Source organism: Stenotrophomonas maltophilia (assembly GCF_900186865.1).
GTDB classification, from domain to species: Bacteria; Pseudomonadota; Gammaproteobacteria; order Xanthomonadales; family Xanthomonadaceae; genus Stenotrophomonas; species Stenotrophomonas maltophilia.
This window is the reverse complement of sequence record NZ_LT906480.1, coordinates 1,296,978-1,352,980: the sequence shown is the minus strand read 5'-3', so window position 1 is coordinate 1,352,980 and position 56,003 is coordinate 1,296,978. Positions and strand designations below refer to the sequence as shown.

The window sequence follows — 56,003 nt, the reverse complement described above, 5'->3', positions numbered from 1 at the left end:
AAAACAGGTTTACGCTACGCGCCAACGTCTCATCTGGTCGAGAGATTTTCACTCACTCTTAACATTTTATAGTTGCAGAGAAAAAGTGAAAAAATTAACCAGCAAACCAGCAGGAGCCTTCAAAGCCTTACGTGGCAAGGGTTTTGCTGCTGGTTTGTATGCTGGTTAACGGTTTTGGCGTTAACCAGCAGGAGCGTTAACCAGCAGTCTTTCCTAACAAACCGATACGGTTGGATTATTTTTCGTATGGAACGGCTTTCATGAAAGCGGGGTAACAAGCACTTGTTACCCGGTTTCTGCGGGTTGAAGAGCAAAAGCAAAAGCGGCTTGGAGCAAGAGCCGGCGGCTGCTCGCCGCCGAGTCTTGAAGAGGGAAGGCGGGCCTCCGGCCTCTACTCGTAGAGGTGGAAGTGGGACCAAAACCCGGGGCGCCTGGGACCGGTCAGTTCGTTCCCCACCGTGACTTTGACCGCCCCAAGCGGCAGGAAATGAAACGTTTGATTCGCGTGGATCTGCAAAGCCGTCATCGCTGCGCACAACGGATCGATGTCACCCGCCAGCACCAGGATTTTTTCGCTTGGAAGGTGTTTCAGTTGACTCCTGATCGCGGCAAGGGCAAGCGAACCCGCGCCGCAACAGCTGTCGTAGACCTTGGCTCCGCTCCCACCAGGCCGATGCCTGGTGGCAAGGGCTTGAACCAGATCGAGAAGATCGCCGGGAGTGAAAGACTGACCCAGCCCTTCTCCACCCTTCCTGGCCAGCAGCTCGGCATGGACCCGTCCCAGGACATCGTCAAACGGCCTGCTTGCGAAGACCGCTTTGATGTAAGCGTTGATGGCTGCTACCACTTCAGGCGCTTCTTCGACATTTTTTTTCAAGGGTCCAAAAGCAAGGACTTTGGTGTCGAGGTGACCCTTGGTGTCTGCGTGGATATGTGCCATTGACATCAGTGCGTGCTGAACGAACGTTTCGAATGCAACCCGCGGATTCCACGGCTTGCCAGGAGTGGAAGGAATGGCGCGGATGGCCTTCACAAGCGCAGTGACCTCATTCATTGTTAGCCGCCCCCACGTCAGCGCCCGCCACCCGGCTCACGTGGGCCATGTCGAGGTAGGTTCCGCGAATCAGGCCAGACTCCACTCCCCGCTTGAGCCTGCGCGCGGCTGCAGCACCGTAGCCGATGAACACCGATCCCGCCGGGCAACTCGTGCCCAGGGTCCCATCCGGGCGGCAGAACGACAGACGCCCCTTCGTGAACACCACCGCTGAAACGCTGGGGTGGTTGAGCACCGACTCCTGCATCCAGCTCGTTTCCATCCGCGCCAGCACAAGGGCAATCCCGTTGCCATGCTCGGCGGCCTTCTCCATCCAGCGGTGCTGGCTGGTCGGGCTGTTCTTGTGCCCGCCGTAGGGCGGATTCATCCACACAAACGCCGACTTTGGCCAGGGCGTCTTGAGCCCGTCGTCGCTGGGCTTCAGCATCCGGGTGGCCGTGCGCCAGGGCATGCCCTGCTGCGGGATGCAGGGATCCAGGTCAAACGGACCCAGGCCGTGGACGATCTCCGGCGGGGTGAGCCAGGTTTCGGTCGTGATGCCTTCCGGCGCCCGGTCGTAACCAACGTTGTTGGCGACGGCGAGCGAAAGCCTGGTCTGCTTGGGCTTCTTCGCGGGCTTCTTCGGCTTGGTCGAAACAGGGAGGGGGCGAGCAACAACGTTCATGGGAAATCTCCAGGTTTGAGTTTTTTGGGGCAAAGCTCCGCCAGCACGGCTGGTCGGCCGCGTTTCGCGAAAAGGGTTGAGGGGTTGGGCCAGACCTGGCCCCGGGCTACCGCTGCGCTGCTGGCTTAGCCGTTGGCGGCGTCTTGGACGTCGAGGAAGGCGTCCAGCGTTGCCAGCTGCAGGGTGAGCACCTGGCCGGAGGGCACGCCCCGCAGGTCGCGGTTGGGCACGTTGACCGACGTGCTGGTGTCGGCGGCAAGCACGCCCAACGCGTGGGGCAGAACGTCGGCCAGGGCGTCCGCGAGGGCCTGCGAGGTCACGTTAGAGAACTGGTTCAAGAGCGAGGGGTCGAGCGAGAGGATGAGCGGTTGCATGACTGTCTCCGTGCTGGTGTGGCTCCATTTTCCAGTCACGATCCGCGCGCTTCGATGCCCTAAGAGGGCCTCCCCTCTTGGACCTGAATCCTCATTCATCCAGCCACGCTGGGGCGGCGGCGGAAGCCGCTGCCTCCCCGCTTTTATCTCTCCACGACCGAGCCGGCGGGCAGCCGGCGAGACAGGGGCGTTGCGCCCCTGAAGGGCCGTCTAAAAGGGCGTTCCCTTTCTGCTCGGGGCAGGGGCCGGAAGCGAGACGTCCAGCAGTTCCGCCCTTGCTTCGTTACGAGCCGTGAGCGCCATCTTCGCGTCCTTCATTCGCTCTGCTTCGCGCGCTTTCAGCACCATGGCTGGCGCGGCCTGCGGGTCCTCTTCGGCATCGAATGCAGCCCGGGCTTCCGATGCGTCTTTGATGGCCAGGGATTCCTCCCACGCCATGAAGTCGGAAACGGCACCCAGCCAGTCCTTGTGGCATTGGAGCAACGCGCCTTTCAGTGCGGGCTGTGCCCAAGGCATGCCGAACGCTTCGGCCAGTCCGCACTTCTCGACCTCGAGTTTGAAGTAGTTGTGTTGATCAACCTCAGCGATGCTCTTGCCTCGGAAGAACATCCGAATGTGATCCTTCGCGCCCAAGGTTTGACCAGGTCTTACCGACGCCACCACCCGCTCGCCTCGCTCATCGACCCCAATCGTGAGCAGGAGGTCGCCATTGAGCTGCTCTCGAAACGTCGCCAAGCCTTCCGGCAACGTTCGCGTGGCCCCCAAGAGATGGCCTGGCTCCCTCGCGTCCCGCCATGGGCGCCCTGCCGGACGCGTTTTCTCGTCCTCGAGGGCGTCGAGAAGGTCCACCAACGATATGGCTGCGTGGGTGCGTGCCTGCCCCGGCTTGTCCACCACCACGCCCACCTTGCGAGCCCACGCGTTGAAGGCTTCGTAAGTCATGTTCAGCAGGCCCGCGGCCTCGGCTGCGGTCCATGTGTCCATCCACACCGCCTCCCGCTTGCCAGCCCCCAGTTCCTGGCGTTGCTTCTTCTCATCGGCCAGCTCTTTGTCCAGAGCGCGCAGCAACTTTCCCCAGGTTACCCCCCACCCGCCCGCGAACGTGTCATCCACGTGCCCGTAGCGGTCAGCATAGCGACGGATCAGCGCCGCTTCGGTCTTTGCTTTCGAATCAAACGACATACGGGGCAACCACTAGGATCGGTGGGGACTGTAGATGCTTAGAAGCGGAACGGCGTGCGAGTGATTGGGTCCGCCGCGGGCGGCAGACCGTCGTCCAAGCCTTGAGCACGGGCTTGGTTGCGGACCTCCCTCCACGCCGCCTGGAACGCGGACTGAGCCGCCTCCATCGCGTCATCGAATGGCTCGCGCGCCGCAACGCTGGTCCAAGGCTCCAGCAGCGCCTCGGCCAGGGGGGCCTCCCAGATTTCGCCCTCTGCCAGGGCCCTGTCGCGCTCCTCGATGGGCAGCAGTTGCACATGGCCCACCAAACGCCCGTTCTGCCGCACCCAGGGCTGAAGCTCGGCGAAGCAGTCGGCGGGCGTTGCGGTCAGCGCAGGGCGCGGCAAGGGCTGCCCCAGCACGGCCAGCACCTCGCCCCAAAACTCCGCTGCATCGAAGGTGGCCAACGCAAAAGCCAGGGACGTCATGTCGGCCAGTGCCATGTGCTTGGCCCGGTCAGGAACCCGCCCCCCCTTGCGCGGCACGATGGGGTTGGCACGGGTGACCGTGTGCCGGGCTGGGTGGGCCTTTGGGGTGGCCTGCCCGGCCGCGTCGGTGTCTGTGAGCCCGTCGAGCGCCTCGGCGAGCGCGGTCACCGGCACCAGCCAACTACCGCCCAGTTTGCGCAGGCCGGGAACGATGACGCCGGCCGCCAGTTGCTCGCGGGTTTGCTCGTAGCCGCCGGCCCCCGTTCGGTTGAGCACGCGCGCCACGTCTTCGACCGACAAGAGCGGCTTGTCGGGGAACATGGTGCGCAAGATGTGCAGCATTCCGTTCATGGGCTGGGGAAAAAGTGGGGAAAAACGATCCCTGGAAATCCCTGTTTTTCCCGGGGTGGACTGGGGGTGGCAAGAAAAAGGGGCTGGACGGATACCCGGCCAACCCCTTGATTTTACTGCTTTTTGCAACCTTGAAACTGGTGCCGGAAATAGGAATCGAACCTACGACCTACGCATTACGAATGCGCCGCTCTACCAACTGAGCTATTCCGGCGGAGCCCGCGATTTTACGGGCTGGGCGCCCCGGCGGTCAATCCACCCGGCTCAGTCCGCCTCTACCCGGTTGGCACACACCCGCCCAGCCGCGAAATCCTGCAGGTTCCCCAGCGTGATCGCCGAGATCTCCTGCAGCGCCTCCACGGTGAAGAAGCCCTGGTGGCCGGTCACCAGCACGTTGGGGAAGGTCATCAGGCGCTGGAAGGCCTCGTCGTCGATGATCTCGCCGGACAGGTCCTGGAAGAACAGCGCGCTTTCCTGCTCGTACACGTCGATGGCCAGGTGGCCGAGCCGGCGCGACTTCAGCCCGCGGATCACTGCATGGGTATCCACCAATCCGCCGCGCGAGGTGTTGACCAGCATCGCGCCCGGCTTCATCCGCGCCAGCGAGGCGTCATTGATCAGGTGCTGGGTATCGGGCGTCAGCGGGCAGTGCAGCGAGACGATGTCAGCGCGCGCCAGCAGTTCATCCAGCGCCACCATCTCGCCGATACCTGCGAAGGCCGGCGACGGGTACGGGTCGTGCCCCAGCACCGTGCAACCCATGCCCTTGAAGATGCGCGCGGTGGCCAGGCCGATCTTGCCGGTACCGACGATACCGACCGTGCGGCCATGCAGGGTCCGTCCAAGCAGGCCGTCGAGCATGAAGTTGCCTTCGCGCACGCGGTTGTAGGCACGATGGGTCTGGCGGTTGAGGGTCATCACCAGCGCCAGTGCATGCTCGGCCACGGCTTCGGGCGAGTACGCCGGCACCCGCGCGACGAACAGGTCCAGCGCTTTCGCAGCGGCCAGGTCCACATTGTTGAAGCCCGCACAGCGCAACAGCACCGCACGCACGCCCAACGCGTGCAGCGCGCGCAGCACCTGCGCATCCAGCCGATCGTTGACGAACACGCAGACCGCGGCGCAGTCCTGTGCCAGCGCTGCGGTATGCACATCCAGCGCGGCATCGAAGTAGATGAACGTGTAACCCTGCCCCGCCGCCTCACGCAGGTTGGCTTCGTCCAGGAAGCGACGGTCGTAGGGTCGGGCGCTGAAGACGGCGATCTGCATGGAAGAACCTGGATGGAATGCCATGCCGACCATACCGCAGCCGCGCGTCCGTGGGGATGGCACCGGCGATGCGAACATCGCCGGTGCCCTGTGCCACTCAGAACTTGTAACCCAGCCCCAGCATCACGCCGTTCTGGATCTGCCCGTCACGACGCTCGCCCACGTAGTCGGCCATGATCGACAGGCGTTCGCTGGCGCGGCTGGTCACGCCCAGGTTCCAGGCCAGCACCTGCTCGCCCACGGCCTGGCTGCTTGCCCCGAACACCAGATCCGGTGCTGCGGCGAAGCCGGTGCTGTAGCGCGCCTGCGAGTCGCCCAGTTCCTTCTGCCAGACCACGCGGGCACGCGGGGTAATGCGCTCGCCGTTGTTGCCTTCGAAGGTCCTGAACAGCTGCAGGCCGGCGCCCACGCGGATGCTCTCCAGGCTGCCGCTGCGACCGACCAGTGCACCCGCGCCCTGCCCTTCATTGAAGCGCGTGGCCGAGGTACGCGCGTAGTCCACCACCGGCAACAGCGGCTGGATCACCAGGCCCTTGCCCGTGGTGAATGAGAACGCATGCTCCACCCGCGCGGAGATCGCATCGTTGCTGTACTTGGCACGCAGCGGCTGCTGCAGGCCATCGATACCGCTGACGCTGCGGCGGGTGTCGTGAAGCAGGTCTGTGTAGCGCACCGCCGCCGAGAGATAGCCGCGCGAATAGGTCGCGTCCAGGTAGCCACCCACGTCCAGCGCGCGCACGTCACCACTGAAGTCGGAGCCGTCGCGGCCCTTGGTCGACATATCCGCCGCGGCCACGCTGACGCCCAGGGTGACGCGGTCATCGGCAACGCGAGTATCGGCGCCGACGACGATGCCGCCGATGTTATGGCTCAAGCCTGCCACGCCACCGTCGGCATCGATGCGGCCGTGGCTGGCGAAACCGCGCGCCCACAGGCCATGGTTGCGACCAGAGCCACTGCCTTCACCGCCACCCGCCGCCGGCTCGACCAGATGCATGGCCAGCTGGTTGAACAGGCTGCCGTGGCGCATGCCCGGCTGCGCCGACACCGATTGCGCGGCCTGCGAGGCCAGGCCGTCGGCATCACCGCCACTGCGCATCGCGGCCTGGTGCTGCTGCACCACGTTGCCGATGCTGCCCACCAATGCGTTGTCGGCCAGGCGCAGGGGCGCGTGCGCGTCACCGCGCAGGGCACCGGCCTGCTGTGCGATCACGTCACGGTCGGCGAACTGCAGGGCGCCGAGCAGCGACTTCAGGCCACCATCCCTGCGATCGGAAGCGGTCGCCAGCGCGCGGCCCAAGCCATCGCCGGAAGTGCCGTTGGTGAACAGGCCCAGCTGGTCGAAACCCGGGTTGGCGGTCAGCCACAGGCCGTCTGCGGCCTGCTTCACGTTGAAGCTCAGCAGCGAGTTGTGGCGCGGGCGGAACACTTCGCCGCCGGTGATGCTGGCGCTGTAGCCGGTGTCACCCAGGCGCACGACCTCTTCGAAGCCGCCCTGGTAGATCGGGCCCTGCACCAGGTCACGGCGGAAGTCCTGGCCGTAGTAACCCTGCGCCACGTTCAGTTCGAGGAAGGCCCCTTTGGAGATCACCAGCGCGCCGTCGGTCTGCTTGCTGTCGAAGAAACTGCCTACGCGCAGGCGGCCACTGCCCGCCCCGCCGTTCTCGGTCACATCGAACAGCACCTTCCCGCCCGGCATGATGTTGACGTAGCCATGGGTGACCAGATCGCCGCCGCGCGGCATCAGGGTCCCGTACACGCGCAGGCGGTTGAAGCCGTCCTCGCGCCAGGACGGGCGGGTACCGCTGGCCAGCGCACTGAGATCCATAGCGGTGCCGGCCACGTCACCATTGCCGACCAGCATGCCTGCGCCCATTACCCGCACCTCCGAAGCGCGCAGGGCGCCGCCTTCCAGCGCGATGGTGCCGTTGTCGACCAGCATGAAGTCGGCACCGGTGGTCGCGGAGGTCCGCCATGTCGCGCCGTTGGTCACGCGGATCACGCCCATGGAGTTGTCCAGCGTGGACACATCCAGGTCGCCCAGGCGCAGCTTGGACAGCAGCAGGGCCTTGTATGTGGGATCGTTCTGGTAGTCCTGTACCGAGTTCGCACCGATGCCCTGCGGACCATTGCTGGAGGCGTTGTAGATGCTCTGCGCCAGGTTGATGTAGCTGGACTGCCAGTTGGTGTTCCAGCGCGCGAAGTCATCATCGACGAAGGTCTGCAGTTGGCGACCGGTGCGCAGGTAGCCCGGGTTGATGTCGCCGCTCACGTTGGCGGTGACATTCAACGTATCGCCCGGATCGCGGTAGCCCTTGGCGGTGATGACCCTGTTGCTGTAGATGTCCTGCCCCGGGAACGACTCCAGCTTGCTGCCGCTGCCATCAGGATCGAAAGTGACCGAGGCACCCGTGGTGCGCGCCGGATCGCGGAACACCAACAGGCCGTTGGGCTGCACGACTTCATACATGGCCTTGTGCAGCAGCCCGGCATCGATGCCACCGCCGTAGTTGCCGGTATAGATCTGGGTCATCCGCGGCGACGGCGTGTAGATCACCTTGCCGCTGTTGCTGGCCGCGTGGATCTGTACCGAATCGACGATCGGCAGATCACCGGCCAGATAGCGTTCGACGCCACCGGACTGCATGATCGAGCAGGACGAAATGCAGTGGCCGGACACGATGGTGTTCAGGCCGGACGTGCGGATCACGCCCTGCAGCCACTCGCCGGCGATCAGCGCGCCACCATTGGAGGTGCGCAGCACCACTTCGCGGATCGGCCGGCCCTCGGCCTGTGCCTTGGCCAGCAACGCGGGCAACGACACCACATCGGCGTAGGTCACGCCGCCGCTCAGGAAGATCCGATCCCCCTGCACGTGATAACTCATTGCCATGACGTCATCAGCCGCCGCGATGGCGCCAACGGCGATCAGCCCGGCCAGGGCCAGGCTCAACTTCGAATGCTTCATACGTTCTCTCTCTCCACCCGCAACACGCGGGTAAGGAGTCAAACGGCAAAGCGCCGGAATCTCCCCCAGCCCGGTCGGCCGGAAAAAATGAATGCATTCACAATGAGAGAGGGGGCACCACACACTCTTCCCCATCCGGTCATCGTCGCGTAAAACTCGAAGGCGCACCCGTCAACGTCAGCCGAGGCCAGCCCTGTCCGTTCCGTCCCCCCTGATCCACCACGCGCCGGAGCCACCCGCGCCTGCGGACGCCTTCATCGCGTTCGTACGCGAGGAACGCGCGCCACTGTGCGCGTTCCTGCGCACACGGGGCGTCGGGCCGGAGGATGCAGAGGACATCGCGCAGGACTGCATGGAGCGGCTGATCCGCTATCGCGCGCACGGCACCGACGAACTGCGCCTGCTGCTGTATCGTATCGCGCGCAATCGCCTGGCCGATCGCGGCCGATCGCCGCAGTCGCGACCGCACCTGTCACTGGCCGAGCATGAGGGTCACGACGAGCCCACCAGCCCGTCGCCGGACCCCTTGCGCCAGGCAGAGTCCGGGCAGATGTTGTCCCTGCTGCGGCAGGCCCTTTTCAAATTGCCCGAGCGTGCGCGCGAGGTGTACCTGCTCAACCGGATCACCGGCATGAGCTATACGCAGATCGCGCGGCACTGTGGAATTACAGCCAAGACCGTGGAAAAACACATCGCCCGCGCCCTGCAGGGCCTGCGCCAGGAGTTGGGACCGGATCCGCTGCACAACGACGGGGATACCGAATGAGCAGCCACCGGCACACGGAAGACGCCTCGCTGTTCGCACGCGCCAGCGCCTGGGTGGCGCGGTTGGAGGCCCCGGACTGCACCCCTGCCGAACGCGAGTCGTTCGAAGACTGGCTGGCTGAAGACCCTGCCCATGTCAAAGCCTGGGCGCAGGCCGAAGATCTTTTCCAGCAGGGCCAGGGCCTGGCTGCGGACCCATGGCTGCGGACGGCTGCGGCGCGTGCGGCACGGCCTGGCCGACGCCGCTGGCTGCCTGCTGCGGCCGCGGCCGCTGGTATCTGCCTGGCCATCGGCGTGGGCTGGATGGTAGCGGTGGATGGCAACCCAGCCCCGCAGCGCTTTGCCAATAACACGCATCAGGCGCAGCGGCTGACCCTGCCCGATGGCAGCGTAGCCATGCTCGATGCCGGCACGACGCTGCACGCACGCTTTGGCTGGCGCCACCGCGAGCTGGACCTCGAACGCGGCCGCCTGCAGTTGCAGGTCGCGCCATCGAACAAAGCACTGCAGCTGCGCGCCGGCACCAGCACCATCCGCGATATCGGCACCACCTTCCAGGTCGAGCGCCTGCACGATGGCCTGGTCGAGGTCGCGCTGCTGGAGGGTGCGGTGGAAGTCAGCAACGGCGCCGCCCAGCACACCCTGGCCCCTGGCCAGCAACTGCAGGTACTCCCCTCCGGGCGCATCCAGCCCGGTCCAGCGCTGTCCTCCACGGCAGCCGCCGAGGGCTGGCTGCATGGGCAGCTGGTCTTCGATGCCACCCCGCTGTCGATCGTGGTCGAACGCATGAACCGCTATGGCCATGCACCGCTGGTGATCGCCGACCCGGAGATCACCGATCTGGCAGTCAGCGGCACGTTCCGCGCAGGCGACGCACAGGAGTTGCTGTCCGCGCTGGAACTTGGCTGGTCCATTGCTGGCCAGACGCGCCCGGATGGCGCGCTGGAACTGCGCCGCACGTACTGAGGAGGCCTGCGGTGATGGCAGGACCAGGCGCGCTGCAGTGGGGGCTGCTCCGCCCCCTGCTGTGCCTGGCGCTGCTGGTCGCCGCGCCGCCTGCCGCCCTCGCAGGCGATCCGGCTGCCACCCACGACTACCGCATCAACGCTGGCCCGTTGCCCTCGGCATTGCAGCAATGGGCACGGCAAAGCGGCATCGCTCTGGTGTTCGATGCCCGGGAACTGGCGGGGCTCCATGCCAACGGCACCCATGGCCAGGCCGATCCAGCATCGGCCCTGAAACAGCTGGTCGCCGGCATGCCGGTGACCATCCTTCGAACACCGTCCGGTGGCTTCGTGGTCCGCCGCATCCGCGTCGCGCCCGCCGTCGCGCCGCCGGTTCCGGCAACGGTGGCGCCGCGCCCGCGCATGCCCCCGCAGTCGCCCCCCCAGGTGGACCTGGCGCCGATCCATGTCACCGGCAGCCGGTTGCCGCGCACCTCCGTGCAGACCACCCTGCCGGTGACCACAATCGATCGCGCAGATATCCTGCGCAGTGGCTACGGCAGCCTGTTCGACCTGCTGCGACACCTGCCCGGCATGAACGGGCTGCCAGCGATGAGCAGCGCACGCAGTGGCGATTCGCAGTACCTGCCTGTCGGTGCGGCCGCCACCACCAGCCTGGATGGCATGGGACCGCGCGCCACCCTGTTCCTGGTCAATGGCCGGCGCCTGCCCCGTTATCCGATGGTGTCCCTGGAACAGGGCGGGCTCACCGACCTGGGCGGCATTCCACTCAGCTTTGTCGAACGCATCGAACTGGTGCGCGGCGGTGCGTCGGCCATCTACGGTGCCGATGCCATGTCCGGCGTCGTCAACATCATCCTCCGCGACCAGGCCGACGGCCCGGAGGCAACGCTGCAGACCGGTCTGAGCAGTCGTGGCGACGCTGGCCAGTACCGCGTGCAGGCCGCCACCGGAGGCCTGCGCGGGAGCGGCGACCGCTGGTTCGCAGGCATCGACCTGCATCGCGTCGATCACCTGGCGGGGGACCAGCGTGACTGGCACGCAGAGACGTCGCAGTACCTGATCGGCGCCTTCCGCGATGGCGACTACTGGCCCGCTACGCGCTGCGACGGACCATTGAAACGACGCAATGGCGCCTGCTGGTTCGACAGTTCGCGCCCTCGTTCGCTTCAACCGGCCTCCGATACCGCCTCGGCCTATCTGCGCTACCGGCATGAGCGTGGCCAGGGACGCTACGTCTATGCCGAAGCCCGCGCCAGCCACAACCGGCAGCGTTTCGATCTGGGCCCGACCGCCGTCGCCCTCGGCCTGTACGGCTACACCTTCAACAGCGTCCTGCGCGAAGCCGGCAATGTGCGTCCCCAGGTACGTGCCACCGACGCCGATCTCACCCTGGGCATCGGCCGGGACCAGGGCAGCCACAGCTGGGACGCCGGCATCAGCGCGCAGCGCAGCGACGTCACCCTGGCCACGCCGGGCACCGTGCGCGCCGAACCGTTCATCGAGGCGGCGCAGTCGCTCAGGTTCCTGCCAGGCTTCGATGCATTGCCCGCCGATGAAGCCACTTCGCTGTTCCCATCGATCCGCAACCGTGGACTTACCGAGCAGTGGCAGGGCTGGTGGGGCATACAGCGCGCATTGATGCCGATGCGGGGCGGCAATGCGCAGCTGGCTACCGGCATCGATCTGCGCCATGAACGCTGGACGTCGCACCCGGACACCCTGCTGAGCCAGGGCGATCTGGCACTGGGGCTGCCACAGCAGCAGCGGCGCCTGTCGCGGCAGAGTGGCGGCGCGTATGCGGAACTGGGCCTGCCACTCACGTCGGAACTGCGCATGGACCTGGCCGCGCGCTGGGACTACGACGGCGACTACACGGCATTCTCGCCCCGTGCCGGCCTGCGCTGGACGCCAACACCGCACTGGTCGTTCCTGCTGGCCAGCGGCCGCGGCTATCGCGCGCCCAGCCTGTTCGAACAGCGCCGCCCGCCAGGACAGTTCGGCACCCTTACCCTGCCCGTCTCAAGCGCACTGCCACCTTGTGCACAGAGCGAGCCGGACGGCCGCTGCGTGGTCACTGCGGATGTGGAGGAGAACAACGCGCTCAAGGCCGAGAGCTCACGCAGCCATTCGCTGGCGGCGACCTGGTCACCCAGCGATGCGTTCTCGCTTTCGCTGACCCACAACATCGTCGAGCTGCGTAACGAGATCCTCGCGCTGCAGCCGGCCGATGCCGTGTGGAACCGTGACACCTGGCAGCTGGATGAGGATGGCAACCTGAGCAGCCTCCGCCTGTCGTTCGACAATATCGGCCGCACCACTTCCCGCAACTGGGTGCTGCGAGGCGAATACCGGGTCGACACCGGCAGCACCGGCCAGTGGTTGTTCTCGCTGGACGCGCTGAAGCAGCAGGAGCTGCGCCGCCGTCGGGACCACGAGCCGGCGATCGACCTGCGCGGGCATGTCACGCCCGAGATGGCCGCGGTCCTCAACGTGCAATGGCAGAACAGCAACTGGGACATCGCCCTGCGCGGCAACCAGGTGGGCCGCACCCGCGCATGGCTGCCCGGCGCCGAGTGCCCGCAGCGGCAGATCGAACAGAACCACTGCATGAATCCGCGCCAGCTGCGCTGGAACCTGCACCTGGCGCGCCGCCTGGGCACACGCGTCATCGCGGCGCTGGACGTGCACAACGTGCTTGATGCGCAACCGGTGAACTACCTGGTCGGCAATGGTGGGCAGATGCCGGGGCTGGACGATCCACTGGGTCGCTACTACCTGCTTACCCTGCAGTTCCGCTGAGCGTAGTACGCTACGCGGCCTGTTCCACCGGTCTGCCACCTTCCCCATGAGAGCCTATCTCTGGTTCTGGGGCGCGTTCCTGCTGTTCTTCGCGTTGCCCTTCCCCTGCATCCTCTATTTCGGAACCTCCTGGCCGGTGGCGCTGGCTGATCGCAGCGCGCCATGGCTGTCCCTGCTGCTGCTTGTGCTGTCGCTGGCTGCATGGCTCTCTCTGCTGTTCGCGTTCCTGCATTTCCTGCTGCTCGGCCCACCGCGCGCCCTGCATCGCGTCCGCTCGATCCTCGCCGATGGCGAACCGCGCGATGCGCTGATCGAACACGCTGAACAGACCGGCGTACAGGTGCGTGGCTTCGCGCAATGGAAACTGCAGCTGTCCTTCAAGAACCTGTCCGGCACGCCGATCCGCGAACAGCTGCTGGTGGTCGACAGCAAGCCGCAACTGCAGCGCTTCGGCGTCGGCAGGCACGTCGATGCACGCCTGAGCCAGGTGCCGGGCGCGTTCCCGAACGTGGTACTGGACGGTGCCCAGCCCGAACTGGATGTCGCCAGCCTGTGGCGGCGAAGCATCGGCGCAGCGCTCTGCATCGTCCTGGTAGCCGCTGCCTATGTGGTGGCCTACCGGCTGCAGAGCGAGGGCCTTGGCTGGACCTTCCTGTCCTTCGGCCACCCGCTGCTGGTGTGCCCGCTGGTGCTGTGTGGGTACATGTTGGGGCTGCGCCTGCTTGGCCGCCTGCTGCAGGCTGATGCGCGCGGCGACGCGTTGAAGTACAGCGGCATCGGCGTGGAGGCCAGGGTGCTGAAAGTGCGTCAGACCGGCACCTACCTCAACGAACAGCCGCAGGTGGAGTTCCAGCTGGAGTACACCGATCGTGACGGCCGCGTACAGCAGGTGAGCGTGCGCCGCTTCATCCCGCTGATCGATCTAGCCAACATCCCGCGCGAAAACGTGACCCTGCTGTACGACCCGGATGACCGTGGCAACGTGCGCCTGGAGGGCGTATGAAACAGCCGCCCTCCACCCACACCGTGTTCCTGGTACTGCTGCTGGTTCTGGCGGGCGTGGCCGTTGCCGGCGGCGCCCTGCAGACCATCAGCGAAACGCTGGGGCATTCGGTACAGCCGGACCGGTTGCCACTCTCCGTCTCGTCACAGTCGCCGCGCGAACAACCTGTATCGCTTGTGCCGTCCCCGGCCGCCTTCCCCGCGGCGAGTACCGCTGCGGCACCCGAGCGCAACAATCGCCTGTTCGATGCGGACTACCTGCAGGCTGCGCGCCAGGCACTGGAGCAGCTGCCGGCACTGGCCGGCCAGAGGCTGACGGTCTTCCATAGCATCCACTTCTACGACGATGGCCGCATCAACCTCGATCTGGTTGACCCGCAACAGCCGGGCCACGTCGACAGCTACCACTTCGAACGTGGCCAGTGGCGCAAGGGCAATCCGGTGAACCCGCAGCAGTTCGCGCCGACCATCAGCCTGCAGCGCAGCAGCACACCCCTGGCCAGCATCGATTTCGAGGCCGTGCCGCGCGTGGCGCAGGCACTGCAGGAACAACGCGACGCGCTGCAGAACCCCGCATCCGAAGTCGGCCACGTCTACGTGATCGTGCGCAAAGGCGGCAAGCTGGTGTGGCTGCCGGATGACGTCGCCGGTGACCGCGAATCCGTGCGCCTGCAGTTCGATGCGCAGGGCACCCTGCGCGGCGTGAACCGCCGATAGGCCACAAAAAAAGGGGACGGAGGGGATTAAGTCGCATGTGCCTTGGTGCGGATTGCGACTTAATCCCCTCCGTCCCCTTTTTCTATTTCACCGAGCGGGCGATGGCGTACTGCGCGCCGTAGTACGTGGACAGCACCAGCACGCTGGCCAGCGGCAGACCGCCGGCGAAGCGGTCCCAGGCCAGCAGTGAATCGCTGGCGACGAACAGCAGCGCACCGGCGGCAGCCCAGCGCGCGCTGCTGGCTTCCACGGCAGCGGGCTGTGGCCGGCGCCACTGGCGTGCCAGTGCCAGCACTGCCATCGAGGCCAGCACCACCACATACGCCAGCACCGGAATGCGCATCGGTGCGGGCAGGTGCGGCCACAGGCCAAGTACGTTGAGCACGGCAAACGTCGCCAGCAGGACGCTGGCCGCCAACAGCCCACGCCCCGCACGCAGGCCGTCGCGGAAGGCCACGATGTAGCAGAGGTGGGCCAGCAGGAACGCGACCAGGCCCGGCACGAACGCATCCATCGGCAGCATCAACGCGATGTCACCCACGTACGACAGCAGCATGCCGGCCAACACCGCGCGTCGATAGAACGGCTGCGCGGGATCATGCACGCGCCAGACGATGGCAGCGATCAGCAGCGTGGTGGTCGGCTTGGCCAGCCAGTGCAGCCAGCGCCCGTCACCGTGCAGGAACGCACCGATGATGGCCAGGATCGCCATCAGCAGGATCACGCCATCGCGGGCGCGCGGCTTCATCGCGCCTTCCACAATTCTGCGAGGCGGTCAGGCTTGCCGGCGATACGCTCCAGCACCGGGTACTGCAGGCCACCGTGGTAGGCGATGCTCATCGTTTCGATGCGGTCGAACTGCTTCACCAGCAGCACGATCGGCGCCTTGTCCTTCGCTGCCGCAGCCACCGCGTCCTTCAAGCGCTGGCTGCTGTACTCACGGCCGCCAACCGCGATCACCTTCATGCCCGGTGCAAGACCGGCGTTGAACGCCGGGCTGTCCCAGATCACATCGCCGACCGTACCGCTGTCGAGTACGGTCGCGCCCAGCGAATAGGCGAGCAGTGCCGCCTTGGCGCGTTTTTCCTGCGCCTTGTAGGCGTCGTTCGGGGTATCGCGGTAAACCAGCTTCCAGCCAGCCAGTTCCAGGCCGCCGGTCAACGAACCGTGGCCGTCCAGGCGCCCGCGCAGGAACGTCGCCCAGTCGTACGGCGCGATGCCGTTCAAGGTCGCGACCACATCATCGAAGGTGTACGGGTTGACGTCCCAGTCGCCATTGCCGACGCCGAAGAACGCACGCGCGAAGTCGTCCAGGCTGCGGCGGTTGCCGCTCAGTTCGCGCAGCTTGCCCTCCACTTCCAGCCACAGCATCTGGCCGCCGGAGTAGTAGTCCTCGCTCATCTGGTAGTTGCGGTAGGGCAGCGTGCGGCGCTGGGCGATGGTCGGATCGTTGGTAGTGTCCTGCAGCGGCCGCCAGGCCAGGCCCGGTCGGCCACGGTCGTAGGTCGCGGCCACATTGGCCAGCATGTCGCGCGCCTGCGCGGTCGACCACAGCCCCGAACGCGCCGCCAGCACCTGGCCCCAGAACTGGGTCTGGCCCTCGTACACCCACAGCAGGCTGTCGCCCATCGGCACGTTGAAGTTGGCGGTGGCCAGGTCGGCGCCGCGACGGTACTTGCCGTTCCAGGAATGGGTGTACTCGTGCGGCAACAGATCGCGCATCCACGCGTTGCTGTCCCACTCGGTGAAGTAGCCCGGGTCAGCGCTGTTCTCGCTGGAACGGTGATGCTCCAGGCCGATGCCACCGAGGCGGTCGGTCAATGCCAGCAGGAACTCATAGTGGTTGTAGTGGCGCGCACCGTAAAGCTTGTCGGCCTGCTGCACCAGCGCGCGATGCATGGTGATCTGTGCCTCGCTCGGCTTCAGCGACTTGGCGTCGTCGGCAAACACATTGAGGTGCACCGGCACCTTCGCGCCCGGGTCGAGATCGATGCGCTGGTAGTGCTCGCCGGCGAACAAGGGCGAATCGACCAGATGGTCATACGAGATCGGCTTGAACACCACGGTGTCACCGTCGCGCCGCGCGGTTTCCAGCGCGGTTGCGAACGACCAGCCCTTGGGCAGGGTCACGCTGGCCTGCGCCTGCAGGTCGCGCGCATCGACGCCGGCCGGATACAGCGAATTGGCGTTCCACTGCAGGTTGAGCATTTCCGGGGTCATCACCACCCGGCCCTGGCTGCCGCCCTGCGAGGACAGGAAGTCGAAGTGGGCGACGATCTCGCTCACGCCCTCGGGCACGTTCACCTTGAACGCATAGACGTTGAACTGGTCACGCTGCCAGGCCAGCGGCTTGCCGTTGGCGGTCACGCGCAGGCCGGCCAACTTGTCGATCGGGCCGGTGGGCGAATGGTTGCCGGGAATCCACTGCGGGTACAGCAGGGTCACCGGGCCGGGCTTGGCCGGCACCGTAGCGGTCACCTTGAAGATGCGCCGGGCCAGATCGCGCGCGTCGACATCGATGCGCAGCAGGCCGGGGGCCTCAGCGTTCGCCGGTGGCGAGGTCTGCGCCAGTGCAGGCGTGGCCGCCAGCGCGAACAGCAACGACATCGCCAAGGCTCGGGTCTTCATCGGGCAGGTTCCAACAGCGGAGAATCTTCCGATGCTAGGCCTGTAACGTGCCCTGCCCCATGGCCAAAGGTCATGGGCGGGCCGCCCATCCTTGCGTGCGAAAAAGCGTGCGAACCAAGGTTCGCACCCACCTTGTGCCGGCTCGCACCCACCATGTGCCGGTTCGCACCCACCAGAGCAGTTCCAGTAGATCCACGCCATGCGTGGATGAGGCGCTTCCCGGTCAGTCGACCAGGCGCAGGCGCAGTTCCTTCGGCAGCGCGAACACCATCGATTCCGGTTCGCCGTCCAGCTCGCCCACGCCGGTGGCGCCCAGTTCGGCCAGGCGCGCCAGCACGCCATCGACCAGCACCTGCGGTGCAGAGGCGCCGGCGGTCACGCCGATGTGCTGCTTGCCTGCCACCCATGCCGGGTCGATCTCGTGCGCGCCGTCGATCAGGTACGACTCCACGCCCTCACGGCGGGCCAGCTCGCTCAAGCGGTTGGAGTTGGAGCTGTTCGGCGAACCGACCACCAGCACCAGGTCGCAGCGCTTGGCCAGATCGCGCACGGCATCCTGGCGGTTCTGCGTGGCGTAGCAGATGTCGTCGTTCTTCGGGCCCTGCATCGCCGGGAAACGCTCGCGCAGCGCATCGATGATGCCGCGCGTGTCATCCACCGACAGCGTGGTCTGGGTGGTGTAGGCGAAGTTTTCCGGCTGGTTGATCTGCAGCGTGGCAACCTGCTCCACGTCTTCCACCAGGTAGATCTGGCCGGTGCCGGCTTCGCGGTTCCACTGGCCCATGGTGCCTTCCACCTCCGGGTGACCGGCGTGGCCGATCAGCACCACGTCACGGCCGGCACGGCAGTGGCGGGCGACTTCGAAGTGGACCTTGGTCACCAGCGGGCAGGTGGCGTCGAACACCTTCAGGCCGCGGCGCTCGGCTTCCTGGCGCACGGCCTGGGACACGCCATGGGCGCTGAAGATCACCGTGTTGTTGTCCGGCACTTCGTCGAGTTCCTCGACGAAGATCGCCCCGCGCTGCTTCAGGTCGTCGACCACAAAGCGGTTGTGCACCACTTCATGGCGAACATAGATGGGCGCGCCCAGCGTTTCGATCGCGCGCTTGACGATCTCGATCGCACGATCGACACCGGCACAGAAACCACGCGGGTTGGCGAGCAGCACATCCATCAGTTCAATCTCCCGGCAGCGGCCGGCTTACGGTTTCGGATTGGCATTATCCGCCTTTTTGGCGGACTTGCCGTCGAACAGGCCAAACAGGGCGATGCCGATGGCACCCACCACGATGGCCGAGTCGGCGATGTTGAACGAGGGCCAGGTGTAGCTGCCCACGTACCACTGGATGAAATCGACCACATGGCCGTGCACCTGGCGGTCGATCACGTTGCCGATGGCGCCGCCGATGATGAGCGCATACGGCACCGCGGCCTTCCAGTTGCCGCGCGCGGTGCCGCGCAGCCACCACGCCATCAGGCCGCTGATGGCGATCGCCAGTGCGGTGAAGAAGTACTTCTGCCAGCCACCGGCGTCGCTCAGGAAACTGAATGCCGCGCCGGTGTTGTAGGTGCGGTACCAGTTCCAGAAGCCGTCAATGACCACCACCGGCTGGAACTCCGGCAGGCTCGACAGCACCCAGGCCTTGGACCACTGGTCCAGGCCGATGATGGCGGCCGACAGCAGCAGCCAGACCAGGGCGTTCGGATGCGGACGGGGCGCGGCCATCAGAACCAGCTCCGCACTTCGCCGGCGCCGGTCACGTTGCTCACGCAACGGCCGCACAGTTCCGGATGATCGGCGTTGCTGCCGACGTCGGCGCGGTGGTGCCAGCAGCGCACGCACTTGGCCTTGGTGGTCGGCTGGGCGCTGACGAACACCTCGTCGGTGGTCGCCGGGCGCACCTGCACGTCGCCACTGATGAACAGGAAGCGCAGTTCATCGGCCAGCGGCTGCCACTTCGCGGCCTGCTCCTCGTTGGCGGCAATGGTGATCTCCGCTTCCAGCGCGGCACCGATGGCGCCGTTGGCACGCATCGGCTCGAGCACCTTGGCCACCTGCTCGCGCACAGCCAGCAACTGGTCGAAGTCGGTGGCGTTGAGCTGGGCATCGGCCGGCAGCGGCGCCAGGCCGTCGTACCAGGTGGTGAACAGCACATGGCCGGCATGCTCGCCCGGCAGGTAGCCCCACAGCTCGTCGGCGGTGAAGGTCAGGATCGGCGCAACCCAGCGGGTGAACGCTTCGGCGATGTGGTACATCGCGCTCTGTGCCGAACGGCGACCGTGCGAATCGGTCGGCATCGTGTACAGGCGGTCCTTGGTCACGTCCAGGTACAGCGAGCCCAGGTCCACGCTGCAGAAGTTCAGCAGCAGCTGCACGATCTCGGCCATGTTGTAGCCGTCGTAGGCCGCCTTGATCTTCTCCTGCAGCTCCCACGCGCGATGCACGATCCAGCGGTCCAGCGCGACCATCTGGTCGAGCGGACGCAGGTGCTGGGCCGGATCGAAACCGTCCAGGTTGCCGAGCAGGAAGCGTGCGGTGTTGCGCAGGCGGCGGTAGGCATCGGCATTACGCTTGAGGATCTCCTGCGACAGCGACATCTCGTTGCTGTAGTCGGCCGAGGCGATCCACAGGCGCAGGATGTCCGCGCCCAGCTTGTTCATGATGTCCTGCGGCTCAATGCCGTTGCCCAGCGACTTGGACATCTTGCGGCCCTGCTCGTCCACGGTGAAGCCGTGGGTCAGGCACTGCTTGTACGGCGCGCGCTTGTCGATCGCCACGCCGGTCAGCAGCGAGGACTGGAACCAGCCGCGATGCTGGTCGGAACCTTCCAGGTACAGGTCGGCCGGCTTGCCGAAGCCACGCGCGGCAAGCACGCCCTCATGGGTCACGCCCGAATCGAACCAGACGTCGAGGATGTCGGTGACCTTCTCGTAGTCGGCGGCTTCAGCGCCCAGCAGTTCGGCGGCATCCAGCGAGTACCACACGTCGATGCCCTCGGCTTCGACGCGGTCGGCGACCTGCTGCATCAGCTCCACCGAACGCGGATGGATCTCGCCGGTCTGCCGGTGGGTGAACAGTGCGATCGGCACGCCCCAGGTGCGCTGGCGCGAGATGGTCCAGTCCGGGCGACCGTCGACCATGCTCTGGATGCGCGCCTTGCCCCAGCTCGGGAACCAGCCGACGGTGTCGATGGCGGCCAGCGCATCGTTGCGCAGGTTGGCCTTGTCCATCGAGATGAACCACTGCGGGGTGGCGCGGAACACCACCGGCTTCTTGTGACGCCAGCAGTGCGGGTAGCTGTGGCGGATCGGATGGAAGGCCAGCAGCGCACCGTTGTCACGCAGCACGCCGACGATGGCCTCCTGCGCCTGCCATAGATGTTGGCCAGCCAGCACCACGTCACCGGCCGGCGGGGTCGATTCCAGGTATACGCCACGGCCGTCGATCGGGGTGATCTGGCCGGCGTTGTACTTGTCCAGCAGGCCGTACTTCTGGCTGACCACGAAGTCTTCCTGGCCGTGGCCGGGGGCGGTGTGCACCGCACCGGTACCGTCCTCGTCGGACACATGGTCGCCGTTGAGCACCAGGATCTCGCGCTCCGGGTAGAACGGATGCGCCAGCAGCTGGTTTTCCAGCGCCGCACCGGTGGTTTCACCGTGCAGCACCACGTTTTCGACGCCATAGCGCTGCAGCGCGCGCTCGGCCAACGCCGCAGCCAGCACCAGCCAACGGCGCTTGCCGTTGTGCGCCGGGCCTTCGGCCAGCACGTAGGTGATCTCCGCGCCCAGCGACACCGCCAGCGAGGCCGGCAGCGTCCACGGGGTGGTGGTCCAGATCGGTACGGCCACTTCCACGTCGGCCGGCACGCTCACGCCGAACGCCTGGCCGATGGCCTGCGCATCGCGTGCGGCGTAGGCCACGTCGATCGCCGGCGATTCCTTTTCCTGGTACTCGATCTCGGCCTCGGCCAGCGCCGAGCCACAGTCGAAGCACCAGTACACCGGCTTGGCGCCACGCACCAGGTGGCCGTTGGCCACGACCTTGGACAGCGCACGGATCTCGTTGGCTTCGAAGTCGAAGCTCAGGGTCTTGTACGGGTTGTCCCAGTCACCGGTCACGCCCAGGCGCTTGAAGTCCACGCGCTGGATGTTGATCTGCTCTTCGGCGAACTCGCGGCACTTCTGGCGGAATTCAACGGCGTCGAGCTTGGTGCCGACCTTGCCCCACTTCTTTTCCACCGCGATCTCGATCGGCAGGCCATGGCAGTCCCAGCCCGGCACGTAGGGCGCATCGAAGCCGGCCAGATAGCGCGACTTGACGATGATGTCCTTCAGGATCTTGTTGACCGCGTGGCCCAGGTGGATGCGGCCGTTGGCGTACGGCGGGCCGTCGTGCAGCACGAACAGCGGGCGGCCGGCGGCGTTGTCGCGCAGCTGCTGGTAGAGCCCCTGCTCTTCCCACCGCGCCAGAATGCCCGGCTCGCGCTTGGGCAGGTCGCCGCGCATCGGGAATTCGGTGGCTGGCAGGTTCAGGGTGGTCTTGTAGTCCTGGCTCACGCAGTGGCTCGCAATCTATGTTCGGAAAGGATGGCGCGCGCCTGTTCGGCGTCGCGGTGCATCTGGTCGGTCAGGGCCGCCAGATCATTGAATTTCTCTTCGTCGCGCAGCTTGGCGACGAACTCCACGTCGATGTGGCGCCCGTACAGGTCGCCCTGGAAATCGAACAGGTGGGCTTCCAGCAGCGGCTCCACGCCCTCCACCGTCGGGCGGGTGCCGAAGCTGGACACCGACGGCCACGGCTGGTCGAACACGCCATGCACCCAGGTCGCGTAGATGCCCGACAGCGCCGGGGTCTTCGGGAACCGCAGGTTGGCGGTGGGGAAGCCCAGCGTACGGCCGAGCTGGCGCCCGCGCACCACCCGGCCGCTGATCGCGTACGGACGGCCCAGCAGGTCGTTGGCACGGGCGAAGTCGCCCTGCTGCAGCAGCTGGCGGATGCGGGTGCTGGAAATGCGTTCGCCATGCAGGTCGACCGCTTCAATTTCGCCCGCAGTGAAACCCAGTTCGGCACCCATTTTCTGCAGCAGGGCCAGGTCGCCGCGGCGGCGGTTGCCGAAGCAGAACTCCGGGCCGATCCAGACCTCACGCGCACTCAGGCGCTTGACCAGCAACTGGCGCACGAAGGTCTCGGCCGGCATCGCTGCCATCGCCGCGTCGAATCGCAGCAGGCCGACCGCATCGACACCGAGCTCGCGCAGGATCTCGACCTTGCTGCGCGCCAGGGTCAGCCGCGGCGGCGGTGTGCCCTGTGCGAAGAACTCACGCGGCAGCGGCTCGAACGCCACGGCCACGGCGGCCACGCCCAAGGCGCGCGCGCGGGCAACCGCGTGGCGGACCAGCGCACGATGGCCCAGGTGGAGGCCGTCGAATGCACCGATACAGACCACGCTTCCGTTGGGGAACAGCTCCCCGCCCTCGACGCTTCTGAACAGCCTGCTCATCAACTCTCGTTCCGGCCCGACCGGGGCCGCCGCTTCAATGGTGTAACCCTGAAGTATAGCCGCCACAAGCCGCGATCAATGCCCACGCAGATCGCGCGGGCGGAAGCCCATCGCCAGCATGGCTACCGCGTAGGTGACACCGCCACCGCCGACCAGCAGCGACAGGCTGCCGATCCGCTCCCACACGCTCATCGCCGAGAAGCCCGGCAGCCAGTGCAGCAGGGCCAGCAGCACACCAACCATGGCCGCACAGGCCAGCAGCAGTCGCAGCAGATAGCCGCCCCAGCCCGGCCGGCGCTGGTAGACGTCGGTCTTGCCCAGCCAGTACCACAGCAGGCCCAGGTTCAGGTAACTGGACAGCGCGCTGGCAATGCCCAGTGCCAGATGCAGGCCCGGCTGCTTGCCGATGGCCGCCATCACGCCCTGCGCCTTCAGCTCGTCCGGCACCATGACCTGGTACAGCACCGCCAGCAGGGCGAAGTTGAACACCATGTTGGCCACCAGCGCGGCCACACCCGCGCGCACCGGGGTCTTGGTGTCCTGGCGTGCGTAGAACGCCGGCAACACCACCTTCAGCAGGGCGAACGCCGGCAGGCCGAAACTCAGGCCGTACACCGACAGCGCGGTCATGCGGGTATCGAAGGCACTGAACTGGCCGTGCTGGAAGATGGTCGCGATCAGCGGTTCGGCCAGCAGCAGCAGGCCCAGCATGGCCGGCACCGAGATCAGCAGGGTCATGCGCAGGCCCCAGTCCAGCGAGCGCGAGAAGCCTTCGCGGTCGGTGCTGACGTGGTGACGGGCCAGCGCCGGCAGGATCACCGTGCCCAGCGCCACGCCGAACACGCCCAGCGGCAGCTCCAGGAAGCGGTCGGCCAGCGACAGCCAGGACTGCGAGCCATCGGTCAGCTTGGCCGCGATGACGGTGTCCAGCAGCAGGTTGATCTGCGCCACCGAGGAACCGAACAGGGTCGGCACCATCAGCGTCATCACCTTGCGCACGCCCGGATGGCTCCAGCCCCAGCGCGGCAGGGTCAGCAGGTTGATGCCCTTCAGCGAGGGCAGCTGGAACAGCAGCTGCAGGATGCCGGCAGCCAGTACCGCCCAGCCCAGCGCCAGGATCTGCTTTTCCGGGGTGCCGCCCAGCCGCGGGGCCAGCCACAGCGCGCCGGCGATCATGCACAGGTTGAGGATGACCGGGGTCAGCGCCGGCATGGCGAAGCGCTGGAAGCTGTTCAGCGCGCCGCCGGCCAGGGCGGTCAGCGACACGAACAACAGGAACGGGAAGGTCAGGCGGAACAGGTCGACCAGCAGGCCCTGCTTGACCGGATCGGTATCAACGCCACTGGAGAAGACCGAGGCCAGCTGCGGCGCGAAGATCAGCGCCAGCGCAGTGACCAGCATCAGCACCCCGCCCAGGGTGCCGGCGGTGCGGGCCATCAGTTCACGCAGCTCGGCGTGGCTGCGGGTCTCCTTCACTTCCGTGAACACGGGCACGAAAGCGGTGGCGAAAGAGCCTTCGGCGAACAAACGCCGCAGGAAATTGGGTACCCTGAAGGCGACCCAGAAAGCATCAGTGATGGCGTTGGTGCCGAACGTGGTGGTCACCACGAAGTCCCGGACAAGTCCGAGAACGCGCGAGACCATGGTCATGCTGCTGAACGACAGCAGGCCCCGCAACAACTTGGGTGAACTCACTCAGCGTCCCTCTTGACAATCGACTTGACGTGCATTTCTTACGCCATCATACTAGCTAGCTTGCTGTTCCCATAACACCGATTTTTTCAGGAAACCACCACCGTGGCCAATATCAAGTCCGCCAAGAAGCGCGCCAAGCAGACCGTCGTGCGCAACGCGCGCAACGTGGCTCAGCGCTCGATGCTGCGCACCGCTGTCAAGAAAGTGATCAAGGCGCTGGACGCCAACGATGCCGCCGGCGCCGAAGCCGCCTTCGCCGTTGCCCAGCCGATCCTGGATCGCTTCAGCGCGCGTGGCCTGATCCACAAGAACAAGGCTGCTCGCCACAAGAGCCGCCTGAACGACCGCATCAAGGCCCTCAAGGCCGCCTGATCCGGCGTTGCCGTCCTGCCCTCCGGGGCCGGGCAGCAGACAAGAACCCGGCCCCGGCCGGGTTTTTTGTTGCCAGCGATCCGGTAGTGCCGGCCGCTGGTCGGCAACCCCGAGGAATGCCGGCCAGCGGCCGGCACTACCGGAAAATGAAAAACCCGGCCGAAGCCGGGTTTTTGCCAACGCCAGTCGACTGACAGTCGACTCTACTGCGCGTTACGGGCTTCCTGCTCTTCTTCCTTCTGGCGATCGAAAAAGGCCATGATCCGGCTCATGATCGGGAAGGTACCTTCGCGGCCCAGCGCGGAGACCAGGAACCACGGCTCCTTCCAGCCCAGCTCGGCGACGATCTGCTCGGCCGCAGCCTTCGCTTCATCCTCGAACATCAGGTCAGCCTTGTTCAGCACCAGCCAGCGCGGCTTCTGCAGCAGTTCCGGATCGTGCTTTTCCAGCTCGCGCTCGATGGCGCGCACCTGCTCGACCGGGGAAATGCCTTCCACCCCACCCTCCATCGGCGAGATGTCCACCAGGTGCAGCAGCAGGCGGGTGCGCTGCAGGTGGCGCAGGAACTGCGCACCCAGGCCGGCACCGTCGGCCGCGCCTTCGATCAGGCCCGGGATGTCGGCAATCACGAAGCTGCGGTAGTTTTCCACCTTCACCACACCCAGGTTCGGGTACAGCGTGGTGAACGGGTAATCGGCCACCTTCGGCGTCGCCGCCGAAACGGCACGGATCAGGGTGCTCTTGCCGGCGTTGGGGAAGCCCAGCAGGCCGACGTCGGCCAGCAGCTTCAGCTCCAGCTTCAGCGTGCGCTCCTCACCCGGCTCGCCCGGCAGCGCCTGGCGCGGCGAGCGGTTGGTCGAGCTCTTGAAGTGCATGTTGCCCAGGCCACCGCGGCCACCCTTGGCCACCAGCAGGCGGTCGCCGTGCTGGGTCAGGTCGCCGATGACTTCATCGGTGGCAACGTTGATCACCACGGTGCCGACCGGCACGGTGATGGTCAGGTCTTCGCCGCCCTTGCCGTAGGCCTGGCGGCCCATGCCGTTCTCGCCACGCTGCGCCTTGAAGATGCGGTCATGGCGGAAGTCGACCAGGGTATTCAGGTTTTCGTCGGCGCGGATGTACACGCTGCCGCCCGCACCGCCGTCGCCGCCGTCCGGGCCGCCGAGCGGAATGAACTTCTCGCGACGGAAGCCAATGCAGCCGTTGCCGCCGTTGCCGGCGAACACTTCGATTTCTGCTTCGTCTACCAGTTTCATTGTTTCGATGCCTGCGATGGGCGCGGCCTGCCGGCCGTCACCTTGAATGTTATGCCTGCCGATGGCCGGCAGCCCGGCCTGGCCGGTCTTGCTTCAACTCTAACGAAAAGCCCCGCCGAAGCGGGGCTCTTCATGCAGCACCCCCATGCCGAGGCACGGGCGCCGGCGATGCCTGGATCAGGCGTCGGCCGAGACGATGCTGACGGTGCGACGCTTCTTGGCGCCCTTGACCGAGAACTCCACCTTGCCGTCCACGAGGGCGAACAGGGTGTGGTCACGGCCCAGGCCAACGCCGGTGCCCGGGTGGAACTGGGTGCCGCGCTGACGCACGATGATGTTGCCGGCTTCGATGGCCTGGCCGCCGAAGATCTTGACGCCCAGGTACTTCGGGTTGGAGTCGCGACCGTTGCGCGAGGAGCCTACGCCCTTTTTATGTGCCATGACTGCTTCTCCTGATGCTTAGCCGGCGATGCCGGTGATCTCGATTTCGGTGTAGTACTGACGGTGACCCTGACGCTTCATGTGGTGCTTGCGGCGACGGAACTTGATGATCCGGACCTTGTCAGCACGACCCTGGGACAGGACCTTGGCGGTGACGGCAGCGCCCTTCAGCGCATCGCCCAGCTTCACGCCGTCGCTGTCACCCAGCATCAGGATGTTGTCAAACTTGATCTCGCTGCCGACTTCGACTTCGAGCTTTTCAATGCGGAGCTTTTCGCCCTGCGCCACGCGGTATTGCTTACCGCCGGTGACCAGTACTGCGTACATGACCAGGCCTTCCTCTGTAGTTATTGTGGTCTGAGCTGCCGCCATCGAGGGCGGACAGGAGCGGAATTGTACGCAGATCAGCGGGGGCGGGTCAAGTCAACCCCTGAACGTCGAAGGAGACGGCACCGGAAAGGGGTCAGAAGCATTTTCACGCCGTGAAAAGGGATCTGACCCCTGGCTGACGGCCTGTCTCACAAGGTGAGACACCGGGCTGGCATTGTCGCCCATTGCCCCCATCTGGTCACCTCGGTAGGCTGACCGATTGCCGTTCCCTGCTGGCCCGGCACCCAGCCAACGCCCCCACAACCGGATCCCCCATGGCGATGGATTTCATCCGCATCCGCGGCGCGCGGACGCACAACCTGAAGAACCTCGACCTCGACCTGCCCCGCGACAAGCTGATCGTGATCACCGGCCTGTCCGGCTCGGGCAAGTCCTCGCTGGCGTTCGACACCATCTATGCAGAAGGCCAGCGCCGCTATGTCGAGTCGTTGTCGGCCTATGCGCGCCAGTTCCTGAGCGTGATGGAAAAGCCGGACCTGGACCACATCGAAGGCCTGTCCCCGGCCATCTCGATCGAGCAGAAGTCGACCTCGCACAACCCGCGTTCGACCGTCGGCACGATCACCGAGATCTACGACTACCTGCGCCTGCTGTACGCCCGCGTCGGCACCCCGCGCTGCCCGGACCACGGCTATCCGCTGGAAGCGCAGACGGTCAGCCAGATGGTCGACCAGGTGCTGACGCTGGACCCGGAACAGCGCTACATGCTGCTGGCGCCGGTCATCCGCGACCGCAAGGGCGAGCATGCGCAGGTGTTCGACCAGCTGCGTGCGCAGGGCTTCGTCCGTGTGCGCGTGGACGGCGAGCTGCATGAAATCGACGCGGTGCCGCCGCTGGCACTGCGCCAGAAGCACACCATCGAGGCGGTGATCGACCGCTTCCGCCCGCGCGAGGACATCAAGCAGCGCCTGGCCGAGAGCTTCGAGACCGCGCTGAAGCTGGGCGACGGCATGGCCTCGGTACAGAGCCTGGACAACACCGAAACCGCGCCGACGCTGTTCTCCTCCAAGTATTCCTGCCCGGTCTGCGATTACTCGCTGCCGGAGCTGGAACCGCGCCTGTTCTCGTTCAACGCACCGATGGGCGCCTGCCCCGGCTGCGATGGCCTGGGCATGGCCGAGTTCTTCGACCCCTCGCGCGTGGTGGTGCATCCCGAACTGTCGCTGGCCGCCGGTGCGGTGCGCGGCTGGGACCGCCGCAACGCCTACTACTTCCAGCTGATCGCTTCGCTGGCCAAGCACTACCGGTTCGACGTCGACGCGGCGTGGAACTCGCTGCCGGCCAAGGTGCAGCAGGCCGTGCTGTACGGCAGCGGCGACGAAGCGATCACCTTCACCTACTTCACCGAAGCCGGTGGCCGCACCCAGCGCAAGCACCGCTTCGAGGGCATCATTCCCAACCTCGAACGCCGCTACAAGGAAACCGAGTCGCCGGCGGTGCGCGAAGAACTGTCCAAGTACATCAGCGAGCAGCCGTGCCCGGAATGCCACGGCGCGCGCCTGAACAAGGCGGCTCGCAACGTGTTCGTGGCCGACCGCCCGCTGCCGGACCTGGTGGTGCTGCCGATCGACGAGGCGCTGAAGTTCTTCAGCGAACTGAGCCTGCCGGGCTGGCGTGGCGAAATCGCCGCGAAGATCGTCAAGGAAATCGGCGAACGCCTCGGCTTCCTGGTCGATGTGGGCCTGGATTACCTGACCCTGGAGCGCAAGGCCGACACCCTGTCCGGTGGTGAGGCACAGCGCATCCGCCTGGCCAGCCAGATCGGCGCCGGCCTGGTCGGCGTGATGTACGTGCTCGACGAGCCGTCCATCGGCCTGCACCAGCGCGACAACGAACGCCTGCTCGGCACCCTCACCCGCCTGCGCGACCTGGGCAACACGGTGATCGTGGTGGAGCATGACGAGGATGCGATCCGTCTGGCCGACTACGTGCTGGACATCGGCCCGGGCGCGGGCGTGCACGGCGGCGAGATCGTCGGCCAGGGCACCCTGCAGGACATCCTGGAAGCCCCGCGCTCGCTGACCGGCCAGTACCTGTCCGGCAAGCGCGCGATCGAGATTCCGGCGCGCCGGCACAAACCGAACCCGAAGATGACCCTGCACCTGCGCGGGGCCAGCGGCAACAACCTGAAGGGCGTGGACCTGGCGATTCCGTCGGGCCTGCTGACCTGCGTGACCGGCGTGTCCGGCTCGGGCAAGTCGACCCTGATCAACGACACCCTGTTCTCGCTGGCCGCCAACGAGATCAACGGTTCCTCGCACCCGATCGCCCCGTACAAGGAGATCGATGGGCTGGACCTGTTCGACAAGGTGGTGGACATCGACCAGTCGCCGATCGGCCGCACCCCGCGTTCCAACCCGGCCACTTACACCGGCCTGTTCACTCCACTGCGCGAACTGTTCGCACAGGTGCCTGAAGCGCGCGCGCGTGGCTATTCGCCGGGCCGCTTCAGCTTCAACGTGCGCGGCGGCCGCTGCGAAGCCTGCCAGGGCGACGGCCTGATCAAGGTCGAGATGCACTTCCTGCCGGACGTGTACGTGCCCTGCGACGTCTGCCATGGCAAGCGCTACAACCGCGAAACGCTGGAGATCCTGTACAAGGGTTTCAACATCAACGACGTGCTGGAAATGACCGTCGAGGATGCGCTGAAGCTGTTCGAGCCGGTGCCGTCAATCGCGCGCAAGCTGGAAACGCTGGTCGACGTCGGCCTGAGCTACATCAAGCTGGGCCAGAGCGCGACCACGCTGTCTGGTGGTGAAGCGCAGCGCGTGAAGCTGTCCAAGGAACTGTCGCGCCGCGATACCGGCCGCACCCTGTACATCCTCGACGAACCGACCACCGGCCTGCACTTCCACGACATCGAAGCGCTGCTGGGCGTGCTGCACAAGCTGCGCGACGAGGGCAACACGGTGGTGGTGATCGAGCACAACCTGGACGTGATCAAGACCGCCGACTGGATCGTCGATCTGGGCCCGGAAGGCGGGCATCGCGGTGGCACCATCCTGGTCACCGGCACGCCGGAAGACGTGGCGGCCTGCCCGCAGTCGTACACCGGCCAGTTCCTGGCCCGCATGCTGCCGTCTACCAGCGCGCGCCCGGAACAGCCGGCCGCCGTGGCCAACAAGCCCGATGCCCGCCCGCCGCGCAAGGTGAAGCCTGAGAAGCCGGCCAAGGTGGCGAAGAAGGCGGTGGCTGCCAAGAGCACCGGCAAGGCCAGCAAGAGCACGACCAAGAAGAAGGACGCCTGATGAGCAGCGAACACAAGATCCTGGCCCGCATCCCGATCAGCGTGCGCTGGCGTGACATGGACAGCATGGGTCACGTCAACAACGCCAAGTACATTTCCTACCTGGAGGAAGCGCGCGTGCGCTGGATGCTGGGCGTGGACGGCGTGTCGATGACCGACCGCATCGCCCCGGTGGTGGCCGCGACCAACGTCAATTACCGGCTGCCGATCGTGTGGCCCAACGACATCCTGGTCGAGCTGTTCGTCGAGCGCCTGGGCAACAGCAGCGTGACCATCGGCCACCGCATCGTCGATCAGCAGGACGATTCGAAGCTGTATTCCGATGGCAACGTGGTGGTGGTCTGGATGGATACCCAGACCGGCAAGAGCGCACCGCTGCCGCAGGCGATCCGCAGCGCCTCTACCTGACGCGCCCTGGTGGGTGCCGACCTTGGTCGGCACGCTTTGGCTGCAATGAGGTTGCCGGCCAGCGGCCGGCACGACCGACACTGATCAAAGGACTGACATGATCCACAAGACCGAACTGCGCGACCTGCTGCCCGGCATGGTCCCCTTCCCCACCGACGTCTTTCCCGCCGACCAGGCCTGGCTCGGCCAGCACCTGCTGCCGCTGCTGAAGATCGACCTGGGCGTGCTGCGCCCGGAACTGGCTGGCCAGGTGGCAACGATGCTGTGCCCGATCGAGCCGTACGACGGCTGCATCGGCGAGACCACCGAAGAACACCACAACGATTTCACCGGCACCAACTGGATCGCCTTCGAACTGACCGCCGGCAACCAGATGCGCTTCCTCGGCAACGAGGGCTATTTCATCGGCGATGCGGTACAGGACAAGGACGCACAGGAACACATCGCGCAGATGCGCGAGAGCTACGCCAAGGCCCGCGACTACCATGCCACGCACGGCCGTCTCGCCTGCTACTCGCGCTACGGCAAGGGTGAGGCCAGCGAGCGCGATTATCTGGATACGCTGGGTGGCCCCATTGGTTTCGGCAACTGGACCGAGACCGCGGAGATTCCCGCAGCCTTCGAACTGGGCTTCACCGAGGCGGCCGATGACCCCAATGCTGCGGACGATGCCGAAACGGTGATCATCACCCGCAATGGCAACAAATTCTTCGCCGTGGCCGACGTAGCCGGCTACAACTGGTGCGCCACCGGTGCCGACGCGATCGTGATGCTGTACGAGCCGGTCAGCCGCACGGTGCTGTTCTCTTACGACTGGTCGTAAGCCTGTTTGGTAGTGCCGGCCGCTGGCCGGCATACCGAGTTGCCGGCCAGCGGCCGGCACTGCCATCCCGCTACGGCGCGGCCTTGCGCACGGTCAACGTCGCACTCGCTTCGCTACCACCTTCCAGCTGCAGCCGCAGCGGCAGCACCTGCCCTTCCTTCAGCGCGCCCTTGCCCTGCATCAGCATCAGGTGCAGGCCGCCGGGCTTGAGCTCGGCACGCGCGCCGGCTGCCAGCGGCAGGCGCTCGATCGCGCGCATCCGGCTGACCCCGTCGACAATCGTGGTCTCGTGCAGCGACACATCACCGAAGCTGCTGCTGGTCGCGCCGGTGATCGCCACCGCCTTGCTGCAGCCATTGTGGATGACGCCGTAGCCGGCGGTCATCGGCATTGCCGGATTCGGAGGCAATCGCGCCCAGCCCTGCTCCACCGTGACGCACGCCGGTTCGGCGGCCGAGGCCGATGCTGCGGTCGCACACAGGACCCACAGTACGCCAACGAATGGTTTGGTTATCATCGCCCAGGTTCCTTCTTCGCAACGAGACCGCAGCATGACGACGCTCATCGAGGTGATCAACCATGGCCCCATCCGCGAACTGCGCCTGGCACGGCCGCCGGTCAACGCACTGGACACCGAACTGTGCCGGCAGCTGATCCATGCCATCGAGCTGGCCATGGCCGAAGACGCGCATGGCATCGTGCTGTCGGGCAGCGAGCGCGTCTTCACCGGCGGCATGGACGTGCCGCACCTGCTCTCGCATGGCGATGACAAGCACAAGTTGTTGGACACCTGGAACGCCTTCTTTGGCGCCGTGCGCACGCTGGCCGAGAGCCGCATTCCGGTGGTCGCGGCGATCACCGGCCACGCCCCGGCGGGTGGCTGCGTGCTGGCCCTGTGCTGCGACTACCGGGTGATGGCGCGCAGCGCCGATCCGTCGCGGCCGTATGCCATCGGCCTGAACGAAGTGCAGGTCGGCCTGATCGCGCCGGAGGGCATCCAGCGCCTGCTGCGCCGTGCGGTGGGCGTGCACCGCGCCGGTGTGCTGCTGACCACCGGTTCGCTGGTGCCGGCCGAACAGGCGCTGCAGATCGGTCTGGTGGATGAGCTGGCCGAGGGAGACCTGGTGGTGGCACGCGCCATTGCCTGGCTGCAGAACCTGCTCAAGCAGCCGCGCCAGCCGATGCTGCTGACCCGCGCGATTGCCCGTGCCGACCTGCATGAGGCGCTGCACCCGGACCTGATCCAGCTGGACCGCTTCGTCGAGGCCTGGTTCGCCCCGGACGCACAGAACGCCCTGCAGGCCCTGGTAGCCCGGCTGGGCAAGTAAACGGTAGTGCCGGCCGCTGGCCGGCAACCGCAGGCGCCCCAGGAGGCTCATGAGGCTGCCGGCCAGCGGCCGGCACTACCGATGATGGGCCGGCCTGCACCGGTATAATCGGGGCCTCTTCACTGCTGTGGCCGCCCCCCTTGAACGACACGCCCGAACCCGTCGTCTCCGAGCTGATCGACCTGCTCACGCTGGAGCGGCTGGAGGACAACCTGTTCCGCGGGCAGAGCCGCGACATCGGCACCAAGTACGTGTTCGGCGGGCAGGTACTGGGCCAGGCGCTGGCCGCAGCGCAGGCCACGGTCGACAATGGCCGCCACGTGCACTCGCTGCACGCCTATTTCCTGCGCGCTGGCAACATCGACCACCCGATCGTCTACGACGTGGACCGCACCCGCGATGGCGGCAGCTTCTCGGTGCGCCGGGTCACCGCGATCCAGCACGGCAAGGTGATCTTCTTCTGCGCGGCCTCGTTCCAGCAGGCCGAGACCGGCGCCGAGCACCAGCACAAGATGCCCGAAGTGCCACAGCCGGAAGACATCGAGCCGAATCGTCCGCTGCCGGCGGAAGTGCTCGAACGCCTGCCGATCAAGGTGCAGCGCTGGCTGTCGCGCGGTGGCCCGTTCGAGTTCCGCCACGTGTACCCGCGCGACGAACTGAACCCACCCAAGCGCCCGCCCTACCACCAGGTGTGGCTGCGCCTGAGCGAACCGGTGGGCGATGCGCCGGAGCTGCACCAGGCGCTGCTGGCCTACGCCTCCGACTTCCACCTGCTGGGCACGGCGACCTTCCCGCACGGTATCAGCTACTACCACCCGCACGTGCAGATGGCCTCGCTCGACCACGCGATCTGGTTCCACCGCCCGTTCCGCGCCGACGACTGGCTGCTGTATTCGCTGGACAGCCCCAGCGCGCAGGATTCGCGCGGCCTGGCCCGCGGCCAGTTCTTCACCCGCAATGGCGTGCTGGTGGCCAGCACCGCGCAGGAAGGCCTGATCCGCGTCGTTCCCGACCAGGCCGCGGCCGCTGCCGTGCCAGCCAAGGAGTAACCCCATGCGCCAGATCTTCAGCAGCCAGCGCGTGGAAACTGTCGAAGGCGTGGCCGAGCTCCTGCGCGAGCATGGCATCGACGTCAAGGTGACCAACGGGCGCTCGTACAAGACCCGCCGCCGCGGTCAGTTCAGCTATACCGACCTGGGCAACGCCAACGCCTATCCAGCGGTGTGGATCGTACGCGCCGACGATCAGCCGCGCGCGCGTGAAATCCTGCGCGAGGCGCGCCTGCTCGACACCACCCGTCGCGACCACCCGACCGCCGAGTTCGCCTTCCGCGACGCGCCGGAACCGGGCAGCGGCGGCCGCAGCTGGGCCTGGCGCATCCGCATCGCCCTGCTGGTGGTGATCGCCGGCGTGGCGCTGGTGATCGGCCTGCGCCATCGTGGTGCCCCGGCACCGGTCGCACCGGCCCCTGCCCCGCAGGTGCAGCCGCAGCAAGCGCAACAGGCCCCGCAGGCCGCGCCGGAAGAGGAAGAAGTGCGGGTCCGCATCCAGCCGTCGAAATGACGCACGGGTAGTGCCGGCCGCTGGCCGGCAGCCACAAAAAGGGGACGGAGGGGATCAAGTCGTTTGAGGCACAAACGACTTGATCCCCTTTTTTATCATGAGGATGCCGGCCAGCGGCCGGCACTACCGCACAGAAAGTCGGTCACATTGGGCGCGCGGCTCCGTCATGGGACACAATCCCAGCAGGAGAGCCGCCGCCATGACGACGTTCGCCGCATCGATCGACCAGACCCTGGAACGCGAACTGCCGGCCGCCGCCAGCGGTTGCCAGCACGCCTATGGCCGCATCGTGCTGGCCTGCCAGAACACGGTCACCGCCATCGCGCTGGCCATCACCCGCGACCGCCAGGCCAGCGAGGACATCGCCCAGGAAGCCTTCGTCAAGGGCTGGCAGCAGCTGCACCAGCTACGCAGTTCGACCAGCTTCCTGCCCTGGCTTCGGCAGATCACCCGCAACCTGGCCCGCGATTGGCTGCGTGCACAACGTGGCCGGCCGCTGACCGGCGAGGCCGCCGAGGTGGCGATGGGCATGGCCGCCGACCCTTCACCGGGCGCGGTCGACCGCCTGCAGCGGGTGGAAGAAGAGATCGCCGCCGAGGACATCATTTCCGCGTTGCCGGCCGACAGCCGCGAAGTCCTGCTGCTGTACTACCGCGAAGGGCAGCGCTCGCAACAGGTCGCCGACCTGCTCGGGCTCAGCGATGCGGCCGTGCGCAAGCGCCTGTCACGTGCACGTGCCCTGGTGCGCGACGGCCTGCTGCAGCGCTTCGGTGAGTTCGCGCGCAGCAGCGCACCCAGTGCCGCGTTCGCTACGGCGGTGGTTTCGATGGTACTGGTGGCCGCGCCCGGCACGGCCAGCGCAGCGATCCTGCTCGGCACCGGTGTCGGTGTGGGCGGCAGCAAGCTGGGCCTGGGCGGCGTCAGTGCCGCAGGCGGGGCAGCCATGGGTTCACTGACGGCCGCCGCCAGCCAGCTGCACCTGATTCCCGCCAGCGACTGGGCCACCGTTGCCGGTGGCGTCGTCGGCGGCATCATCGGCAGCTATCTGGGTGGCCGCTTCCTGCTGCGCTTCGCAGACACCCAGCAGGAACGAACAGCAGTGCGACGCTTCGTGCACCTCAATACGTTCACCGCGATGGTCGTCTGCACCAGCCTGCTGATCTCGCAGATGCTGCAGGTGCCGATCTGGCTGCAACTTGCGATTCTCGTCATCGGCCTGGGTACGGTGAACTACCAGTGCCTGGTGCCGCTGCAGCGCGTGATGGCACCCATGATCGCGCGCGATTCAGCGCGGCGCGGCCGCAGCGGAACCAACTGGAAATACGAATCCGTGTACGGGCGCACCGGCATCATCGGGGCGAACGTATTCGTGATCGGCCTGGTGGTATATGCGCTGATGCGCAACGGAAACGTGTAACGGACAACGCCGGCAGTACGCCGGCGTTGTCATCAATCACTGCATTGAACCTCAGCGCTGCGGCTTCGGCGCAGCGCCATCACGCGGACCGCCATGGCGCGGGCCACCGTGCATCGGGCCCTTGGCGGCGTCGAACTCGGCCTTGCTCAGCTGGCCGTCCTTGTTGGTGTCGGCGGCAGCGAACCAGGCATCACGATGCTGCTTCATGCGCAGCTCGCGGTCGGCCTTGTCCAGGTAGCCGTCCTTGTTCAGATCAAGCTGGTCGAAGCGCGCGGCCAGGCGCGGATCGGCCTTGGCTTCCTCGCGGCTGATGCGGCCGTCCTTGTTGACGTCCAGCTTGGCCCAGCGCTCACCGCCGTGGCCACGTCGCCCATGCTGCCAGCGCGGCAGCTCATCGCGCGAGAGCTTGCCGTCCTTGTTCTTGTCCAGCTCGTCGAACTTCGCGGCCAGGCGCGGGTTGGCGGCGGCCTCGCTGCGGTCGATGACGCCGTCGCCGTTGGTGTCCAGCCTGGCCGGGCGCGGCGCGGGCGTGGTCGGGGTGTCGGCGGCCAGCGCGATACCGGAAGCGGAGGTGCCCAGCAGCAGGGCCAGCAGCAGGGGGGTACGGATCATGAGGTCACTCCTGGGGATGGGAACAGCGTCGGGGTGATCACTTCACCCCCGGGGGACAACAACGCCCGGGCGCGACGTCGGTTGACGCTACTGCCGATTCCATTCATCCGCCGGACAGTCGCCGCCACTGCGACAACCTGGGGCTATGCTGTGCCCATGGCGATACATGGCGACAGAGACGACGAACTGCGACTTTTCCAGACCGGCGAGCACCCCTGCGGGTACTGGTCGGACCGGGTGGCACGCGACCTGGTGCTGGACCCGAACGACCGCCGCCTCGGTGCGCTCTATCCGCTGGCACTGAGCTGGGGCTTCCGCCGCAGCGGCGACCTGGTCTACCGGCCGCACTGCGCGCACTGCCAGGCCTGCGTGGCGGTGCGCATCCCGGTGGCGCGCTTCGCTCCGGACCGCAGCCAGCGCCGCTGCGCCGCCCGCAATGCCGACCTGGAGGTGCGGATCACCGCCGCCACCGCCCGCGACGACCTGTTCGCGCTGTATCACCGCTACCTCACCCACCGCCACGCCAACGGCGGCATGGACGACCATGGACCGCACGAGTTCGAGCATTTCCTGATCGGCAGCTGGTCGCACACCCGCTTCATGGAAATGCGCCTGCCCGGCCACGACGGCCAGCCCAGCCAGCTGCTGGGGGTGGCGGTGACCGACGTCACCGAGCACGGGCTGTCGGCGGTCTACACCTTCTTCGACCCGGACCACGCCGCGCGCGGGCTGGGCACCTTCGCGATCCTGCAGCAGATCGAGTGGGCGCGCCGCGAGGGCCTGCCGCACGTCTATCTGGGCTACTGGATCCGCGGCCACCAGAAGATGGACTACAAGCGTCGCTTCCATCCGCTGGAAGCCTACGATGGCCGCCGCTGGCACGATTTCGACAACGATCTGGACGGGCGCTGACAAACCGCTGACACCGGGCCGGGTGCACAATACGGCCCATGAACATGACCCGCCGCCATTCCCTGATCCTCGCCCTGGCCCTGCTCTGCGGCGCCACGGCCCCCGCCTTCGCCACGTCCCCTGCGATGACCGAAAAGCCGTCCGCTGCGCTGCGCCTGGCCACCTACAACACCTCACTGTACTCCGATGACGCCGGCGGCCTGATCAAGGAGCTGGAAGGCGACAGCGAGCACGCGCGCAAGATCGCCGCGGTGCTGCAGCAGGTGCGCCCGGACCTGGTGCTGCTGAACGAATTCGATTTCGACGACGCCCATCGCGCCGCCGACCTGTTCCAGAAGCGCTACCTGGAAGTGGCCCAGCCCGGCGGCGGCAAGCCGCTGCACTTCGCCTACCGCTACCTGGCACCGGTCAATACCGGCGTGCCCAGCGGGCTGGACCTGGACAACAACGGCGTAGTCGGTGGCGAAGGCCGCAGCCGTGGCAATGACGCGTGGGGCTACGGCCTGCACCCGGGCCAGTACGGCATGCTGGTGCTGTCGCGCTATCCGATCGACGAAGCCAAGGTGCGCAGCTTCCAGCTGTTGAAGTGGAGCGCGATGCCCGGCGCGATCCGCCCGGTCGATCCACGTACCGGCCAGAGCTTCTACAACGACCACGTGTGGTCGCAGCTGCGCCTGTCGTCGAAGTCGCATTGGGACGTGCCGGTGAAGACCCCGGCCGGCGTGGTGCATGCGCTGGTCTCGCACCCGACCCCGCCGGTGTTCGACGGTCCGGAGAAGCGCAACGCAGCGCGCAATCACGACGAACTGCGCCTGTGGCAGGAATACCTGTCCAAGGGTGACAAGCCGTGGCTGTGCGACGACAAGGGCCAGTGCGGCGGCCTGGCGCAGGACGCGCGCTTCGTGATCCTCGGCGACCTCAACAATGACCCGGTCGATGGCGATGGCCGCCATGAGGCGATCGTCGAACTGATCGAGAACGCCCGCGTGCTGCGCTACCCCACCCCGCGCAGCGTCGGCGGCGAGCAGACCAGCCTGGCCTATGCGGCCAAGGGCATCGAGCGCAAGGGCGCACCGTTCCACGCCACCGGCGACTTCGGCCCGAAGTCCGGCACCATGCGCCTGGACTATGTGCTGCCCTCGACCGGTTTCGAATACGTCGGCAGCGGTATCTTCTGGCCGGCCAATGAGAGCCCGGAAGCGAAGATCGCCGACGGCAGCGACCACCACCTGGTGTGGGTGGACGTGCGGTAGAGCAGCGTACCGACCAACGGTCGGTACGCACCGGGTTTCGGTAGGCGACGACCGTTGGTCGTCGCTCCTTTTTTACGGGCGCAGTTCGACGCCGATGACTTCGGCGGCATCACGCGCGGTGGCGCGTGCTTCGTCGATGGTTTCCGCGCGCGCCAGGGTCACGCCCACGCGGCGATGGCCGTGCACGCTCGGCTTGCCGAACAGGCGCACGGCGGTATCCGGCACCTGCAGGGCGGCGGCCACGTTGTTGAAGTACGGCACGCCTTCGCCGTGCGCCAGCAACGCACACGAGGCCGACGGGCCGCTCTGGCGGATCACCGGGATCGGCAGGCCGAGGATGGCGCGCGCATGCAGCGCGAACTCGCTCAGCTCCTGCGATACCAGCGTCACCAGGCCGGTGTCGTGCGGGCGCGGCGACACTTCGCTGAACCACACTTCGTCGCCCTTCACGAACAGCTCCACACCGAACAGGCCCCAGCCGCCGAGATCGTCGGTGATCGCGCGCGAGATCTCTTCGGCACGCGCCAACGCAGCACTCGACATCGGCTGCGGCTGCCAGCTTTCGCGGTAGTCGCCATCCTTCTGCAGATGGCCGATCGGCGCGCAGAACGAGGTGCCGTCGGCATGGCGCACGGTCAGCAGGGTGATCTCGTAATCGAAATCGATGAAGCCTTCGACGATGCAGCGGCCGGCACCGGCACGGCCACCGGTCTGCGCGTACTCCCACGCCGGGGCGATGTCCGCCTCGCTGCGCAGGGTGCTCTGGCCCTTGCCCGAGGACGACATCACCGGCTTGACCACGCACGGCAGGCCGATGGCGGCCACGGCAGCACGGTATTCGGCCTCGGTATCGACGAAGCGGTACGGCGAGGTCGGCAGGCCCAGGGTCTCGGCGGCCAGGCGGCGGATGCCTTCGCGGTCCATGGTCAGGCGCGCAGCGCGCGCGGTCGGGATCACCCGCAGGCCCTGTTCCTGTTCCTGTTCCAGCTGGACCAGGGTTTCGGTGTGGATGGCCTCGATCTCCGGCACCACCAGGTGCGGCTGCTCCTGGGCGATCAGCGCACGCAGGGCCATCGCGTCGAGCATGTCGATCACGTGCGAACGGTGCGCGACCTGCATGGCCGGCGCATCGGCATAGCGATCGGCGGCGATCACCTCCACGCCCAGCCGCTGCAGCTCGATGGCCACCTCCTTGCCGAGTTCGCCCGAGCCCAGCAGCAGCACGCGGGTGGCGGAGGGGGACAACGGAGTTCCAAGCTTGGCCATGGCGGTTCCAGCAGCGATGTGAAGGCGGGTGGGCATTCTAGCTGGCCGACCGCCCCGGCCACGGCATCCGACGAACGGTATCGGACAAGTGATATCACTTTGATATCTTAATTCCGAACCCTCAAGGACGTACCGCCATGAAAGAGAAGTCGCTGTCTTCCCTCAACGGCCTCGGCACGCTGGCCGGCGCCCTGCTCGTCGCCCTCGCTGGCGCCGCCCTGTTCGTACTGGGAGTGGCAGCCAAGGCCAGTGCCGGCTCGCCCAATCTGTTGCTGATGCTGCTGGGCGCCCTGCTGGTGGCGCTGGGCGTGTTCATCCTGGCAGGCCTGTACACCATCCAGCCCAACCAGGCCGCCGTGCTGAGCCTGTTCGGCAAGTACGTGGGCACCGTGAAGGACAACGGCCTGCGCTGGAACAACCCCTTCTTTGCCAAGCGCCGGGTCAGCCAGCGCGTGCGCAACTTCGAGAGCGGCAAGCTGAAGGTCAACGAGCTGGATGGCAGCCCGATCGAGATCGCCGCGGTGATCGTCTGGCAGGTGGTCGATGCCTCGGAGGCGGTCTACAACGTCGACGATTACGAGAGCTTCGTGCACATCCAGTCCGAATCGGCGCTGCGTGCGATGGCCACCAGCTATCCCTACGACCAGCACGAGGATGGCCAGCTGGCCCTGCGCAGCCACGCCAGCGAGATCTCCCAGCACCTGAAGAACGAGCTGGCCGAGCGCCTGGCCGATGCCGGTGTGCAGGTGATCGACGCGCGCATCAGCCACCTCGCCTACGCCGCCGAGATCGCCCAGGCGATGCTGCAGCGGCAGCAGGCCAACGCGGTGATCGCCGCGCGCACGCGCATCGTTGCCGGTGCGGTGGGCATGGTCGAGATGGCCCTGGCCGAACTGCAGAAGAACGGCGTGGTGCAGCTGGACGAGGAACGCAAGGCGCACATGGTCAGCAACCTGCTGACCGTGCTGTGCTCGGACCGCGGCACCCAACCGATCGTCAACGCCGGTTCGCTTTACTGAGCCATCCTCGCAACGGGGCGCCCCACCGCCCCGCCAGGAGTTTTCATGAGTGAGAAGAAAGCCTATCCGCTGCGCATCAATGCCGAGGTCCTGGCCGCGGCACAGCGCTGGGCTGACGACGAGCTGCGCAGCCTCAACGCGCAGATCGAATACGTACTGCGCGACGCCCTGCGCAAGGCAGGACGCCTGCCGAAACCCAAGCCATCGCCGGAGGACAAGGAATGAGCAAGCGCTGGAGCTACCAGACCATCGAGGTCAAGACGTCCATGATGGGTGTACTCAAGCCCGAGGACATCCAGGCCGAACTCAGCCGCCAGGGCCAACTGGGCTGGGAACTGGTCAACATCATCATCCCGGCGCCGATGCGCCCGGCGATGCTGGTGTTCAAGAAGGAGGCCTGAACCATGGGCGGCAGCGACCCGAAACCCTTTGACGTGGCCGAGAGCTCGCCGCTGCGCGTGCTCTGGATCGTGCTGCCGCTGCTGGCTGCCTTCGTGGCCTGCCTGTATGCACAGCTGTACAAGGCACCGGCGAGCGCACCCTGGATCGAAGTAACGCTGTCGCCGCCCTGGTTCCGGATGGGCGGCAGTGCGGCATGGAGCCTGCTGGTGATTGCCCTGCTGGGCATTGGACTGGGCACGGCCTTCTTCCGCCGCCGGGTGGAACTGGCCGGCGATGTGCTGGACGTGCGTTCAACGATGTACCGGCGGCGGGTGCCGGTGGCGCAGTTGCGGCTGGACCAGGCCGAGGTGGTCGACCTGCAGCGTGACCGCCGCTACGGCATCCGTGTCAAAACCAATGGCTATTCAATGCCGGGCTTCTACTCGGGCCACTTTCGCCTGCAGGGAGGCGGCAAGGGCTTCGCCCTGGTCACCGACCGTGCGCGGGTGCTCGCCCTGCCGGTCAGTGATGGCAGCACGCTGCTGCTCAGTGTGGACCGGCCGCAGGCGCTGCTCGATGCGCTGCGCAAGGTGGCCGCGTCGGCGCCACGGCAGTAAGCTGCGGCGATGCAACGACGCGCCCCCCTGCTGATCAATACCGAGGCCATCGAATTGTGGCCCGCCGACTTGCTGCGCGCGCGCAGCAACCTGGACGCACGCCTGCTGTCACAGGCGCGTTGGGTGCTGCGGCGCAAGCGTGATGGCCGCTATCTGGCCGCGGTGCTGGCGAGCGGCGTCCATTCGCTGATACCGCGCCTGCCGCGCGAACCCGGGGTCGAGGAAGCATTGGCACTGCTGGATGCCGCGGCTGCACGGCCCTTCGGCGCCGGACTGGAAGATCAGTGGCTGCCGCTGGCCGGGTTGCAGCAGCGCCTGCAGCAGCTTGGCCTGGATGCACAGCGCTATGCCGACGACAGCGGCCTGCCGCTGGAATCCGAGCCGTGCCTGCTGCACTTCGCCGGTCGCGACCGCTTTGCACGCCCATTGTGGCTGCGCCGTGGCGCCGCGCAGGGCTGGCGACGGATGCGACTGCACGCGGCACAGGATGGAATTGCGCTGGATGCCATCTCCGGCTTCCGCAGCCATGCCTACCAGTTGGGCATCTTCGAACGGAAGCTGGCGCGCGGCTTGAGCGTGACAGAGATCCTGAAGGTGAATGCCGCACCGGGTTTCAGCGAACACCACAGCGGCCACGCGCTGGACATCGGCACACCAGGCGACGCCCCGGCCGAAGAGTCGTTCGAAGCCACCAACGCGTTCGCGTGGCTGCAGGCGCATGCCGGCGGGCACGGCTTCCATCTGAGTTACCCGCGCGACAACCCGCACGGCATCGTCTACGAACCGTGGCACTGGTGCTGGAGACCGGCCAACGGCTGAGCCCCTCGTGGCGAAAGCCTGGAGCGGTCAGCGCATGGCCGCGGGATGGAACAAGAGAGCAAAGACAAAAGCGGGTCGCTTCGCTCGAAGCCTCTACAACGGATCAGCGCGCGGCTGTTGGGTCCGCCTTCAAGCGAGCCGAGCACCGCAGGTCCGGCGAGGGCGAAGAGGTGCGGGTGTCTGAGCGCAGCGAGTTCCCGCACCGCCCCTCGACGGGCCGAGGAGCGCAGGGGACCGGTGCGCAGCACCGGCTCGCGGCCGGCGGCGCGTTTCTTTTGGTTACTTTTCTTTTCGCGCGAAAAGAAAAGTAACGCCCATGGACGGTGCAGATCGCATCAGCATGGATCGAAGAAACAACCTCGACTCAGTCACCGCCTCAACGCATTGATCGCCAGCAACACCCACCCGGCCATCATGCTGGTGCCCCCGATCGGCGCCATCCGCGTCGGCCACTGCCACAAGGCACCGCCCACCAGGCTGCCGGAAAACAGCAACACGCCCAGCAGCAGCACGTACAGCGCCAGGTGCGCGGTCGCCCCCTGCGCACGCGGGCCAAGCGCCACCAGCACCGCGCCATGCGCGAACGCATACAGTGCCGCCATGTTCAGGTGCTGCTGTGCCAGCGGGTCGGCCACAGCGTGCGATGCGTAGGCGGACAGGCCGATCGAGGCCGCCGCCAGCAGCGCACCAAGGCAGGCCAGCAGGGAAGGCTTACGTGCGCGACGTTCCAGGTTGAACATGGGGGCTCCTTGCACAGCGCCCTTTCCGGGCGCCAGATGAAAAAAACGCGCCGCAATGAGCGGCGCGTTTTCGTGTCCAACACTACATGGGTCAGCCGAGGCTTACTTGACGGCCCAGTAAATGTCGTAGGTACCTTCCGGGGTGAACGACTTGTCGATGCCATCCTTCCAGGTTTCGTACGGACGGTCGATCACTTCGTTGCCGGAGGTCACAGCCCAGGCGCGCAGGCCGTTGCGGGCAACGTCCAGACCCGCCATGTGGCCGGTGTAGGCCGCATGTGCCGAGCGGTGCGGAGCCACGTGCACATACTTCACCGGAGCGCCACCGTCGATCTTGACGGTCAGGGCTTCAGCGGTGGCACCTTCAGCACCCTTCTTCTTCACCGGCTGGGCGATGTCGAAGGCGTACTTCTCCTGGCCGAAGTCGGTGGTGATGATGCGGAACGGACCGGCGGCTTCAAGGCCATTGGCCTCCATCACGCGCTTGATCCACTCCTGGTTGTCCTTGATGGACTTGGTGATCGTGTCCTGACCGCGGTCCACGTTACCGGCGTTGACGACCAGCAGATCCTCAGCCGGCACATCGACGATGGCCAGATCGGTCAGCGGGGCTTCCGGCGTGCGGTAGTCGACGTTCGGGACGGTGGCCAGCATGTTGGCCATGCGCGACAGGCCCATCTTGATGTCGTCGCCGATCTGGCGGCTGACATACAGGCCTGCATAACGGCCGAACAGGTCGAAGCCGTACTTCACCGAGTAGTCCTGGGTGATCTTCACGTTGCGGCCACCCTTGCCGGTCGGCTCCAGGGTGAAGGTGGTGACCTTGTCGTGCCCCTTGGTGGCGTCTTCGATGGCGATCGCAACGCGCTTGTTCTCTTCGGCGTCGGTGATCTTCCAGGAGCCGGTGCCCAGGTCCTTGGAGGTGAAGTCCAGGGTGGCACCCTTGCCGGAGGCCGGGCCGGACAGCTTCAGTTCAACGGCGGGATCGCGCAGTACCAGCGGGTTCCAGTCCTTGAAGCGGCGCAGGCTGCTGACCGTGTCGTACACGATCGTCATCTTGCGGTTGGTCTCGATGCTTTCGGTGATGTGACGCTCGCCCGGCAGACATACGCCAATGATGACGAACAGGCCAGCCACGATCCCCAAGGCGATCAGGAACTCGATAATACGGGTCATTCAGAGAGTCTCCGGGGCCGATCCCACGGCCGGGTTGATTGAAGCGAAGCGCCAATCCTAGCAGGCTTCGCGGGCATTGTTTATCGGGATTGGCGCACCGGTTTCCCTGCCGGCTGCGTATTTGTATGGACAAAGAATTCGAAGGGTAACGCATACCGCTGCCCGGCAAGTAGGGGGGCACCTTGGCCGGAACCCCCTGCCACCACCCAAGTCTTTGTACCGAAACGATTTTCCTCAGACCAGCTGGAGTTCGAACGCCTTCAGTACCGCGCGCGTACGGTCGCGCACACCCAGCTTGGAGAGGATGTTGGACACGTGGTTCTTGATGGTGCCCTCGGCCACGCCCAGCGAGTTGGCGATCTCCTTGTTGGAGAAGCCGCTGGCCATCAGCCGCAGGATCTCGGTCTCGCGGTCGGTCAGCGGGTCCGGGCGGTCCAGGCTGACGAACTCGTTGCGCATGTGCTCCAGGCCCGACAACAGGCGCTGGGTCACCGCCGGCTGTACCAGCGAACCACCCTCGGCCACGGTACGGATGGCACCGACCAGCTGTGCCAGGGTCACATCCTTGAGCAGGTAACCCTTGGCACCGGCCTTGAGGCCAGCCAGCACCAGCTGATCGTCATCGAAGGTGGTGAGGATGATGGTCGGCGGCAGCTGTTCCTGCCGCGACAGCACCTGCAGCGCTTCCAGTCCGGACATCACCGGCATGCGCATGTCCATCAGGACCACGTCGGGGCGCACCTGCGGGATCAGCTCGACCGCCTGCCGGCCATCGCCGGCCTCGGCCACCACCTCGATGCCATCGTCGAGCGCCAGCAGGGAGCGGATTCCCTGCCGCACCAGGGTTTGGTCATCGACCAGGCAGACGCGAATCATCAACGTACTCCTTCAGGAACCTTGGTAAGGGCGGCCACCAGCACCGTTGCCGGCACCGTTGCCCGCAGGCGGAAGCCTTCACCGGGACGGGTCTCGATCTGCAGCTGGCCACCACATTGTTGCAGGCGCTCGCGCATGCCGCGCAAGCCATTGCCCACATTGACCATGTCCGCGCCGACACCGTCGTCGCGGGCCTCCACCACCACCCGGTCCGGGGCTTCACGGTACACCTTGATCCACAGGTGGCGCGCACCGGCGTGGCGCACCGCGTTGGTGATGATCTCCTGCGTGCAGCGCAGCAGGACGTGGGCCCGCTGGGGGTCCTCCACGTTCAGCGGATCCTCGATCTCCAGCTGGATGTCCAGCGAGGGCACGTTCTCGGTCAGCGGGCGCAGCGCCGCGGCCAGGTCGATCGCGCCGGTCTCGCGCAGCTGGCTGACCACCTCGCGCACGTTGCCCAGCAGCAGTTTGGCCAAGGTGTGGGAGCGCTTCACGTGCTCCAGCGCCTGCCCTTCGGCCAGGTGCCCGGCCACTTCCAGGTTCAGGGTCAGCGCGGTCAGCTGGTGGCCCAGCAGGTCATGCAGCTCGCGCGAGATGCGGGTGCGCTCATTGACGCGGGCACTCTCGGCAAGCAAGGCGCGGGTGGCACGCAGCTCTGAATTGAGCCGGCGCTGTTCGTCGCGCGCCTCGGTCTGCTGCCGGGCAACCAGGCTGGTCACGAAGATGAACATGGAAAAGCCGCCGTACAGCAGCGACTGCATCACCGCTTCGAACAACGGGAAGCGCAGCAGCAAGTAGTAGACCGGGGCCACCGCCAGTTGGCTGACCAGCAGCCACAGCACGCCCAGCCGCACCGACAGCATCCACGGAATGACCCCGGCGGCCACCATCATCAGGATGCTGCCCAGGCCCGAGCCGCTGAGGAAGCTGACGCCCAGCGCCGAAATCGTCAGCAGCAGCAGCAGGCCGCGGTCCAGCCAGCTGGTGGGGCTGTCGCTGCGCAGGATGCGGGTCAGCCAGTAATAGGAGGTGCCGAAGGACAGGTAGGCGACGAACAGCAGGACCGCCCAGCCGCCCATGTCACCGCGGCTGTGCAGGTTCTCGAACTGCGAGTACGCCAAGGGCAGACCGACCATGACCCAGGTGAACAGGCCGGCCAGGCGAAGGACGCGGGTATGGCTGAGGACTCCCAACATGCCAGCACTCTACGGGCCCGGCCTGCACACCGCACCCCACGGAAGTCATGCCTGCCCGGTCGCCTGTTCATGCCGCAGCCCACCCCGGGCATGCAATAATCGTGCGCAGGGTCCCTTGATGGACCAACCGCGTTACCCCACGGAGTCACAATGTCGATTGTCATCCGCGACGTGCGCGAGCACGAGCTCGATTCCGTCCTGGCTTTGAACAACAACGCTGGCCTGGCCATCCTTCCCCTGGATGCGGCCCGCCTGCGCCTGTTCTATGAAACCGCTGAGTATTTCCGCGTCGCCGAGCGCGACGGCAACCTGGCCGGCTTCCTGATCGGCTTCGGCAGCGACAGCCAGCACGACAGCAGCAACTTCGCCTGGTTCAAGCAGCAGCTGGACACCCCCTTCTTCTACATCGACCGCATTGTGGTCGCCAGCCGCCGCCGCGGCGGCGGCGTCGGCCGTGCGTTCTATGCCGACGCGCAGAGCTTTGCCGAGCTGCGCTACCCGCAGATGACCTGCGAAGTCTTCCTCGACCACGGCGCCGATGCCGCCCTGCTCTTCCACGGCAGCTTCGGCTTCCGCGAGCTGGGCCAGAACACCATGGCCCAGGTCGATGTGCGTGCCAGCATGCTGGCCAAGGAACTGTGCAGCTACCCGTGGGTCCAGGAGACCTACGGCGGCAAGCTGCCGGATGTGGCATGGACACGCGCCCGGCAGCTGCCGGCGCAGGCACAGCGGCCGACGGGGACCTGAGCGTGGCGGTGAATTTCGATTACGAACAGGCCGGTGAACTGAAGATCGGCCAGGTGGGCATCGCCAACCTTCGCATCCGTACCCTTGATGTCGAACGCCTCGTGCAGGAAATGCGCGAGCGCGTGACCCGTGCGCCGAAGCTGTTCGGCCGCGCGGCGGTGATCCTCGATTTCGGCGGCCTGAGCCAGGTTCCGGACGTGGCCACCGCGCAGGCGCTGGTCGATGGCCTGCGCAGCGCCGGCGTGCTGCCGGTGGCGCTGGCCTATGGCACCAGCGCGGTCGACCTGCTCTCGCAGCAGCTCGGCCTGCCGCTGCTGGCCAAGTTCCGCGCCCAGTACGAACGTGCCGAGGCCGAAGCGGCCCCGCCGCCGCCCGCACCGGAACCGCGCCGCGCCGCGCGTGCCGAACCGAAGCCAGCCCCGGCCGCACCGGTAGCCAAGATCGCCGATGCAGCCGCGCCGCAGCCGGGCCGCATGCAGCTGGGCAACGTGCGTTCGGGCCAGCAGCTGTACGCGGAGAACTGCGACCTGACCGTGATGGCCACCGTCGGCGCCGGCGCCGAGGTCATCGCCGATGGCAGCATCCATATCTACGGCACCCTGCGCGGCCGCGCGCTGGCAGGGGCCCAGGGCAACACCGCGGCACGCATCTTCTGCCGTGATTTCCATGCGGAACTGGTGGCCATTGCAGGCCACTACAAGGTACTGGACGATGTTCCGGACAACCTGCGCGGCAAGGCCGTGCAGGTGTGGCTGGAACAGGACCAGATCAAGATCGCTGCGCTGGACTGACGCAGCCCCAAACTAATGCAGAACCAGGAGAAGTCCTTTGGCTGAAATCATCGTAGTCACCTCCGGCAAGGGCGGCGTGGGCAAGACCACTTCCAGCGCGAGCCTGGCCTGTGGCCTGGCGCGGCGCGGCAAGAAGGTGGCGGTGATCGACTTCGACGTCGGCCTGCGCAACCTCGACCTGATCATGGGGTGCGAACGCCGCGTGGTGTACGACTTCGTCAACGTCGTGCATGGCGAAGCCACCCTCAAGCAGGCCCTGATCAAGGACAAGCGCTTCGACAACCTGTATGTGTTGGCCGCCTCGCAGACCCGCGACAAGGACGCACTGACCCAGGAAGGCGTGGGCAAGGTCCTGAAGGACCTGGCGGCCGATGGCTTCGATTACATCATCTGCGACTCGCCGGCCGGCATCGAAAAGGGAGCATTCCTGGCGATGTACTTCGCCGACCGCGCCGTGGTGGTGGTGAACCCGGAAGTGTCCTCGGTGCGCGACTCCGACCGCATCATCGGCCTGCTGGACTCGAAGACCCACAAGGCCGAATCCGGCCAGAACGTGCCTGCCTTCCTGCTGCTGACCCGCTACACCCCGCTGCGCGTGGAGACCGGCGAGATGCTCAGCATCGCCGACGTCGAGGAAGTGCTGGGGCTGAAGGCCATCGGCGTGATCCCCGAATCAGGCGACGTGCTCAATGCCTCCAACAAGGGCGAACCGGTGATCCTGGATGTCGAATCCGCTGCCGGCCAGGCGTATGACGACGCCGTCGCGCGCATCCTCGGCGAAGATCGCCCGATGCGCTTCACCAGCGTCGAGAAGAAGGGCTTCTTCAGCAAGCTGTTCGGAGGGTAAGCATGGGCCTGTTCGATTTCCTCAAAGCGAAGAAGACCACCGCCGAAACCGCAAAGAACCGCCTGCAGATCATCATCGCGCAGGAACGCAGCCACCGCGGTGGCCCGGACTACCTGCCGCTGCTGCAGCGCGAGCTGCTGGAAGTGATCAAGAAGTACGTGAACATCGACGTCGATGCGGTCAAGGTCGACCTGGTGAAGGATGGCCAGCACGATGTGCTGGACATCTCCGTGGCGCTGCCAGAAGGCCCGGACAAACCCTGATGCCCCGCCCCGTCCGTGCCTGCATGGGCGGGGCCGCGTGACCTGCATGACCGATACGACAACCGCCGCGGACATCACCTGCGTGGGCGACATCGCCTTCGCCGACGCGCAGTGCCTGCTCGCCGCGCATGGCCTTCGCCTGCACCACGTGGCCGCAGGCGAACCGATTCCCGGCAGCTACTGGGGCGAGCCCGAGGCGGGCATCATCGCCAGCAATGTCTATGTGCGCGATGACACCCCGGTGCATTCGATGCTGCATGAAGCCTGCCACCTGATCGTATTGCCGCCGGAGCGGCGCGCGCAGGTGCACACCGATGCTACCGATTCGGTGGCCGAGGAAGATGCCACCTGCTACCTGCAGATCGTGCTGGCCGGGCAGCTGCCTGGTGTTGGCAGTGCGCGGTTGATGGCCGACATGGATGCCTGGGGGTACACGTATCGGCTGGGGTCGACACAGGCGTGGTTTGAGCAGGACGCCGAAGACGCGAAGGCGTGGCTGGTCGAACGCGGCTTGCCGGTTGCGTAAAGCCGCGGGCGCGGTTGGCCACGGGCGCGTGGCGACGCGTCGGACCTTGCGGCGCCCCTCTTTTCACTCGGCGCGGTTCGAGCAGGACGCCGAAGACGCAAAGGCATGGCTGATCGAACGCGGCTTGCCGGTGGCGTAAGGCCGCGGGCGCGGTTGGCCACGGGCGCGTGGCGACGCGTCGGACCTTGCGGCGCCCCTCTTTTCACTCGGCGCGGTTCGAGCAGGACGCCGAAGACGCAAAGGCATGGCTGATCGAACGCGGGTTGCCGGTGGCGTAACGCATCGGTAGTGCCGGCCGCTGGCCGGCAACCTCATGAACCCGTGAAGCATTACCTGGTTGCCGGCCAGCGGCCGGCACTACCCCATCAGCCCTGCCCTGCCAGCGCGCGCAGGGTGATGCCGACGATGTAAGCCAGGTAGGTGCCGGTGGCATAGCCCATCGTGCCCAGCAGCACGCCCACCGGCGCCAGTGCCGGATGGAACGCCGCGGCCACCACCGGCGCCGAGGCCGGTCCACCGATGTTCGACTGCGAACCGATGGCGAAATAGAAGAACGGCACCTTCAGCAGCTTGCCCAGGCACCACAGCAGCACGATGTGCACGGCAATCCAGATCAGGCCGAGCAGGAACAGCCACGGGCGGTCCAGCAGCGCCAGCAGATCCATCTGCATGCCGATGCAGGCGATCAGGAAGTACAGCAGCAGCGAGCCCAGGCGCGATGCGCCCGCGCCTTCCAGCGTGCGCGCACGGGTGAAGCTCAGGCTCAGGCCCAGCGTGGTCGACAGCACCACCACCCACACGAACGGCGCGTCCAGGCTGAACTGCGAGGCCCAGCTGACGTTGGCCTTGAACCATGCTGCCAGCGGCGCGCCGATGGCATGCGAGAGGCCCACGCCACCGAAGGCCACCGCCACGATCAGCATCAGGTCGGTGAGGCTGGGAATGCGCTCGTGTTCAGCCTGGAAGCGCGCGATGCGCTCCTTCAGTTCATCGATGGCCGAGGTATCGGCGCCACTGCGCGCGTCGATCTTCGCTGCCCGCCCCGCCAGGAAGATCAGTGCGGCCATCCACACGTAGCCGACACCCACATCGACCACCGCGAACTGGCCGAACGTGGTCGCATTGACGTCGAATACTTCGCGCATTGCCAGCATGTTGGCACCGCCACCGATCCAGCTGCCTGCCAATGCGGCCATGCCGGCCCAGGTGTCACCGGCCACGGTTTCCGGATGCAGCGCGCGCATCGCCAGGAACGCCACCACCGCACCGAGCATGATGCTGGCCGAGGCGCCCAGGTACATCAGCACCAGCTTCGGGCCGAGCCGCAGGATGCCCTTGATGTCCACCGCCAGGGTCAACAGGATCAGCGCTGCCGGCAGCAGGATGTCGCGTGCGATCGGGTTGTAGAGCTTGGTGTTCTGCCCATCGATCAGGCCGACGGTGTTGTAGATGCCGGGAATCAGGTAGCACAGCAGCAGCGCTGGCACGAAGGTGTAGAAGCGCTTCCACAGGCCCTGCTCGCGCGAGGCGGTCCAGAACACGGCGCCAAGGGTGGCGGCGATCAAGCCGAAGACGACGATGTCGTTCTGGATCATGCAGGTGCTCTGGGTAGAGCCGGCCGCTGGCCGGCTGCTGTTGGCGGCGGATCATGAGGGTGTGCCGACCAACGGTCGGCCCCCACCGGTAAAGCAGATGGCGAAACAAAAGCGCCGCCCCGAAGGGCGGCGCTGCAGTCATCAGTTGCCGATGTGCTGCTTCAGCCAGGCATTGACGGTGTCATGCCACAGGATGCTGTTGTTCGGCTTCAGCACCCAGTGGTTTTCATCCGGGAAGTACAGGAACTTCGATTCGATGCCCTGGCGCTGGGCAGCGGTGAACGCGGCCAGGCCCTGCTCGACCGGAATGCGGAAGTCCTGCTGGCCGTGGATGACCAGGATCGGCTTCTTCCAGTCCGCCACGTGGTTGACCGGGTTGAACTTTTCGTAGTTCGCGGCCTTCTGGTACGGCGTACCACCCTGCTCCCACTCGGTGAACCACAGTTCTTCGGTGGCGTAGCCCATCATGCGCTGGTCGAACACGCCATCGTGGTTGACCAGGCACTTGAACGGGCCGTTCCAGTTGCCGGCGATCCAGTTGACCATGAAGCCGCCGTAGCTGGCGCCCAGCGCACAGGCCTTGTCACCGTTGAGGAAGGAATACTTCTTCAGCGCCGCGTCCCAGCCCTTCTGCAGGTCTTCCAGCGGACGGTCGCCCCAGTGCTGGCTGATCGCATCGGTGAAGGCCTGGCCGTAACCGGTGGAACCGTGGAAGTCGATCATCACCACGGCGTAGCCCTGGCCCGCGTAGGTCTGCGGATTCCAGCGGTAGCTCCAGCCGTTGCCGAAGCTGCCCTGCGGACCACCGTGGATCAGGAACGCGACCGGGTAGGACTTGCCTTCCTGGTAGTTGTGCGGCTTGACCACGTAGCCGTGCACGGTGTCGTTGTTCCAGCCCTTGAACTCGAACTGCTCGTAGTCGCCGAAGGACACGTCCTTCAGCACGTCGCCAGCGGCCGGGGTCAGCGCGCGCAGCTCGCCGATCGCCTGGCCCGCGGCCGGGAGCAGGCCGACCAGCACCTGGTCGTTGCTCTTCAGGCTGTTGCGGGTGATCGCCACGCTGTTGCCGGCCACGTCGACTGCGGTGACGCTGCCGTCGCCGATCAGCTTGGTGGCCTTGCCGCTGGCCACGTCGATCTGGAACAGCGGGTGCTCGCCGAGGTCATCGGCGGTGGTGTAGATGCTGGCGCCGTCGGCGGACAGCGTGATGCCACCGGCCGAACGATCCCACTGAGGAGCGATCTCGCGGGTCTTGCCGCTGGCCAGGTCCATTGCCATCAGGCCGAAGCGGTCGGCCTCGAAGCCCGGGCGCTTCATCGCACGGTAGAACAGGGTCTTGCCGTCGGCGCTGAACACCGGACCGGCATCCCAGGCCGGGTTGGACGCGGTCAGGTTGACCGGCGCCTGCTTGCCGGCCGCGTCGAAGCGGTACAGGTCGAAGTTGGTCGACCACGGCTCCTGCTTGCCGGCCACGCGGATGCTGGCCACCACGCTGGCGCCATCCGGCGACCACACGAAATCGTCATTGCCACCGAACGGCTTGGACGGCGCATCACCATCGATGGTGGCGCTCAGCGCCGAAGCGCCCTTGACCGGACCGGCCTTGGCGGCCGGCAGCGGCGCCACGAACAGGGTGTTGCGGCGGCCGTCGTTCCAGGTGTCCCAGTGGCGCACGAACAGCGAGTCGAAGACCTTGCCGCTGGCCTTGGCACCGGCCACATCCTTCAGCTTCTTCTCGGTGCAGGCCAGGTCCGAGGCACAGGCCTGGAACACGCCGGCGCTGAACAGCACGCGGTCGTCCTGCGGCGACACGTGGTAGCTGTCCACGTCGACCGCGAAATCGGTCAGCTGGCGTGGCGTGCCGCCGTTGAGCGGCTGCGCGTACAGCTGCTGGCTGCCGTTCTTGGCGCTGAGGAAATACACCGTCTGGCCATCAGCCGACAGCGAGGCCGAATTGACGCTCCAGCCAGCCGGGGTGATCTGCTTCGGCGGCGCCGCGTCGCGGGTGCGAAGGTTACGCGCGAACAGCGCGGTGGAGGCCTTCAGGTTGGCATCGACGCTGCGCTTGGCGAACACCACGGTGCCACCGTCCGCGGTCAGCACCGGCGCGGAGACGCGGTCCATGGCCACCATGTCGCGGACTTCCAGGCCACGGGCAGCGGCAACGCTGGGAAGGGCGGCCAGCAGGCTCAGTGGCAGCAGGGCATGACGCAGTTTCATCGGGGTCTCCGCAGGACGGCAAAAAACCGATGTTAGGCCCGTGCGGCCGGGGCTGCCAAGGCCATCGGTCATGGCTGCCTGCGGGGTTGGCCCCGTCGCCAGAAACAGCAAACCGCGCCGTAGCGCGGTCTGCGGTAGTGCCGGCCGCTGGCCGGGAACCAGGGGTATCACGGGATTCCGGGATTGCCGGCCAGCGGCCGGCACTACCCGTTGAACTCAGGGGCAGAGCCCCTTACGCCTTGGCGTACTTGCCGGTGCGGTAGATCAGCCAGCCGACCAGGAACAGCACGGCCAGGCCGATCCACTGCGCGCCCGGCAGGTGGAACGGCACGGCCAGCACGTCCGCACGGCTGCTGACCACGATCGGAATCGCGATGGCGATGCCCATCAGTGCCTCGCCGGTGATCAGGCCCGCGGCAAACAGCACGCCCGGCTTGTGCACGCGGTCGCGACCTTCTTCGTCATCGGCGCGCACCTTGTGGAAGCGCTCCACCAGGTGGGCGATCAGGCCACCGAGGAAGATCGGTACCATCAGTTCCAGCGGCAGGTAGATGCCGATGGCGGCGGCCAGCACCGGCACGCGGAAACGAGCGTTGCGCGACTTCAGCCAGCTGTCGAAAGCGATGATCGCGGCGCCGACCACGGCACCGATGCCGATGAAGGTCCACGGCAGTTCGCCACCGAACAGGCCCTTGGCCACCGAGGCCATCAGGTTGGCCTGCGGCGCAGCCAGCGCATTCGGGTGCAGCTCGGACTTCACGCCGATGCCGTAGGCGGTGGCCAGCAGGTTCAGCACCGGGGCCATGATCAGCGCACACGAGAAGGCACCGATGCCCAGCATCAGCTGCTGCTTCCACGGGGTGGCGCCGACGATGTAGCCGGCCTTGAGGTCCTGCAGGTTGTCACCACCAACCGCAGCGGCGCAGCACACCACCGCGCCGATCATGATGGCGGCCACGGCACCCAGCGGCGCACCGCCGGCACCGACCGGCTTGAGGCCGTCGGCACCGAGCAGCACGACCAGCACGGCCGAGGCGAACAGGATGGTGGAGATGGTGATGCCCGAGACCGGGTTGTTGGACGAGCCGATCAGGCCGGCCAGGTAGGCCGAGACCGACACGAACAGGAAGCCGGCGACGATCATGATGAGGGTCATCGGGATCGACACGTGCCACTGGCCGACGATGGCCTGGTACAGGGCCAGCAGCGGCAGCACGAAGGCCACCAGGGCGACCAGCATCCACTTCATCGGCAGGTCGCGTTCGGTGTGCGCCAGCACCGGACCACCGCTCTTGCGGGCTGCCGCGAAGCCACTCTTGACGCCGTTCAGCAGCGACTTGCGCAGCGAGATCAGGGTCCAGATGCCGCCGATCAGCATTGCGCCGACACCCAGGTAACGCATCTTCGCGCCCCAGATGGCGAACGCGGCTTCGGTGGACGAAGCGGTGGCAACCGACGCGGCCAGTGCCGGATCGGTGTTCATGAAGAACGCCTGGTAGATCGGAATGGCGATGTGCCAGGTCAGGATCGAGCCGGACACCACCACGATGCCGACATTGAGGCCGACGATGTAACCCACGCCCAGCAGTGCCGGCGACAGGTTGGTACCGATGAAGGCGGTGACCTTGGAGCTGCCGACGTAGGCCGAGGTGGCCCAGGCGTCCGGGATCAGTCGCATCCCGCTTTCCGCGGCCAGCTTGACGAAGGCACCGATCACCGCCGACAGGCCGAGGATCTTCAGGCCCGGGCCCGGGTTCTCACCGGCCTTGAGCACTTCGGCCGCAGCCTTGCCTTCCGGGAACGGAAGCGGGTCTTCGACGATCATCGAACGGCGCAGCGGCACCGAGAACAGCACGCCCAGCAGGCCACCCAGGCCGGCGATGCCCAGCACCCACCAGTACTTGAAGTCCGGCCAGTAGCCCATGATCACCAGCGCCGGAATGGTGAAGATCACACCGGCGGCGATGGACGAACCGGCCGAGGCGCCGGTCTGCACGATGTTGTTCTCAAGGATGGAGCCACCACCCAGCAGGCGCAGCACGCCCATGGATATCACCGCGGCGGGAATGGCGGTGGCGATGGTCAGGCCTGCGAACAGACCGAGGTAGGCGTTTGCGGCCGACAGCACCACCGCCAGCACGATGGCCAGGGCCACTGCGCGGAAGGTGAGCTGCTTGGGCGCAGCGTCGTGGTTCATGGAAGCCCCTGCTGGCAAAAAATCCCTGCCACGCTAGCGTTCAGGGGGCGGCAAGTCCAGTGCGGTTGGTACCGGCTGGCAAGCCCTCGCCCAGCACTGCGCCCCAGCAGGCCCTTGGCCCCTTCAGATGTGTCGTGTTTGACCAAGTTGTGCACAGTGCACCGGTTTGTCGGAGCGGGGGTCCCTTGACCCCAATCCCCCGACGCCCCCGGCCCACCGGGCGATGCGTGCCAGGCGATGGGGTTTGCGGCTCAGCGCCTGCTTGAGTCGATTCCCGGAATCCAACACCGTGCACTGCCAC

At 66.5% G+C, this 56,003-nt stretch carries 52 protein-coding genes and 1 tRNA gene; 25 read left to right on the top strand and 28 right to left on the bottom strand.

Annotated features, from left to right (window positions below; genetic code table 11):
- Positions 1-391 precede the first annotated feature (391 nt).
- The 8 genes from CKW06_RS23500 to CKW06_RS06440 all read right to left on the bottom strand — a co-directional run bounded on the left by CKW06_RS23500 (position 392) and on the right by CKW06_RS06440 (position 8,329).
- Entirely contained in the window at positions 392-1,054 is a 663-nt protein-coding gene (locus tag CKW06_RS23500; protein ID WP_136191691.1) for an N-6 DNA methylase, read from the bottom strand.
- Complete coding sequence (locus tag CKW06_RS06470; RefSeq protein WP_024957511.1) at positions 1,047-1,718, bottom strand: DNA N-6-adenine-methyltransferase; 672 nt, start codon at positions 1,716-1,718, stop codon at positions 1,047-1,049. Before CKW06_RS06470 ends, CKW06_RS23500 begins: the two co-directional genes overlap by 8 nt.
- 125 nt (positions 1,719-1,843) lie before the next feature.
- Entirely contained in the window at positions 1,844-2,092 is a 249-nt protein-coding gene (locus CKW06_RS06465) for a hypothetical protein (protein WP_024957510.1), read from the bottom strand.
- Between the two features lie 210 nt (positions 2,093-2,302).
- Complete coding sequence (locus CKW06_RS06460; RefSeq protein ID WP_024957509.1) at positions 2,303-3,274, bottom strand: hypothetical protein; 972 nt, start codon at positions 3,272-3,274, stop codon at positions 2,303-2,305.
- Between the two features lie 38 nt (positions 3,275-3,312).
- A complete protein-coding gene (locus tag CKW06_RS06455) occupies positions 3,313-4,092 on the bottom strand; it encodes a hypothetical protein (protein ID WP_130519109.1) in 780 nt (259 codons plus the stop codon).
- 138 nt (positions 4,093-4,230) lie between these two features.
- Positions 4,231-4,306: transfer RNA gene (locus CKW06_RS06450), tRNA-Thr, on the bottom strand.
- Between the two features lie 50 nt (positions 4,307-4,356).
- On the bottom strand, positions 4,357-5,361 hold the full coding sequence (locus tag CKW06_RS06445; RefSeq protein WP_024957507.1) for a 2-hydroxyacid dehydrogenase: 1,005 nt from the start codon (positions 5,359-5,361) through the stop codon (positions 4,357-4,359).
- Positions 5,362-5,458: 97 nt separating this feature from the next.
- Positions 5,459-8,329: an autotransporter outer membrane beta-barrel domain-containing protein gene (locus CKW06_RS06440; protein WP_024957506.1), complete on the bottom strand. Its 2,871-nt coding sequence runs from the start codon at positions 8,327-8,329 to the stop codon at positions 5,459-5,461.
- Positions 8,330-8,615: 286 nt separating this feature from the next.
- Between CKW06_RS06440 and CKW06_RS06435 the strand changes: the two genes are divergently transcribed.
- From CKW06_RS06435 to CKW06_RS06415, 5 genes are read left to right on the top strand one after another with little or no spacing between them, the layout of a single operon-like run.
- On the top strand, positions 8,616-9,095 hold the full coding sequence (locus CKW06_RS06435; protein ID WP_231110270.1) for an RNA polymerase sigma factor: 480 nt from the start codon (positions 8,616-8,618) through the stop codon (positions 9,093-9,095).
- Positions 9,092-10,060, top strand: a complete 969-nt coding sequence (locus tag CKW06_RS06430; protein WP_024957504.1) for a FecR family protein — start codon at positions 9,092-9,094, stop codon at positions 10,058-10,060. Before CKW06_RS06435 ends, CKW06_RS06430 begins: the two co-directional genes overlap by 4 nt.
- Positions 10,061-10,074: 14 nt before the next feature.
- Positions 10,075-12,861 carry a TonB-dependent receptor gene (locus tag CKW06_RS06425; RefSeq protein ID WP_024957503.1) on the top strand — a complete coding sequence of 929 codons (2,787 nt, stop codon included), beginning with the start codon at positions 10,075-10,077 and terminating at the stop codon, positions 12,859-12,861.
- A 46-nt stretch (positions 12,862-12,907) separates the two neighbouring features.
- Positions 12,908-13,864, top strand: coding sequence for a hypothetical protein (locus tag CKW06_RS06420; RefSeq protein WP_024957502.1), 957 nt, complete (start codon positions 12,908-12,910; stop codon positions 13,862-13,864).
- Positions 13,861-14,580 (top strand): hypothetical protein, encoded by a 720-nt coding sequence (locus tag CKW06_RS06415; RefSeq protein WP_024957501.1) that lies wholly within the window; start codon positions 13,861-13,863, stop codon positions 14,578-14,580. Before CKW06_RS06420 ends, CKW06_RS06415 begins: the two co-directional genes overlap by 4 nt.
- A gap of 82 nt (positions 14,581-14,662) precedes the next feature.
- Here CKW06_RS06415 and CKW06_RS06410 read toward each other — a convergent pair whose 3' ends face one another.
- The 7 genes from CKW06_RS06410 to murJ form a co-directional block, all read right to left on the bottom strand.
- Entirely contained in the window at positions 14,663-15,328 is a 666-nt protein-coding gene (locus CKW06_RS06410) for a lysoplasmalogenase (protein ID WP_005412634.1), read from the bottom strand.
- Complete coding sequence (locus tag CKW06_RS06405) at positions 15,325-17,208, bottom strand: M61 family metallopeptidase (RefSeq protein WP_024957500.1); 1,884 nt, start codon at positions 17,206-17,208, stop codon at positions 15,325-15,327. The genes CKW06_RS06410 and CKW06_RS06405 overlap by 4 nt, the downstream gene beginning before the upstream one ends.
- A gap of 223 nt (positions 17,209-17,431) precedes the next feature.
- Positions 17,432-18,382: a 4-hydroxy-3-methylbut-2-enyl diphosphate reductase gene (gene ispH / locus CKW06_RS06400; protein WP_005408565.1), complete on the bottom strand. Its 951-nt coding sequence runs from the start codon at positions 18,380-18,382 to the stop codon at positions 17,432-17,434.
- Between the two features lie 27 nt (positions 18,383-18,409).
- Entirely contained in the window at positions 18,410-18,934 is a 525-nt protein-coding gene (gene lspA, locus CKW06_RS06395; protein WP_005408564.1) for a signal peptidase II, read from the bottom strand.
- Positions 18,934-21,765, bottom strand: coding sequence for an isoleucine--tRNA ligase (ileS, locus tag CKW06_RS06390; protein WP_024957499.1), 2,832 nt, complete (start codon positions 21,763-21,765; stop codon positions 18,934-18,936). The genes lspA and ileS overlap by 1 nt, the downstream gene beginning before the upstream one ends.
- On the bottom strand, positions 21,762-22,709 hold the full coding sequence (locus CKW06_RS06385; protein WP_012479506.1) for a bifunctional riboflavin kinase/FAD synthetase: 948 nt from the start codon (positions 22,707-22,709) through the stop codon (positions 21,762-21,764). The genes ileS and CKW06_RS06385 overlap by 4 nt, the downstream gene beginning before the upstream one ends.
- 75 nt (positions 22,710-22,784) lie before the next feature.
- Positions 22,785-24,389: a murein biosynthesis integral membrane protein MurJ gene (gene murJ, locus CKW06_RS06380; RefSeq protein ID WP_024957498.1), complete on the bottom strand. Its 1,605-nt coding sequence runs from the start codon at positions 24,387-24,389 to the stop codon at positions 22,785-22,787.
- A gap of 117 nt (positions 24,390-24,506) precedes the next feature.
- Here murJ and rpsT point away from each other — a divergent pair, with 117 nt between their 5' ends.
- Positions 24,507-24,776: a 30S ribosomal protein S20 gene (gene rpsT, locus CKW06_RS06375; protein WP_005408560.1), complete on the top strand. Its 270-nt coding sequence runs from the start codon at positions 24,507-24,509 to the stop codon at positions 24,774-24,776.
- 203 nt (positions 24,777-24,979) lie between these two features.
- Here rpsT and cgtA read toward each other — a convergent pair whose 3' ends face one another.
- The 3 genes from cgtA to rplU all read right to left on the bottom strand — a co-directional run bounded on the left by cgtA (position 24,980) and on the right by rplU (position 26,800).
- Positions 24,980-26,032 carry an Obg family GTPase CgtA gene (gene cgtA / locus CKW06_RS06370; RefSeq protein ID WP_005408559.1) on the bottom strand — a complete coding sequence of 351 codons (1,053 nt, stop codon included), beginning with the start codon at positions 26,030-26,032 and terminating at the stop codon, positions 24,980-24,982.
- Between the two features lie 177 nt (positions 26,033-26,209).
- Positions 26,210-26,473 (bottom strand): 50S ribosomal protein L27, encoded by a 264-nt coding sequence (rpmA, locus tag CKW06_RS06365; protein WP_005408558.1) that lies wholly within the window; start codon positions 26,471-26,473, stop codon positions 26,210-26,212.
- Positions 26,474-26,491: 18 nt separating this feature from the next.
- Entirely contained in the window at positions 26,492-26,800 is a 309-nt protein-coding gene (gene rplU, locus CKW06_RS06360; protein WP_005408557.1) for a 50S ribosomal protein L21, read from the bottom strand.
- Between the two features lie 317 nt (positions 26,801-27,117).
- On the opposite strand from rplU, the gene uvrA reads away from it, so the two are divergent.
- The 3 genes from uvrA to CKW06_RS06345 all read left to right on the top strand — a co-directional run bounded on the left by uvrA (position 27,118) and on the right by CKW06_RS06345 (position 31,341).
- The gene (gene uvrA / locus CKW06_RS06355) at positions 27,118-30,111 is read left to right on the top strand and encodes an excinuclease ABC subunit UvrA (protein WP_024957497.1); all 2,994 of its coding nucleotides are present in this window, start codon (positions 27,118-27,120) and stop codon (positions 30,109-30,111) included.
- Positions 30,111-30,518 (top strand): acyl-CoA thioesterase, encoded by a 408-nt coding sequence (locus tag CKW06_RS06350; RefSeq protein ID WP_024957496.1) that lies wholly within the window; start codon positions 30,111-30,113, stop codon positions 30,516-30,518. The genes uvrA and CKW06_RS06350 overlap by 1 nt, the downstream gene beginning before the upstream one ends.
- Positions 30,519-30,615: 97 nt before the next feature.
- Positions 30,616-31,341 carry a hypothetical protein gene (locus tag CKW06_RS06345; RefSeq protein WP_005412626.1) on the top strand — a complete coding sequence of 242 codons (726 nt, stop codon included), beginning with the start codon at positions 30,616-30,618 and terminating at the stop codon, positions 31,339-31,341.
- A 70-nt stretch (positions 31,342-31,411) separates the two neighbouring features.
- On the opposite strand, the gene CKW06_RS06340 is transcribed toward CKW06_RS06345, so the two are convergent.
- Positions 31,412-31,858 carry a copper chaperone PCu(A)C gene (locus CKW06_RS06340; protein ID WP_005412625.1) on the bottom strand — a complete coding sequence of 149 codons (447 nt, stop codon included), beginning with the start codon at positions 31,856-31,858 and terminating at the stop codon, positions 31,412-31,414.
- A 34-nt stretch (positions 31,859-31,892) separates the two neighbouring features.
- Between CKW06_RS06340 and CKW06_RS06335 the strand changes: the two genes are divergently transcribed.
- The 4 genes from CKW06_RS06335 to CKW06_RS06320 all read left to right on the top strand — a co-directional run bounded on the left by CKW06_RS06335 (position 31,893) and on the right by CKW06_RS06320 (position 35,649).
- The gene (locus tag CKW06_RS06335; protein ID WP_012479449.1) at positions 31,893-32,669 is read left to right on the top strand and encodes an enoyl-CoA hydratase/isomerase family protein; all 777 of its coding nucleotides are present in this window, start codon (positions 31,893-31,895) and stop codon (positions 32,667-32,669) included.
- A 140-nt stretch (positions 32,670-32,809) separates the two neighbouring features.
- Positions 32,810-33,718 carry an acyl-CoA thioesterase II gene (gene tesB / locus CKW06_RS06330; RefSeq protein WP_005412623.1) on the top strand — a complete coding sequence of 303 codons (909 nt, stop codon included), beginning with the start codon at positions 32,810-32,812 and terminating at the stop codon, positions 33,716-33,718.
- Between the two features lie 4 nt (positions 33,719-33,722).
- Entirely contained in the window at positions 33,723-34,232 is a 510-nt protein-coding gene (locus CKW06_RS06325) for a hypothetical protein (protein WP_005408550.1), read from the top strand.
- Positions 34,233-34,431: 199 nt separating this feature from the next.
- Positions 34,432-35,649, top strand: coding sequence for an RNA polymerase sigma factor (locus CKW06_RS06320; RefSeq protein WP_024956280.1), 1,218 nt, complete (start codon positions 34,432-34,434; stop codon positions 35,647-35,649).
- A 51-nt stretch (positions 35,650-35,700) separates the two neighbouring features.
- Here the strand turns inward: CKW06_RS06320 and CKW06_RS06315 are convergent, their stop codons facing one another.
- On the bottom strand, positions 35,701-36,261 hold the full coding sequence (locus CKW06_RS06315) for an EF-hand domain-containing protein (RefSeq protein ID WP_005412620.1): 561 nt from the start codon (positions 36,259-36,261) through the stop codon (positions 35,701-35,703).
- Between the two features lie 156 nt (positions 36,262-36,417).
- Here CKW06_RS06315 and CKW06_RS06310 point away from each other — a divergent pair, with 156 nt between their 5' ends.
- Both CKW06_RS06310 and CKW06_RS06305 read left to right on the top strand, forming a co-directional pair.
- Entirely contained in the window at positions 36,418-37,173 is a 756-nt protein-coding gene (locus CKW06_RS06310; RefSeq protein WP_024956281.1) for an arginyltransferase, read from the top strand.
- Positions 37,174-37,211: 38 nt separating this feature from the next.
- Positions 37,212-38,426 carry an endonuclease/exonuclease/phosphatase family protein gene (locus CKW06_RS06305; RefSeq protein ID WP_032963165.1) on the top strand — a complete coding sequence of 405 codons (1,215 nt, stop codon included), beginning with the start codon at positions 37,212-37,214 and terminating at the stop codon, positions 38,424-38,426.
- A 72-nt stretch (positions 38,427-38,498) separates the two neighbouring features.
- On the opposite strand, the gene purT is transcribed toward CKW06_RS06305, so the two are convergent.
- Positions 38,499-39,692 (bottom strand): formate-dependent phosphoribosylglycinamide formyltransferase, encoded by a 1,194-nt coding sequence (gene purT, locus CKW06_RS06300; RefSeq protein ID WP_024956283.1) that lies wholly within the window; start codon positions 39,690-39,692, stop codon positions 38,499-38,501.
- A gap of 137 nt (positions 39,693-39,829) precedes the next feature.
- Here purT and CKW06_RS06295 point away from each other — a divergent pair, with 137 nt between their 5' ends.
- From CKW06_RS06295 to CKW06_RS06275, 5 genes are read left to right on the top strand one after another with little or no spacing between them, the layout of a single operon-like run.
- Positions 39,830-40,711, top strand: a complete 882-nt coding sequence (locus CKW06_RS06295; RefSeq protein ID WP_024956284.1) for an SPFH domain-containing protein — start codon at positions 39,830-39,832, stop codon at positions 40,709-40,711.
- A 45-nt stretch (positions 40,712-40,756) separates the two neighbouring features.
- On the top strand, positions 40,757-40,936 hold the full coding sequence (locus CKW06_RS06290; protein ID WP_005412615.1) for a type II toxin-antitoxin system antitoxin: 180 nt from the start codon (positions 40,757-40,759) through the stop codon (positions 40,934-40,936).
- A complete protein-coding gene (locus CKW06_RS06285; RefSeq protein WP_005412614.1) occupies positions 40,933-41,112 on the top strand; it encodes a DUF4177 domain-containing protein in 180 nt (59 codons plus the stop codon). The genes CKW06_RS06290 and CKW06_RS06285 overlap by 4 nt, the downstream gene beginning before the upstream one ends.
- A gap of 3 nt (positions 41,113-41,115) precedes the next feature.
- Complete coding sequence (locus tag CKW06_RS06280) at positions 41,116-41,709, top strand: PH domain-containing protein (RefSeq protein WP_024956285.1); 594 nt, start codon at positions 41,116-41,118, stop codon at positions 41,707-41,709.
- A gap of 9 nt (positions 41,710-41,718) precedes the next feature.
- The gene (locus CKW06_RS06275) at positions 41,719-42,528 is read left to right on the top strand and encodes a M15 family metallopeptidase (RefSeq protein WP_024956286.1); all 810 of its coding nucleotides are present in this window, start codon (positions 41,719-41,721) and stop codon (positions 42,526-42,528) included.
- 368 nt (positions 42,529-42,896) lie between these two features.
- Here CKW06_RS06275 and CKW06_RS06270 read toward each other — a convergent pair whose 3' ends face one another.
- From CKW06_RS06270 to CKW06_RS06255, 4 genes are all read right to left on the bottom strand, one after another.
- Positions 42,897-43,268 (bottom strand): DUF423 domain-containing protein, encoded by a 372-nt coding sequence (locus CKW06_RS06270; protein WP_024956287.1) that lies wholly within the window; start codon positions 43,266-43,268, stop codon positions 42,897-42,899.
- A 102-nt stretch (positions 43,269-43,370) separates the two neighbouring features.
- Entirely contained in the window at positions 43,371-44,444 is a 1,074-nt protein-coding gene (locus CKW06_RS06265; RefSeq protein ID WP_005408538.1) for a polyketide cyclase, read from the bottom strand.
- A gap of 234 nt (positions 44,445-44,678) precedes the next feature.
- Complete coding sequence (locus CKW06_RS06260; RefSeq protein ID WP_005408537.1) at positions 44,679-45,320, bottom strand: response regulator; 642 nt, start codon at positions 45,318-45,320, stop codon at positions 44,679-44,681.
- Entirely contained in the window at positions 45,320-46,516 is a 1,197-nt protein-coding gene (locus CKW06_RS06255; protein ID WP_005408536.1) for a sensor histidine kinase, read from the bottom strand. The genes CKW06_RS06260 and CKW06_RS06255 overlap by 1 nt, the downstream gene beginning before the upstream one ends.
- Positions 46,517-46,666: 150 nt before the next feature.
- On the opposite strand from CKW06_RS06255, the gene CKW06_RS06250 reads away from it, so the two are divergent.
- Genes CKW06_RS06250 through CKW06_RS06230 form a run of 5 tightly spaced genes read left to right on the top strand, consistent with a single transcriptional unit; the run spans position 46,667 to position 49,690 of the window.
- Positions 46,667-47,263 (top strand): GNAT family N-acetyltransferase, encoded by a 597-nt coding sequence (locus CKW06_RS06250; RefSeq protein ID WP_005408535.1) that lies wholly within the window; start codon positions 46,667-46,669, stop codon positions 47,261-47,263.
- Complete coding sequence (gene minC, locus CKW06_RS06245; RefSeq protein ID WP_043034132.1) at positions 47,209-48,054, top strand: septum site-determining protein MinC; 846 nt, start codon at positions 47,209-47,211, stop codon at positions 48,052-48,054. Before CKW06_RS06250 ends, minC begins: the two co-directional genes overlap by 55 nt.
- Positions 48,055-48,091: 37 nt before the next feature.
- Positions 48,092-48,901 carry a septum site-determining protein MinD gene (gene minD / locus CKW06_RS06240; protein ID WP_005408533.1) on the top strand — a complete coding sequence of 270 codons (810 nt, stop codon included), beginning with the start codon at positions 48,092-48,094 and terminating at the stop codon, positions 48,899-48,901.
- A 2-nt stretch (positions 48,902-48,903) separates the two neighbouring features.
- Entirely contained in the window at positions 48,904-49,164 is a 261-nt protein-coding gene (gene minE, locus CKW06_RS06235) for a cell division topological specificity factor MinE (RefSeq protein WP_005408532.1), read from the top strand.
- A 46-nt stretch (positions 49,165-49,210) separates the two neighbouring features.
- A complete protein-coding gene (locus tag CKW06_RS06230) occupies positions 49,211-49,690 on the top strand; it encodes a hypothetical protein (protein WP_024956288.1) in 480 nt (159 codons plus the stop codon).
- Between the two features lie 365 nt (positions 49,691-50,055).
- Here CKW06_RS06230 and CKW06_RS06225 read toward each other — a convergent pair whose 3' ends face one another.
- The 3 genes from CKW06_RS06225 to CKW06_RS06215 form a co-directional block, all read right to left on the bottom strand.
- Positions 50,056-51,285: a DUF819 family protein gene (locus tag CKW06_RS06225; RefSeq protein ID WP_005408530.1), complete on the bottom strand. Its 1,230-nt coding sequence runs from the start codon at positions 51,283-51,285 to the stop codon at positions 50,056-50,058.
- Between the two features lie 141 nt (positions 51,286-51,426).
- Entirely contained in the window at positions 51,427-53,505 is a 2,079-nt protein-coding gene (locus CKW06_RS06220; RefSeq protein WP_024956289.1) for an alpha/beta hydrolase family protein, read from the bottom strand.
- 232 nt (positions 53,506-53,737) lie between these two features.
- Positions 53,738-55,702, bottom strand: coding sequence for an OPT family oligopeptide transporter (locus tag CKW06_RS06215; protein ID WP_024956290.1), 1,965 nt, complete (start codon positions 55,700-55,702; stop codon positions 53,738-53,740).
- Between the last annotated feature and the right edge of the window lie 301 nt (positions 55,703-56,003).

Coding starts and splice junctions, on each gene's coding strand:
- CKW06_RS23500 (WP_136191691.1), bottom strand. CDS start 1,054: ATGAATGAGGTCACTGCGCTTGTGAAGGCCATCCGCGCCATTCCTTCC.
- CKW06_RS06470 (WP_024957511.1), bottom strand. CDS start 1,718: ATGAACGTTGTTGCTCGCCCCCTCCCTGTTTCGACCAAGCCGAAGAAG.
- CKW06_RS06465 (WP_024957510.1), bottom strand. CDS start 2,092: ATGCAACCGCTCATCCTCTCGCTCGACCCCTCGCTCTTGAACCAGTTC.
- CKW06_RS06460 (WP_024957509.1), bottom strand. CDS start 3,274: ATGTCGTTTGATTCGAAAGCAAAGACCGAAGCGGCGCTGATCCGTCGC.
- CKW06_RS06455 (WP_130519109.1), bottom strand. CDS start 4,092: ATGAACGGAATGCTGCACATCTTGCGCACCATGTTCCCCGACAAGCCG.
- CKW06_RS06445 (WP_024957507.1), bottom strand. CDS start 5,361: ATGCAGATCGCCGTCTTCAGCGCCCGACCCTACGACCGTCGCTTCCTG.
- CKW06_RS06440 (WP_024957506.1), bottom strand. CDS start 8,329: ATGAAGCATTCGAAGTTGAGCCTGGCCCTGGCCGGGCTGATCGCCGTT.
- CKW06_RS06430 (WP_024957504.1), top strand. CDS start 9,092: ATGAGCAGCCACCGGCACACGGAAGACGCCTCGCTGTTCGCACGCGCC.
- CKW06_RS06425 (WP_024957503.1), top strand. CDS start 10,075: ATGGCAGGACCAGGCGCGCTGCAGTGGGGGCTGCTCCGCCCCCTGCTG.
- CKW06_RS06420 (WP_024957502.1), top strand. CDS start 12,908: ATGAGAGCCTATCTCTGGTTCTGGGGCGCGTTCCTGCTGTTCTTCGCG.
- CKW06_RS06415 (WP_024957501.1), top strand. CDS start 13,861: ATGAAACAGCCGCCCTCCACCCACACCGTGTTCCTGGTACTGCTGCTG.
- CKW06_RS06410 (WP_005412634.1), bottom strand. CDS start 15,328: ATGAAGCCGCGCGCCCGCGATGGCGTGATCCTGCTGATGGCGATCCTG.
- CKW06_RS06405 (WP_024957500.1), bottom strand. CDS start 17,208: ATGAAGACCCGAGCCTTGGCGATGTCGTTGCTGTTCGCGCTGGCGGCC.
- ispH (WP_005408565.1), bottom strand. CDS start 18,382: ATGGATGTGCTGCTCGCCAACCCGCGTGGTTTCTGTGCCGGTGTCGAT.
- lspA (WP_005408564.1), bottom strand. CDS start 18,934: ATGGCCGCGCCCCGTCCGCATCCGAACGCCCTGGTCTGGCTGCTGCTG.
- CKW06_RS06385 (WP_012479506.1), bottom strand. CDS start 22,709: ATGAGCAGGCTGTTCAGAAGCGTCGAGGGCGGGGAGCTGTTCCCCAAC.
- cgtA (WP_005408559.1), bottom strand. CDS start 26,032: ATGAAACTGGTAGACGAAGCAGAAATCGAAGTGTTCGCCGGCAACGGC.
- rpmA (WP_005408558.1), bottom strand. CDS start 26,473: ATGGCACATAAAAAGGGCGTAGGCTCCTCGCGCAACGGTCGCGACTCC.
- rplU (WP_005408557.1), bottom strand. CDS start 26,800: ATGTACGCAGTACTGGTCACCGGCGGTAAGCAATACCGCGTGGCGCAG.
- uvrA (WP_024957497.1), top strand. CDS start 27,118: ATGGCGATGGATTTCATCCGCATCCGCGGCGCGCGGACGCACAACCTG.
- CKW06_RS06350 (WP_024957496.1), top strand. CDS start 30,111: ATGAGCAGCGAACACAAGATCCTGGCCCGCATCCCGATCAGCGTGCGC.
- CKW06_RS06345 (WP_005412626.1), top strand. CDS start 30,616: ATGATCCACAAGACCGAACTGCGCGACCTGCTGCCCGGCATGGTCCCC.
- CKW06_RS06340 (WP_005412625.1), bottom strand. CDS start 31,858: ATGATAACCAAACCATTCGTTGGCGTACTGTGGGTCCTGTGTGCGACC.
- CKW06_RS06335 (WP_012479449.1), top strand. CDS start 31,893: ATGACGACGCTCATCGAGGTGATCAACCATGGCCCCATCCGCGAACTG.
- CKW06_RS06325 (WP_005408550.1), top strand. CDS start 33,723: ATGCGCCAGATCTTCAGCAGCCAGCGCGTGGAAACTGTCGAAGGCGTG.
- CKW06_RS06320 (WP_024956280.1), top strand. CDS start 34,432: ATGACGACGTTCGCCGCATCGATCGACCAGACCCTGGAACGCGAACTG.
- CKW06_RS06315 (WP_005412620.1), bottom strand. CDS start 36,261: ATGATCCGTACCCCCCTGCTGCTGGCCCTGCTGCTGGGCACCTCCGCT.
- CKW06_RS06310 (WP_024956281.1), top strand. CDS start 36,418: ATGGCGATACATGGCGACAGAGACGACGAACTGCGACTTTTCCAGACC.
- CKW06_RS06305 (WP_032963165.1), top strand. CDS start 37,212: ATGAACATGACCCGCCGCCATTCCCTGATCCTCGCCCTGGCCCTGCTC.
- purT (WP_024956283.1), bottom strand. CDS start 39,692: ATGGCCAAGCTTGGAACTCCGTTGTCCCCCTCCGCCACCCGCGTGCTG.
- CKW06_RS06295 (WP_024956284.1), top strand. CDS start 39,830: ATGAAAGAGAAGTCGCTGTCTTCCCTCAACGGCCTCGGCACGCTGGCC.
- CKW06_RS06290 (WP_005412615.1), top strand. CDS start 40,757: ATGAGTGAGAAGAAAGCCTATCCGCTGCGCATCAATGCCGAGGTCCTG.
- CKW06_RS06285 (WP_005412614.1), top strand. CDS start 40,933: ATGAGCAAGCGCTGGAGCTACCAGACCATCGAGGTCAAGACGTCCATG.
- CKW06_RS06280 (WP_024956285.1), top strand. CDS start 41,116: ATGGGCGGCAGCGACCCGAAACCCTTTGACGTGGCCGAGAGCTCGCCG.
- CKW06_RS06275 (WP_024956286.1), top strand. CDS start 41,719: ATGCAACGACGCGCCCCCCTGCTGATCAATACCGAGGCCATCGAATTG.
- CKW06_RS06270 (WP_024956287.1), bottom strand. CDS start 43,268: ATGTTCAACCTGGAACGTCGCGCACGTAAGCCTTCCCTGCTGGCCTGC.
- CKW06_RS06265 (WP_005408538.1), bottom strand. CDS start 44,444: ATGACCCGTATTATCGAGTTCCTGATCGCCTTGGGGATCGTGGCTGGC.
- CKW06_RS06260 (WP_005408537.1), bottom strand. CDS start 45,320: ATGATTCGCGTCTGCCTGGTCGATGACCAAACCCTGGTGCGGCAGGGA.
- CKW06_RS06255 (WP_005408536.1), bottom strand. CDS start 46,516: ATGTTGGGAGTCCTCAGCCATACCCGCGTCCTTCGCCTGGCCGGCCTG.
- CKW06_RS06250 (WP_005408535.1), top strand. CDS start 46,667: ATGTCGATTGTCATCCGCGACGTGCGCGAGCACGAGCTCGATTCCGTC.
- minC (WP_043034132.1), top strand. CDS start 47,209: ATGGACACGCGCCCGGCAGCTGCCGGCGCAGGCACAGCGGCCGACGGG.
- minE (WP_005408532.1), top strand. CDS start 48,904: ATGGGCCTGTTCGATTTCCTCAAAGCGAAGAAGACCACCGCCGAAACC.
- CKW06_RS06230 (WP_024956288.1), top strand. CDS start 49,211: ATGACCGATACGACAACCGCCGCGGACATCACCTGCGTGGGCGACATC.
- CKW06_RS06225 (WP_005408530.1), bottom strand. CDS start 51,285: ATGATCCAGAACGACATCGTCGTCTTCGGCTTGATCGCCGCCACCCTT.
- CKW06_RS06220 (WP_024956289.1), bottom strand. CDS start 53,505: ATGAAACTGCGTCATGCCCTGCTGCCACTGAGCCTGCTGGCCGCCCTT.
- CKW06_RS06215 (WP_024956290.1), bottom strand. CDS start 55,702: ATGAACCACGACGCTGCGCCCAAGCAGCTCACCTTCCGCGCAGTGGCC.